The organism is Pseudomonas sp. VMV1 (assembly GCF_056790235.1).
Map to the genome: position 1 here is coordinate 670,885 of NZ_JBXGSE010000002.1, position 56,779 is coordinate 727,663.

The 56,779-nt window shown below is 66.3% G+C and carries 47 protein-coding genes (2 of these 47 running past the window's edge); 13 read left to right on the forward strand and 34 right to left on the reverse strand.

The genetic code is table 11. From position 1 onward, the window contains the following. The 3 genes in view from ACUCV0_RS08660 to ACUCV0_RS08670 are tightly spaced (at most 48 nt apart) and all read right to left on the reverse strand, a layout consistent with a single transcriptional unit that may run on beyond the window. Nucleotides 1-48, reverse strand: the start of a protein-coding gene (locus ACUCV0_RS08660; RefSeq protein ID WP_482212503.1) for a mechanosensitive ion channel domain-containing protein. It extends 2,484 nt beyond the left edge of the window; the window shows 48 of its 2,532 coding nt (coding positions 1-48); the start codon lies at nucleotides 46-48; its stop codon lies beyond the left edge, outside the window. A 48-nt stretch (nucleotides 49-96) separates the two neighbouring features. Next, nucleotides 97-1,140: an AraC family transcriptional regulator gene (locus tag ACUCV0_RS08665; RefSeq protein ID WP_482212504.1), complete on the reverse strand. Its 1,044-nt coding sequence runs from the start codon at nucleotides 1,138-1,140 to the stop codon at nucleotides 97-99. Further along, nucleotides 1,137-2,159 (reverse strand): carbon-nitrogen hydrolase family protein, encoded by a 1,023-nt coding sequence (locus tag ACUCV0_RS08670; RefSeq protein WP_313647213.1) that lies wholly within the window; start codon nucleotides 2,157-2,159, stop codon nucleotides 1,137-1,139. The genes ACUCV0_RS08665 and ACUCV0_RS08670 overlap by 4 nt, the downstream gene beginning before the upstream one ends. 197 nt (nucleotides 2,160-2,356) lie before the next feature. Between ACUCV0_RS08670 and ACUCV0_RS08675 the strand changes: the two genes are divergently transcribed. The 3 genes from ACUCV0_RS08675 (at nucleotide 2,357) to ACUCV0_RS08685 (ending at nucleotide 6,977) form a co-directional block, all read left to right on the forward strand. Beyond that, nucleotides 2,357-4,411: an oxidoreductase gene (locus ACUCV0_RS08675; RefSeq protein WP_313647214.1), complete on the forward strand. Its 2,055-nt coding sequence runs from the start codon at nucleotides 2,357-2,359 to the stop codon at nucleotides 4,409-4,411. Between the two features lie 311 nt (nucleotides 4,412-4,722). Further along, nucleotides 4,723-6,036, forward strand: coding sequence for a chromosome partitioning protein ParA (locus ACUCV0_RS08680; RefSeq protein ID WP_174523139.1), 1,314 nt, complete (start codon nucleotides 4,723-4,725; stop codon nucleotides 6,034-6,036). 17 nt (nucleotides 6,037-6,053) lie between these two features. Beyond that, on the forward strand, nucleotides 6,054-6,977 hold the full coding sequence (locus ACUCV0_RS08685; RefSeq protein WP_482212505.1) for a 1-aminocyclopropane-1-carboxylate deaminase/D-cysteine desulfhydrase: 924 nt from the start codon (nucleotides 6,054-6,056) through the stop codon (nucleotides 6,975-6,977). On the opposite strand, the gene ACUCV0_RS08690 is transcribed toward ACUCV0_RS08685, so the two are convergent. Beyond that, entirely contained in the window at nucleotides 6,950-7,834 is an 885-nt protein-coding gene (locus ACUCV0_RS08690; protein ID WP_482212589.1) for a DUF1853 family protein, read from the reverse strand. The two genes, ACUCV0_RS08685 and ACUCV0_RS08690, sit on opposite strands and share 28 nt — an antisense overlap. A 136-nt stretch (nucleotides 7,835-7,970) precedes the next feature. Here ACUCV0_RS08690 and ACUCV0_RS08695 point away from each other — a divergent pair, with 136 nt between their 5' ends. From ACUCV0_RS08695 to ACUCV0_RS08705, 3 genes are read left to right on the forward strand one after another with little or no spacing between them, the layout of a single operon-like run. Continuing rightward, complete coding sequence (locus ACUCV0_RS08695; protein WP_059315361.1) at nucleotides 7,971-8,855, forward strand: NAD(+) kinase; 885 nt, start codon at nucleotides 7,971-7,973, stop codon at nucleotides 8,853-8,855. Then, a complete protein-coding gene (locus ACUCV0_RS08700) occupies nucleotides 8,855-9,814 on the forward strand; it encodes a metallophosphoesterase (RefSeq protein ID WP_482212506.1) in 960 nt (319 codons plus the stop codon). Before ACUCV0_RS08695 ends, ACUCV0_RS08700 begins: the two co-directional genes overlap by 1 nt. Then, entirely contained in the window at nucleotides 9,811-10,680 is an 870-nt protein-coding gene (locus ACUCV0_RS08705; RefSeq protein ID WP_482212507.1) for a rhomboid family intramembrane serine protease, read from the forward strand. Before ACUCV0_RS08700 ends, ACUCV0_RS08705 begins: the two co-directional genes overlap by 4 nt. Here the strand turns inward: ACUCV0_RS08705 and ACUCV0_RS08710 are convergent, their stop codons facing one another. Together ACUCV0_RS08710 and ACUCV0_RS08715 are read right to left on the reverse strand one after the other, a co-directional pair. Further along, nucleotides 10,681-10,998: a hypothetical protein gene (locus ACUCV0_RS08710; RefSeq protein ID WP_482212508.1), complete on the reverse strand. Its 318-nt coding sequence runs from the start codon at nucleotides 10,996-10,998 to the stop codon at nucleotides 10,681-10,683. It lies immediately after the preceding gene. Nucleotides 10,999-11,075: 77 nt separating this feature from the next. Further along, on the reverse strand, nucleotides 11,076-12,842 hold the full coding sequence (locus tag ACUCV0_RS08715) for a thiamine pyrophosphate-requiring protein (RefSeq protein WP_313647220.1): 1,767 nt from the start codon (nucleotides 12,840-12,842) through the stop codon (nucleotides 11,076-11,078). A gap of 111 nt (nucleotides 12,843-12,953) precedes the next feature. Between ACUCV0_RS08715 and prmB the strand changes: the two genes are divergently transcribed. Continuing rightward, complete coding sequence (prmB, locus tag ACUCV0_RS08720) at nucleotides 12,954-13,868, forward strand: 50S ribosomal protein L3 N(5)-glutamine methyltransferase (RefSeq protein WP_059315356.1); 915 nt, start codon at nucleotides 12,954-12,956, stop codon at nucleotides 13,866-13,868. Between the two features lie 51 nt (nucleotides 13,869-13,919). Continuing rightward, entirely contained in the window at nucleotides 13,920-15,239 is a 1,320-nt protein-coding gene (locus ACUCV0_RS08725) for a DEAD/DEAH box helicase (RefSeq protein ID WP_313647221.1), read from the forward strand. Nucleotides 15,240-15,287: 48 nt separating this feature from the next. Here ACUCV0_RS08725 and ACUCV0_RS08730 read toward each other — a convergent pair whose 3' ends face one another. The 4 genes from ACUCV0_RS08730 to ACUCV0_RS08745 all read right to left on the reverse strand — a co-directional run bounded on the left by ACUCV0_RS08730 (nucleotide 15,288) and on the right by ACUCV0_RS08745 (nucleotide 20,801). Then, nucleotides 15,288-17,120 (reverse strand): sensor domain-containing phosphodiesterase, encoded by a 1,833-nt coding sequence (locus tag ACUCV0_RS08730; protein ID WP_313647222.1) that lies wholly within the window; start codon nucleotides 17,118-17,120, stop codon nucleotides 15,288-15,290. Nucleotides 17,121-17,223: 103 nt separating this feature from the next. Further along, entirely contained in the window at nucleotides 17,224-18,186 is a 963-nt protein-coding gene (egtD, locus tag ACUCV0_RS08735; protein ID WP_313647223.1) for an L-histidine N(alpha)-methyltransferase, read from the reverse strand. Between the two features lie 3 nt (nucleotides 18,187-18,189). Then, the gene (egtB, locus tag ACUCV0_RS08740; RefSeq protein ID WP_313647224.1) at nucleotides 18,190-19,473 is read right to left on the reverse strand and encodes an ergothioneine biosynthesis protein EgtB; all 1,284 of its coding nucleotides are present in this window, start codon (nucleotides 19,471-19,473) and stop codon (nucleotides 18,190-18,192) included. Between the two features lie 98 nt (nucleotides 19,474-19,571). Beyond that, nucleotides 19,572-20,801, reverse strand: a complete 1,230-nt coding sequence (locus ACUCV0_RS08745; RefSeq protein ID WP_313647225.1) for a carbohydrate porin — start codon at nucleotides 20,799-20,801, stop codon at nucleotides 19,572-19,574. A gap of 207 nt (nucleotides 20,802-21,008) precedes the next feature. Between ACUCV0_RS08745 and ACUCV0_RS08750 the strand changes: the two genes are divergently transcribed. Further along, nucleotides 21,009-21,953 (forward strand): NAD(P)-dependent oxidoreductase, encoded by a 945-nt coding sequence (locus ACUCV0_RS08750; RefSeq protein ID WP_482212509.1) that lies wholly within the window; start codon nucleotides 21,009-21,011, stop codon nucleotides 21,951-21,953. 232 nt (nucleotides 21,954-22,185) lie between these two features. Further along, nucleotides 22,186-26,529 (forward strand): DEAD/DEAH box helicase, encoded by a 4,344-nt coding sequence (locus ACUCV0_RS08755; protein ID WP_482212510.1) that lies wholly within the window; start codon nucleotides 22,186-22,188, stop codon nucleotides 26,527-26,529. A 16-nt stretch (nucleotides 26,530-26,545) separates the two neighbouring features. Here the strand turns inward: ACUCV0_RS08755 and ACUCV0_RS08760 are convergent, their stop codons facing one another. Continuing rightward, the gene (locus ACUCV0_RS08760; protein WP_313647228.1) at nucleotides 26,546-27,271 is read right to left on the reverse strand and encodes a TorF family putative porin; all 726 of its coding nucleotides are present in this window, start codon (nucleotides 27,269-27,271) and stop codon (nucleotides 26,546-26,548) included. 470 nt (nucleotides 27,272-27,741) lie between these two features. Here ACUCV0_RS08760 and ACUCV0_RS08765 point away from each other — a divergent pair, with 470 nt between their 5' ends. After that, nucleotides 27,742-27,873, forward strand: a complete 132-nt coding sequence (locus ACUCV0_RS08765) for a hypothetical protein (protein WP_257721099.1) — start codon at nucleotides 27,742-27,744, stop codon at nucleotides 27,871-27,873. A gap of 86 nt (nucleotides 27,874-27,959) precedes the next feature. Here ACUCV0_RS08765 and ACUCV0_RS08770 read toward each other — a convergent pair whose 3' ends face one another. The 5 genes from ACUCV0_RS08770 to ACUCV0_RS08790 form a co-directional block, all read right to left on the reverse strand. Beyond that, nucleotides 27,960-28,724 (reverse strand): ABC transporter ATP-binding protein, encoded by a 765-nt coding sequence (locus tag ACUCV0_RS08770; protein ID WP_059315348.1) that lies wholly within the window; start codon nucleotides 28,722-28,724, stop codon nucleotides 27,960-27,962. A 34-nt stretch (nucleotides 28,725-28,758) separates the two neighbouring features. Continuing rightward, the gene (locus ACUCV0_RS08775; RefSeq protein ID WP_271655266.1) at nucleotides 28,759-29,871 is read right to left on the reverse strand and encodes a succinylglutamate desuccinylase/aspartoacylase family protein; all 1,113 of its coding nucleotides are present in this window, start codon (nucleotides 29,869-29,871) and stop codon (nucleotides 28,759-28,761) included. Nucleotides 29,872-29,908: 37 nt separating this feature from the next. Further along, a complete protein-coding gene (locus tag ACUCV0_RS08780) occupies nucleotides 29,909-30,619 on the reverse strand; it encodes an ABC transporter permease (protein WP_059315346.1) in 711 nt (236 codons plus the stop codon). Then, nucleotides 30,616-31,356 (reverse strand): ABC transporter permease, encoded by a 741-nt coding sequence (locus tag ACUCV0_RS08785; RefSeq protein ID WP_059315345.1) that lies wholly within the window; start codon nucleotides 31,354-31,356, stop codon nucleotides 30,616-30,618. Before ACUCV0_RS08785 ends, ACUCV0_RS08780 begins: the two co-directional genes overlap by 4 nt. Before the next feature lie 102 nt (nucleotides 31,357-31,458). Then, complete coding sequence (locus tag ACUCV0_RS08790) at nucleotides 31,459-32,238, reverse strand: transporter substrate-binding domain-containing protein (protein ID WP_059315344.1); 780 nt, start codon at nucleotides 32,236-32,238, stop codon at nucleotides 31,459-31,461. A 581-nt stretch (nucleotides 32,239-32,819) separates the two neighbouring features. Here ACUCV0_RS08790 and ACUCV0_RS08795 point away from each other — a divergent pair. Beyond that, complete coding sequence (locus ACUCV0_RS08795; RefSeq protein WP_482212511.1) at nucleotides 32,820-33,026, forward strand: GNAT family N-acetyltransferase; 207 nt, start codon at nucleotides 32,820-32,822, stop codon at nucleotides 33,024-33,026. After that, complete coding sequence (locus ACUCV0_RS08800; RefSeq protein ID WP_271655264.1) at nucleotides 33,027-33,527, forward strand: hypothetical protein; 501 nt, start codon at nucleotides 33,027-33,029, stop codon at nucleotides 33,525-33,527. On the opposite strand, the gene ACUCV0_RS08805 is transcribed toward ACUCV0_RS08800, so the two are convergent. The 18 genes from ACUCV0_RS08805 to ACUCV0_RS08890 form a co-directional block, all read right to left on the reverse strand. Beyond that, complete coding sequence (locus ACUCV0_RS08805; RefSeq protein ID WP_313647230.1) at nucleotides 33,467-34,501, reverse strand: FUSC family protein; 1,035 nt, start codon at nucleotides 34,499-34,501, stop codon at nucleotides 33,467-33,469. The genes ACUCV0_RS08800 and ACUCV0_RS08805 overlap by 61 nt on opposite strands. Nucleotides 34,502-34,573: 72 nt before the next feature. Next, complete coding sequence (locus ACUCV0_RS08810; protein WP_313647231.1) at nucleotides 34,574-36,295, reverse strand: ATP-dependent DNA ligase; 1,722 nt, start codon at nucleotides 36,293-36,295, stop codon at nucleotides 34,574-34,576. After that, nucleotides 36,292-37,311 (reverse strand): ligase-associated DNA damage response exonuclease, encoded by a 1,020-nt coding sequence (locus ACUCV0_RS08815; protein WP_313647232.1) that lies wholly within the window; start codon nucleotides 37,309-37,311, stop codon nucleotides 36,292-36,294. Before ACUCV0_RS08815 ends, ACUCV0_RS08810 begins: the two co-directional genes overlap by 4 nt. 61 nt (nucleotides 37,312-37,372) lie before the next feature. Then, entirely contained in the window at nucleotides 37,373-38,119 is a 747-nt protein-coding gene (gene cobA, locus ACUCV0_RS08820; RefSeq protein ID WP_323148006.1) for a uroporphyrinogen-III C-methyltransferase, read from the reverse strand. A 249-nt stretch (nucleotides 38,120-38,368) separates the two neighbouring features. Next, nucleotides 38,369-40,039 (reverse strand): bifunctional protein-serine/threonine kinase/phosphatase, encoded by a 1,671-nt coding sequence (locus tag ACUCV0_RS08825; protein WP_482212512.1) that lies wholly within the window; start codon nucleotides 40,037-40,039, stop codon nucleotides 38,369-38,371. Between the two features lie 73 nt (nucleotides 40,040-40,112). Next, complete coding sequence (locus tag ACUCV0_RS08830; RefSeq protein ID WP_313647235.1) at nucleotides 40,113-42,146, reverse strand: M13 family metallopeptidase; 2,034 nt, start codon at nucleotides 42,144-42,146, stop codon at nucleotides 40,113-40,115. A gap of 150 nt (nucleotides 42,147-42,296) precedes the next feature. Continuing rightward, on the reverse strand, nucleotides 42,297-43,748 hold the full coding sequence (gene nuoN / locus ACUCV0_RS08835; protein WP_059315336.1) for an NADH-quinone oxidoreductase subunit NuoN: 1,452 nt from the start codon (nucleotides 43,746-43,748) through the stop codon (nucleotides 42,297-42,299). Nucleotides 43,749-43,755: 7 nt separating this feature from the next. After that, complete coding sequence (nuoM, locus tag ACUCV0_RS08840; protein WP_059315335.1) at nucleotides 43,756-45,288, reverse strand: NADH-quinone oxidoreductase subunit M; 1,533 nt, start codon at nucleotides 45,286-45,288, stop codon at nucleotides 43,756-43,758. A 27-nt stretch (nucleotides 45,289-45,315) separates the two neighbouring features. Then, complete coding sequence (gene nuoL / locus ACUCV0_RS08845) at nucleotides 45,316-47,163, reverse strand: NADH-quinone oxidoreductase subunit L (protein WP_271655257.1); 1,848 nt, start codon at nucleotides 47,161-47,163, stop codon at nucleotides 45,316-45,318. Continuing rightward, on the reverse strand, nucleotides 47,160-47,468 hold the full coding sequence (nuoK, locus tag ACUCV0_RS08850; protein ID WP_007158894.1) for an NADH-quinone oxidoreductase subunit NuoK: 309 nt from the start codon (nucleotides 47,466-47,468) through the stop codon (nucleotides 47,160-47,162). Before nuoK ends, nuoL begins: the two co-directional genes overlap by 4 nt. Before the next feature lie 25 nt (nucleotides 47,469-47,493). Then, nucleotides 47,494-48,006 carry an NADH-quinone oxidoreductase subunit J gene (nuoJ, locus tag ACUCV0_RS08855; protein ID WP_059315333.1) on the reverse strand — a complete coding sequence of 171 codons (513 nt, stop codon included), beginning with the start codon at nucleotides 48,004-48,006 and terminating at the stop codon, nucleotides 47,494-47,496. Between the two features lie 9 nt (nucleotides 48,007-48,015). After that, complete coding sequence (gene nuoI, locus ACUCV0_RS08860; protein ID WP_017642306.1) at nucleotides 48,016-48,564, reverse strand: NADH-quinone oxidoreductase subunit NuoI; 549 nt, start codon at nucleotides 48,562-48,564, stop codon at nucleotides 48,016-48,018. A 10-nt stretch (nucleotides 48,565-48,574) separates the two neighbouring features. Continuing rightward, entirely contained in the window at nucleotides 48,575-49,585 is a 1,011-nt protein-coding gene (gene nuoH / locus ACUCV0_RS08865; RefSeq protein ID WP_059315332.1) for an NADH-quinone oxidoreductase subunit NuoH, read from the reverse strand. Beyond that, nucleotides 49,582-52,299 (reverse strand): NADH-quinone oxidoreductase subunit NuoG, encoded by a 2,718-nt coding sequence (gene nuoG, locus ACUCV0_RS08870; RefSeq protein WP_271655255.1) that lies wholly within the window; start codon nucleotides 52,297-52,299, stop codon nucleotides 49,582-49,584. Before nuoG ends, nuoH begins: the two co-directional genes overlap by 4 nt. Nucleotides 52,300-52,440: 141 nt before the next feature. Then, nucleotides 52,441-53,790 carry an NADH-quinone oxidoreductase subunit NuoF gene (gene nuoF, locus ACUCV0_RS08875; RefSeq protein ID WP_434774466.1) on the reverse strand — a complete coding sequence of 450 codons (1,350 nt, stop codon included), beginning with the start codon at nucleotides 53,788-53,790 and terminating at the stop codon, nucleotides 52,441-52,443. Further along, complete coding sequence (gene nuoE / locus ACUCV0_RS08880) at nucleotides 53,787-54,287, reverse strand: NADH-quinone oxidoreductase subunit NuoE (RefSeq protein WP_059315329.1); 501 nt, start codon at nucleotides 54,285-54,287, stop codon at nucleotides 53,787-53,789. The genes nuoF and nuoE overlap by 4 nt, the downstream gene beginning before the upstream one ends. A 2-nt stretch (nucleotides 54,288-54,289) precedes the next feature. Then, the gene (nuoC, locus tag ACUCV0_RS08885; RefSeq protein WP_059315328.1) at nucleotides 54,290-56,074 is read right to left on the reverse strand and encodes an NADH-quinone oxidoreductase subunit C/D; all 1,785 of its coding nucleotides are present in this window, start codon (nucleotides 56,072-56,074) and stop codon (nucleotides 54,290-54,292) included. 50 nt (nucleotides 56,075-56,124) lie between these two features. Further along, nucleotides 56,125-56,779: the 3' portion of a NuoB/complex I 20 kDa subunit family protein gene (locus ACUCV0_RS08890; RefSeq protein ID WP_059315327.1), read on the reverse strand. Its footprint extends 20 nt past the window's final position; only the last 655 of its 675 coding nucleotides appear in the window; the start codon falls outside the window, past its right edge — the gene reads right to left on this strand; the stop codon is at nucleotides 56,125-56,127.

Consider the following 56,779-nt stretch of genomic DNA (forward strand, 5'->3'; position numbering starts at 1 on the left):
CAGCAACAGGGAGAGCAGGAAAGTCGACATGGGCAGGGCAGCGGTCATGGCCAGGAGTCAGCCAGTTAGGACCTTCTATCGCCGCCTATGCTCCCTTCAGCCTGCGATCGTCTGCCGCTGCAGGCGGCGCCAGTCGCCGGGCGTCTGCTCGGTCCAGCGCTTGAACGCGCGCTGGAAGGCAGCCGGCGAGGCAAAACCCAGGAGATAGGCGATCTCGCCGAAACTGGCCTCGGTATCGCGGATATAGGCCAGCGCCAGGTCGCGGCGGGTGAGATTGAGCAGGGTGCGGTACTGGGTGCCTTCCTCGGCGAGCTTGCGCCTGAGGGTCCAGGAGGGCAGGCGCAGCCGTACGGCGATCTGCTCCAGGGTCGGCTCGCCATGGCGCAGCAAGGGCCCCATGACCTCGATCACCCGTTCGCTGAGGCCACGGGTACGCGTCAGGCGGGCACGTTCGGCTTCGCTCAGGGCCAGCAACTGGCGCCAGGTGGCGGGGCAGTGCTCGGGGCCGGTCAGGCTCAAGGCGCGGGCGTCGAGCAAGAGGGCGTTCTCGGCGGCGCCGAATTCCACCGGGCAACCGAAGGCGGCCTCGTAGGGCGCCAGGTCCGCCGGCGCCGGGTATTCGATGAGCACACGGCGGGGATGCAGACGGTGACCGGCCACGGCACTCAGTAGCGCCAGCCAGGCGGTGAGCACCACGTCGACCACGAAGCTGTTGTAGGCGTTGTAGGGGCTGATGCTATAGAAGTGCAGCCAGGCGTCGCGCCCCTGGGCCGCATAGCGCGTCTGGCCACGGTAGTTGCGGCCATAGAGCGGCTCCAGCGCCAGCAGCGTCTCCGCGGCATGGCGCACATCCGGTGCCTGGGCCACCGTCACTCCCGCGAGCCCGAGAAAGGCTGGACGCATCGCCTGGCCCATCGCCAGACCCAACGCCGGATCGCCGGTCAGCTCCAGGGCGGCATGACCAAGACGCATGTAGTGGGGAATCGACAGCCGTCCACCGGGTTCGGCCAGCCGCGCCGCCGTCAGGCCAAAGCGATCGAGCAGACCCGTGGCGTCCGCCCCGCGAGTCGCCACCGCGGCGGCCAGCGCCAGCACGAAACCGGTGGAGAGGTCGCCCAGGCGCAGCGCGGGTGCGCTCATAGCCGCAGATTGAGCAGCTTGCTGCCGCTGCGGGCGGGGTCGGTCGCCGATTCTCCGTCCGGCGTGAAGGCCTGGCTGGGGCCGCTGGCCTGCCATTCCCAGAGGCGTCCCTGCAGGTGAACTTCCAGCGCGGCGCGGATACCGGCCGCGCGCAGACGCTGAGGATCGAAGGGCGCAGGTGCCGGGGTGGCCCCCGAGGCAAGGGCGGGAATGGCCAGCAGATCCACCTGGGGGGCGTCCAGCACGCCGGTGCGTCCGGTATCACTACCCTGGATGACGCCCAGGCGGCCCAGCGGCGTATCCAGCCGCAGCAGCGGCGGACTCAGGTCATCGCCTACCTCGCTGGCTGTCAGCGGTCGCACCAGCGGCTCGCCTAGTGGTTTGCCATCAGGGCCAAACACCAGGGTGACATTGCGTAGCGGTCCACTGCCCACCTGCAATTCGCCGTCGACCAGCGCCGGACCGGGCAGGACGATGGAGCCGGCCACCAGGGTGACGCCGTACTCGCGGGCGAGGCCGGCGAAGAGCTGCTGATAGGCACTGGCCATGTCCCAGGCTTTCATGCGCAGCAAACTGTCGGCCAGGCGGCGATCCCCTTCGCTCTGGAACCAGGCCCGGGCGACCCGTAGCGGGTTGCCCAGGACCAGCCATTCTATGGCTTCCTTGCTCTGAGCGGCGGCGTAGACCTCGGGCTTTTCGCCCATCAGCGCCAGGGGCGTGCCCAGGTGCTCGGGCAGCACCACGATGGTCTGGGCACCGATCAGGCCCAGCCGGCGGGCATTGGCCAGGTAGGCGTCGAGCTTGAGACGCAGCCGCTCGGGATTGCCATAGTCCAGGGCCACCAGCTCGGGTTCGATTCCCAGCAGGTTGCCGGTGGTAGCCGCGGCCGGCGTGGCGGTCAGATCCACCGCCAGGCTGCTGCGCAGATCGGACAGGTAATGGAAGGCTGGCCGCTGGGCCACCCAGCCCGCCAGCACGGCGAACAGGGCGATCAGCACCAGGAACACGAGCTTGCGCATCGGCACTCCAGAGCGGTCCCGGCCCCCTTGGCCGGGCGGAATAAAGGTGCTCAGGGTAGGAGACCGCGCCGTCACTGCCAAGGGGGGGGCTGTGCATTTGGGTAAAGAGGTTGTCATTTCTGGTGATTGAGGCCCGGCCCTGCTGCTCCTATCGTGGCGCCAGGCTTTCCTAGAAAGGCCAATGACCGGAGACCGCCATGATTGAGCTTGCCCCTCGTAATACCACCCCTGTGGAATGCTATCCGCATCTGCTCGAACCCCTACCAGTGGGAGCGATCACGTTGCGCAATCGTGTGGTGATGGGCTCCATGCATACCGGGCTGGAAGAGCGGCCGGGTGGTTTCGCACGAATGGCGGCCTTTTTCGCCGAGCGGGCCCGCGGTGGCGTGGGGCTGATCGTCACCGGTGGCATCGCGCCCAATGAGGAAGGCGCCGTGGCCAAGGGCGCGGCCAAGCTGACCACCGCCGAGGAAGCCGAGCACCACCGCCCGGTGACCGAAGCCGTACACGCCGCGGGTGGTCGCATCTGCCTGCAGATCCTGCATGCCGGTCGCTATGCCTATAACCCGCTGCTGGTGGCGCCCTCGGCGTTGCAGGCGCCGATCAATCCCTTCACCCCGCGCGAGTTGCAGGATGCCGAGGTCGAGACGCAGATCGCCGCCTTCATCCGGTGTGCCCAGCTGGCGCAGCAGGCCGGCTACGATGGCGTCGAGGTGATGGGCTCCGAAGGCTATTTCATCAACCAGTTCATCGCCGCGCGGACCAACCACCGCACGGATCGCTGGGGTGGCGATTTCGCCAGTCGCTGCCGCCTGGCGCTGGCCATCGTCGAGGGCATCCGTGCGGCCACCGGTCCGGACTTCCTCATCATCTTCCGCCTCTCGCTGCTGGATCTGGTGGAGCAGGGCAGCACGCCCGAGGAATGCCTGCAGCTGGCGCGCTGGCTGGAGGCCGCTGGGGTGAGCCTGATCAATACCGGCATCGGCTGGCACGAGGCGCGCATTCCCACCATCGCGACCCTGGTGCCGCGTGGTGCCTTCGCTGCGGTCACCGCCCAGCTCAAGGGCCACGTCAGGGTGCCGCTGATCGCCACCAACCGCATCAATACCCCGGAGGTGGCCGAGGCCATCCTTGCCGCCGGCCAGGCCGACCTGGTGTCCATGGCGCGCCCGCTGCTGGCCGATCCCGAGTTCGTCGCCAAGGCCGCCGCTGGCCGGGCCGACGAGATCAATACCTGCATCGCCTGCAACCAGGCCTGCCTGGACCATACCTTCGCCGGCAAGCTGACCAGCTGCCTGGTCAATCCGCGTGCCTGCCACGAAACCGAATTGCAGATCCTGCCCACGGCCCAGCCCCGCACCTTCGCCGTGGTCGGTGCCGGACCGGCTGGCCTGGCCGCCGCCTGCACCCTGGCCGAGCGGGGCCATGGCGTGGTGCTGTTCGAGTCAAGCGAGCGCATTGGAGGCCAGTTCAATGTCGCCAAGCGCATCCCCGGCAAGGAGGAGTTCGGCGAGACCCTGAGGTATTTCCAGCGCCGCCTGGAGCGGCTCGGCGTCGAGGTCCGTCTCAATCACCGGGTCACCGCTGCCGAGCTGCAAGCGGGTGGCTTCGAGGCCGTGCTGCTGGCCACCGGGGTGACCCCGCGCGTTCCACCCATCCCCGGCGTCGACCATCCCAAGGTGCTGGGCTATCTGGACGTGCTGCTGGAACGCAAGCCGGTAGGGCGGCGGGTGGCCCTGATCGGTGCCGGCGGCATCGGCTTCGACGTGGCGGATTTCCTTACCCATGGGCACCAGGACGCCGACCCCATCACCGCCTTCTACCAGGAGTGGGGCATAGATCCCAGCTTCAGCAACCGCGGTGGCCTGGCCCCGGCCGCGCCGCCGGCAGTGCCGCGTGAGGTCTGGCTGTTGCAGCGCAAGCCCGGCAAGCCCGGCAAGGGCCTCGGCAAGACCACCGGCTGGATCCATCGCGCGCGGCTACAGCAGCGCGGCGTCCAGGCGGTGGGTGGCGTGGAATATCTACGTATCGACGATGCCGGCCTGCACCTGCGCCTGCCCGATGGCACCGAGCAGCTGCTTGAGGTGGATAACGTGGTGCTCTGCGCCGGTCAGGAATCCCTGCGTGAGCTGGAAGACGAGCTGGTCGGCGCTGGCATGGCGGTGCACCGGGTTGGTGGCGCGGATGTCGCGGCAGAGCTCGATGCCAAGCGCGCCATCGACCAGGCCACCCGGCTTGCCGCTCAGCTGTAACTCTTCGTTGCAATCAGGGATGATTTCTGTGACGCGCTCCGCATAACATCTTCTCTGGGCCGACCCTCGTCCCAATGTCCGGTCTCTCTTCCATCCCGTCGACCAGGATTGGCTAAGCTGCCGTCCTGATGCGCCGGGTGGGGGCCTGGCGTTTCGGAGACGTCGGGCGGGACGCAGCATGAGCGCGTCGTCGCCTGGAGGTTGGCGGTAGGGGCCTGTCCGGTCGCTTCGACCCTGGCATGCCATGCCCAAGCGGGCGCATGGCGCCAGCCTCGGAATTCATGTGGGATCGACAGAGCACGCGGCTACAGATGGCAGAGACGTTGAACGAAGAGGCGGTACTGACCCCGGTGGTGCTGGGGTTCGGCGACCAGGGCGTGAACCGCGCCCTGTTGTTTCCCGATTTCCAGGCGCTCTGGCAGGGCGAGCAGGGACTGCTCGACTGTGCCGGACGGCGCCATCGCTTCGTCTATCTGCTGCTGGATGACCATCGCCGGGTCAAGGCCGCGGTGTTCTTTCTGCTGGCCTTCGATGCCCAGGGCAGTCCGCTGCCGGAATGGGATCTGCCGCTGGGGGAGCTGGCCGAGCGCGGCGGCGTTGGTCCCGATCTGGGCGCCGGACCAATCCGGCTGGCCAGCCGCAGCCAATGTCCCCTTTCCTGGCACCAGGGCGATCTCTGGGATCCACGCAGCGATGCCGAACACGACGACTGGCAGGCGATCCGTGACTGCCTGGGGCTGGTCGCGCCCCGCGATGGCGAGGTCGAGCTGGCCGGCGAATACCATCCCAGCGCCGCTGACGGCATCGACGTCGAGGCCCGTCTCGAACGGGTCCGCCGCATCCTCGCCCAGGAGCATCAGGAGGCGCTGGACAAGCTGATCGCCGGCCAGCGCACCCGTCTGCTCACCCTGACCCGCCAGCACCAGGAAGACCTGGCGCGCCTGCAACGCGACGCCGACGAGTTGCGGACCGCCAAGGCCGAGCTGGAGGTGCGCTACGCGGCCCTGGCCCAGCACCTGGAGCAGCAGCACGAGCTGGCTCGTCAGCAGCGCGAAGAACTCAACGAACAGATGCACACCCTGGAAAGAAACGCCCTCTACAAGATCGAGGCGCTGCGCATCCAGGCCGAGGCCGAAAGCGAGGCCCGGGTAGCCGCCGCGGTAGGCGAGCTGAAGAACCAGCTGACCATCCGCGAGGTAGAGCTCAAGTACCGCGACGAGCTGGACGGCCAGTTGCAGGACGACATCCGCCAGCTGCGCGAACGCTGCGCTCAACTGGTCGGCGACAGCAATGAGGGTCAGCTGGAGCGCCTGGCGCGCCAGGGCATCCTCTTCGTTACCTTCCAGCCGGGTGCCGGGCATCTCATCCTCAGCCGCCAGGACGTTCCGCGCTTCAGCGCCGATCCGCTGGGTTTCGTCGCCGACCACTGCAAGGTCAGCCGGGAGCAGTACCAGCGCTGGTTGGAGCATCACCAGCAGCCGGTGTGCCAGGCCGAGGTGGACGGCGAGCGCTGCGGCCGGCCAGTGGTCCGCGTGGAGCATCCCGCCCAGTTCGATCCCCTGCGCTCGACCCGTTGCGCCGAGCATCGCGGCGATGACAGCGGTGGCGACGCCGTCGCGCTCTGATCCCTGCGGCTCTTCCGATGACCTGTCCTTCACCTGCCGTGCTTCAGGAGGTGCATCTTGCACCCCTGGCCGCGCGTGGCCTGCGTCTGGCCGTGTTGCGCCTGGATCGACGCCCGGCTGGCCAAAACGGCAACAAGGGTTACAAGCTACGGCCCTGGCGCGAGCGCCTGGCCCGGGGTGAGGGCCGCGGCCTGATCAGCCTGGGCGGCGCCCACTCCAACCATTTGCACGCCCTGGCGGCGGCTGGACGGGAGGAGGGCTTCGTGACCGTCGGCCTCTTGCGCGGCGATGCCTGCCTGACGCCTACCGTCCAGGATCTCCAGGACAGCGGCATGACCCTGCACTGGCTAGGCTATGGCGGTTATCGTCGTCGCCACGACGCCGACTTCTGGCAGCCCTGGCAGGCGCGCTATCCACACCTGTTGCCCATTCCCGAAGGCGGTTGCGATGAGCGGGCAGCCCAGGCCTGCGCGGGAATCGTCGCGGACGTGCGCCAGGGCCTCGCCGTCCTGGGCTGGCCCGATTGCCAGCAACTCTGGCTGGCCGCCGGCACCGGCACCACCCTGGCCGGGGTGATCCGCGCCGCCGCTCCCGGCTGGCAGGTGGTAGGTGGCCTGGCGGTGCCACCCGGGCATGGCGTCGAGGGCACTCTCGACACGCTACTGGCTGGGCAGGCCGCCTCGAACTGGCGCCTGGTGGATGCCAGTCGCGGCGGCTTCGGTCGGATCGACGCCGAATTGGCCAGGGCCATGGCGGCGTTCGAGGACCAGACGGGCATTCCTCTGGATCCGCTCTATACCGGCAAGCTCTGGCTCGCCCTGTGGCAGGAGATCGAGCGCGGCGCCGTGGCGGCGGGCAGTCGCCTGGTGCTGATCCACAGCGGCGGCCTCCAGGGTCGCCGCGCGCTGGAGGCTCAGCTGGCCAGGCTGGCGGCAGACTGAGTCGGCCAACCTTCGGGCACCAGGAACAGGCGGGCTTCCTCCTCACCCGCAAGGTCGCGGCGCACCAGCAGCTGCGGCCAGATCGGTTTGCCCTCCGGCACCGGCAGGCAGGGGGTATCGGCCACCGCTGGCGCCAACCAATGTCCCTTGGGCAGCACCTCCCAGTGCCCCTCAGGCATCAGCCTTCGCTCGCACCATAGCTGGGGTTGCGGGGGTGGCAAGGCGCCGGTCGGCCAGGGCAGGGGACTGGCGAGCGGCTGGAACAGATACCCACCCATCCACAGCGCTGCCCGTGGCGGCGCTATGTCCAGGGCCGCCAGGCTGGCCTGGGCCAGGGGCGTGGCCGACAGCGGTAGCTGGCGCTGGCGCAGATGGGCGAGCTTGCGCGCCAGCTGGTCTTCGCCGCCGGGACCCAGCCAGCGCGGCGCGTCCGGTGGGCCTTCACCCAGGTAGAACTTCACCGCCAGCTCCAGGTGATGAACGCCCTCCGCATCCTCCACCAGGAGATCCAGTTCACCCAGGGTGCGCTCGCCTTCGCGCAAGGGCAGGTTGGCCGCGCGCAGCCTTACGCCAGGTGCGCGCGCCAGGGCGAATTGCCAGAGTCTTTCATACTGCCGGCCCAGGCGGCGGTCGCTGCCCTCGGCGAGCCATCCGACCAGTTCAGCGGGCGCCGCGTCCTGTTGCCGCAGCCAGTCGGCCAGTCGTGCCGGCTCGCGCGCCCAGTCGCTGGCACGCAGCGGATGACGGGTATCGGTGGTCGTCAGCAGCGGCGGGGCGACCAGGGTCCAGGCGAGCGCACGCACCTGGGGCTGGCTCAGGCGGCGGGGCAGGGCGTGCAGCTCGGCGAAGGGCGTCATGGTGCCAGCATAGGCCAAGCGAGGCCCCTGCGGATCACCTCGGGCGACCCGTGGTCGGATGGAGGCGGTTTGCCGCTGCCACGGGCTTTCGCCCATACTTTCCGCCCAATCCAGTCAACGGGGCCGCCGGCGCGTCATGGACTCCTTTCGTAACATCGGCATCATCGGTCGACTCGGCAGCACCCAGGTGCTGGACACCATCCGCCGGCTCAAGACCTTTCTGCTGCAACGCGGGTGCAACGTCATCCTGGAAAACACCATTGCCGAGGTGCTGCCCGGGCATGGTCTGCAGACGGTGTCGCGCAAGCTCATGGGCGAGATCTGCGACCTGGTGATAGTGGTCGGTGGCGACGGCAGCCTGCTCGGCGCCGCCCGCGCCCTGGTCCGTCCGCGGGTGCCAGTGCTGGGCATCAACCGTGGCAAGCTGGGGTTTCTCACCGACATCCGTCCCGACGAGCTGGAGACCAAGGTCGCCGAGGTGCTCGACGGCCAGTACCTGATGGAGACGCGCTTTCTGCTCGACGCCTTCGTCGAGCGCGGCGGCGAGATGATCGGCCAGGGCGATGCGCTCAACGACGTGGTGCTGCACCCCGGCAAGTCCACCCGGATGATCGAGTTCGAGCTGTACATCGATGGGCAATTCGTCTGCAGCCAGCGCGCCGATGGCCTGATCGTCGCCACGCCCACCGGCTCCACCGCCTACTCGCTGTCGGCCGGCGGCCCCATCATGCATCCCAAGCTGGATGCCATCGTGGTGGTACCCATGTACCCCCACACCCTGTCCAGCCGGCCCATCGTGGTGTCCGGCGACAGCACCCTGTCGATCCTGGTATCGCCGAACATGACGATCTATCCGCAGGTCTCATGTGATGGCCAGAATCATTTCACCTGCGCACCCGGCGATACCGTGACCATTCAGAAGAAGCCCCACAAGCTCAGGCTGATCCATCCGCTGGATCACAACTACTACGAGATCTGCCGGACCAAGCTCGGCTGGGGCAGTCGGCTGGGAGACGACTGATGCCCCTGGGCTACGATCTGATCGGCGACATCCATGGCTGCGCCCATACCCTGGACCTGCTGCTGGAGCGCCTCGACTACCGGCAGGTGGACGGCGTCTGGCAGCATCCCAAGCGCCAGGCGATCTTTCTCGGCGACCTGGTCGACCGCGGGCCGCGCATCCGCGGCTCCCTGCGCCGAGTGCGCGCCATGGTCGAGGGCGGTCATGCCCACTGCATCCTCGGCAACCACGAACTCAACGCCCTGGCCTGGCACACCCCGGCCTGTCCCGGTACCGGCCAGACCTGGGTGCGTGAACACACCCCTCGGCACCGCCAGCTGATCCAGGAGACCCTGGCCGCCTTCGCCGATCATCCCCAGGAGTGGCAGGACCACCTGCGCTGGCTGTACACCCTGCCGCTGTGCAAGGACTTCGGCCACTTCCGCATCGTCCACGCCTGCTGGGATCAGCCGCTGATCGACGAATTCCTGCATCACTATCCCGATGCCTGTATCAACGAGGATTTCGTGCGCCAGTCCATCATCGCCGGCAGCCTGCCGAGTCGGGTCGCTTCGCGACTGCTCAACGGTGTGTCACTGCCCTTGCCCCATGGTCTGCGCCTCACCGGCAGCGATGGCTATGTGCGAGCGCGCTTTCGCACCAAGTTCTGGGAGAGCGATCCCCAGACCTACGGCGACGTGGTCTTCCAGCCCGATGCCTTGCCAGCGGAAATCGCCTGCGAACGGCTGAGCGACGAGGAAAAGGCCAGGCTGCTCTGCTATGGCGAAGGCGAGCCGCTGCTGTTCGTCGGTCACTATTGGCGCGATGGTCATCCCGAACCCCTGCGGCCCAACCTGGCCTGTCTGGACTACAGCGCGGTCAAGTACGGCAAGCTGGTCGCCTATCGCCTCGATGACGAGCGCCAGATCGACCCGGACAAGTTCGTCTGGATCGACGTGCAGCGCGAGGAGGGCCGATGAACCAGCCGCAACCCGTGCTACGCGTGCCGCTGGGCCGCGATCTGCTGGGCTTCACCCGCCTGCTGCGCCGGCTGCAGATCCGCCATCGCGTGGTGGAAGAGGGCGACAGCCAGGTGGTCTGGGTGCTGGACCCTCTGCGCGTCGAGGAAACCCGCAGCCTCTATGAGCGCTATCCCGATGGCGATCCCCAGGGCGAAGTCCAGATCACCCGTCGGCCACGCGGCTTCGGCCTGCTGGCGCAGTTCAAGGCCAGCCCGGTCTGCGCGGTTTTTCTCATTGTCACCCTGGTCCTGGGCCTGGTCACCGAGTTGGGCGACAACCTGGCGCTGATTCACTACCTGACGCTGCAGGAATTCCGCCTGATCGATGCCGAGCACATCGCCTTTCTCGATCTCGACGTCAGCCTGTCCCGAGGGCAATGGTGGCGCCTGGTCACGCCGATCTTCCTGCACTTCGGCCTGCTGCACCTGGCGATGAACGCCCTCTGGTTCTGGGAGCTGGGCCGGCGTATCGAATTCCGTCAGGGCGGCCTGATGCTGCTGCTCCTGACGCTGGTCTTCGCCACCGGCTCCAACCTCGTGCAGTACGCCTGGACCGGGCCGGCGCTGTTCGGCGGCCTGTCCGGCGTGCTCTATGGCCTGCTCGGCCATTGCTGGCTGTTCCAGTGGCTGTCACCCAATCAGGCCTATCGCATGCCGCGCGGCGTGGTGGCCATGATGCTGATCTGGCTGTTGATCTGCCTCACCGGGGTCTTCGACCTGCTCGGTTTCGGCTCCATCGCCAATGGCGCCCATGTCGGCGGCCTGGTGCTGGGCTGCCTTACCGGCTTGCTGGGTGGTGGGCTGGCGCGTCTGCGCCAGCGCTGATCAGCGCCGCCGCTTGAGTTCCGGGGCCAGGCTCAGAGCGTTGCGATAGCGCCCACGGTGCTGGCTGCGTCGGCGGAGCCAGAGCCCGATCAACAAAGACAGGATACCCCCGCCCAGGAAACCCTGGGCCGTCTCGCGTGCCATTGGCAGGTAAGGCGTCACCTGCGGCAACTGCAACCAGGCCACGGTGCCGACAAGCAACGCGGCGAGGCCAGTGAGTGCGGAGAGCGTCTCCACGCCAGCGGTCAGGGAGGTCAGAAAGGGCCGCCGCAAGCGCAGTGGCGGCGGATCGAAATGGTCGTGCTCGGGCAACTGCATGCTCATACCCCAGGCTTTTTATCAGGCCGCTGAGGTTATACGCCTCGACGTGCCTTGGCGAGCCTGAAAAGCCCGGGCTAGCGCAGCAACTGCCGCGCACCCTGCTTGAGCATGTCCCAGCCGTTCGGATCGCCGCTGGCGATGGAGCCAAGGAAGGCCCGCGCCTGTTCGAAGCTGATGTGCGGCGGCAACGGCGGCACGCTGGGATCGGTGACGAACTCCAGCACGACCGGGCGATCCGCCTCGAAGGCTTGCTGCCAGGCATCCGCCACCTCGTCCGGTCGATGGATGCGCAGGCCCTTGAAGCCCAGCAGCTCGCCATAGCGCGCATAGGGGAAGTCGAGCACGTCCTGGGCCGGCGCGAACTTGGGATCACCAGCCAGGGCGCGCTGCTCCCAGGTCACCTGGTTGAGGTCACCATTGTTGAGCACCATGATGATGAAGGTCGGGTTGCTGAATCTCTTCCAGTACTGCTGCAGGGTAACCAGCTCGGCGTTGCCATTCATCTGCATGGCGCCATCACCCACCAGGGCGATCACCGGGCGATCCGGATGGGCGAACTTGGCGGCGATGGCGTAGGGAATGCCGCAGCCCATGGTCGCCAGCTTGCCTGACAGCGAGCCCATCATCTGGCCGCTCATGCGGATGTCGCGGGCGTACCAGTTGGTGTGGGAGCCGCTGTCGCCGCAAAGGATGGCGTCGCGTGGCAACTGGCTGGACAGTTCGAAGAACACCCGCTGCGGATTGATCGGATCAGCCGGCGCCAGGGCGCGCTGCTTGATCGAGTGCCAGGATTCCGCGACGCTCTTTTCGATGCGCGTGCGCCAACCGTCGTGGGGCTTGCTCTCCAGCAGCGGCAGCAGTCGGCGCAGGGTTTCCGCGGCATCGCCCAGCAGCGGCTGCTCGATGGGATACCTCATGCTGATGTTGCGCGCATGCAGGTCGATCTGTACCGCCCGCGCCTGGCCTTCCTTGGGCAGGAATTCGGTATAGGGAAAGGTCGAGCCAACGATCAGCAGGGTGTCGCATTCCTTCATCAGCACATCGCTGGCCTCGGTGCCGAGCAGGCCGATGGAGCCGGTGACGTAGGGCAGTTCGTCGGAGACCACGCCCTTGCCCAGCAGTGCCTTGGCCACCCCGGCGCTGAGCTTTTCCGCTACCGCCATGACCTCGCTACGTGCCTGCAGGGCGCCAGCACCTACCAGCATGGCGACCTTCTTGCCGGCATTGAGGATATCGGCGGCGGCCTGCAGATCGTCTTCCTGGGCATAGGGCCGGGGTGGGATGGCCCCTGCGCCAGAAAGCACATTGGCGTGCTGGTGTGGTGGGCTTTCCACTGCCGGCAGCTGCTGGATGTCGTTGGGGATGATCACCGTGGCCACCTGGCGCTCGGCGATGGCCACGCGGAAGGCGCGGTCGATGACATGGCGCAGTTGCGCCGGATGCACCACCGTCTCCACATAGGCGGAGACGTCCTTGAACAGGGTATGCAGGTCGACTTCCTGCTGGTAGTCGCTGCCAAGCGAAGAGGCGGCCTGCTGGCCCACCAGGGCAACCACCGGCATGTGGTCCATCTTGGCATCGTACAGGCCGTTGAGCAGGTGGATGGCGCCGGGGCCTGAGGTGGCCAGGCAGACGCCCACCTCGCCGGTGAACTTGGCATGGGCACAGGCCATGAAGGCGGCCATCTCTTCATGGCGTACCCGCACATAGTCGAACTGGTCGGCCACCCGGCCCAGGGCGCCCATGATGCCGTTGATGCCATCGCCGGGATAACCAAAGATGCGCTCGACGTTCCACTGGCCGAGACGTTCCCAGAGATGGTCGGCTACGGTCTTGCTCATGTCGTTCTCCTCGTTGAAGGTCTAGGCTTAGGAAGAAGGGCCCGGACGTTAAGTTCCTGCAGCCGGACCGGGCGCGGGTTAGAATGCGCGGCTGATCATCCGGAGCCTTTCATGAGCGAATCCCGCCTGCGCACCTTGCGCGACCACATCCGCTGGGCCGTCAGCCGCTTCCATGCCGAAGAGCTGTTCTTCGGCCATGGCCATGACAACGCCTGGGACGAGGCCCGCGCCCTGGTGCTGGGCGCCGTGCACCTGCCCTGGGACACCGCCGACCGCTACCTGGACTGCGCCCTGGAAGACGACGAGCGCTACGAACTGGGCGTGCTGCTGCACAAGCGCATCCAGGAGCGGGTGCCCACCGCCTATCTGCTTGGCGAGGCCTGGTTCTGCGGCTTGCCGTTCACCGTCGACGAGCGGGTGCTGGTGCCGCGCTCGCCCATCGGCGAGCTGATCGAAGCGCAATTCGCGCCCTGGCTGCCGGCCACGCCGGCGCGCATCCTCGATCTCTGCACCGGCTCGGGCTGCATCGGCATCGCCTGCGCCTATGCCTTCCCCGAGGCCGAGGTGGCCCTGGGTGATCTGTCCTACGACGCCCTGGAAGTGGCCTGGCAGAACATCGAGCGGCACGGACTGGAGGAGCGCGTCTATACCGTGCAGGGCGATGGCTTCGCCGGTCTGCCGGGGCAGCGCTTCGACCTGATCGTCAGCAACCCGCCCTATGTGGATGCCGAGGACTTCGCCGACATGCCGGCCGAGTACCAGCATGAACCCGCGCTGGGCCTGGCCTGTGGCGACGACGGCCTGGACCTGGTGCGACGCATGCTGGCCGAAGCGGCCGATCACCTCACCGAGCAGGGCATCCTGATCGTGGAGGTGGGCAACAGCCAGGTCCACGTCGAGGCGCTCTATCCGGAAGTCGATTTCACCTGGCTCGAATTCGAGCGCGGCGGCCATGGCGTCTTCCTGCTCGCTGCCGCCCAATGCCGCGAGCACCAGGCGCTGTTCCGCAGCCGTCTGGTCCCCTGATCACCCGCGGTCGCCCCGCGGCGGCCGCCCTTTCTTTACCGAGGTCTACCCGTGTTTACCGAACTCGCTCTGCACGAGCGCCTGCTCAAGGCCCTCGATACCCTGGGCTTCAAGACGCCCACTCCGGTCCAGGCCGCTGCCGTCGGCCCGGCCCTGGAAGGTCACGACCTGCGTGTCACCGCCCGGACCGGCAGCGGCAAGACCGCGGCCTTTCTGTTGCCGCTGCTGGATCGCCTGCTCAAGGATCCCCAACCCCGGTCGGGTGCCCGTGCGCTGATCCTGCTGCCGACCCGCGAGCTGGCCCAGCAGACCGCCAAGGAAATCGAACGCTTCGGCCAGTTCACCTTTCTCAAGGCCGGCGTGGTGATCGGCGGCGAGGACTTCCGCGTCCAGGCCGCCGGCCTGCGCAAGAATCCGGAGATCCTGGTGGCTACCCCCGGTCGCCTGCTGGAGCAGCGCAACGCCGGCAACGTGAACCTGAAAGACATCGAGATGCTGGTGCTCGACGAAGCCGACCGCATGCTCGACATGGGCTTCTCCGAGGACGTGCTGCAGATCGCCGCGAGCTGCGAGCGCGAGGGTCGCCAGACCCTGCTGTTCTCCGCTACCAGCGGCGGCAACAGCCTGCGCCAGGTGGTCGAGCAGGTCCTGCGCGAGCCGCAGAATCTCATGCTGGACCGTACCGGCGAACTGAACGAAGCCGTGGTGCAGCAGGTGATCCTCGCCGACGAGCCGCCGCACAAGGAGCGCCTGCTGCAGTGGCTGCTGGCCAACGAGACCTATCGCAAGGCCATCGTCTTCACCAACACCAAGGTGCAGGCCGATCGCCTGACCGGCCGCCTGGTGGCCGAGGGCCTCAAGGTCTTCGTGCTGCATGGCGACAAGGACACCAAGGACCGCAAGCTGGCCGTGGAGCGGCTGCAGAGCGGTGCGGTCAAGGTGCTGATCGCCACCGACGTGGCCGCCCGCGGCCTGGACGTCGAAGGCCTGGACCTGGTGATCAACTACGACTTGCCGCGCAGTGGCGACGAATACGTCCACCGCATCGGCCGTACCGGTCGCGCGGGCGAGGCGGGTACGGCGATCTCCTTCGTCACCCATGGCGACTGGAACCTGATGTCCAGCATCGAGCGCTATCTCAAGCTGAGATTCGAGCGCCGTCACCTGCCGGGTCTCAAGGCCAGCTACAACGGTCCGAAGAAGCTCAAGGCGTCGGGCAAGGCGGCGGGCGTCAAGAAGAAAAAGACCGAGGGCAAGAAGGACGGCAAGGCCAAGACCAAGGCCAAACCCAAGACCGAGCGCCGCCCCGGTGCCCTGGTGCCGACCTCGGCGGACGGCTTCGCGCCGCCGCGCAAGCGCACCCAGGAGTGATCCGGCGCCGTGCGTGAGGCGGGTACCGATCACGCATGGCAGCGTAGGCTAGTGCTTGGCGGCGTTGTCGAACAGCTGGAAGACCGTCGCGCGACGGGTCGGCCGCTGCAGATCCGGTTGCTGGACCAGCAGCCAGGCCTGTAGCTCCGGTTCTGGCATGGGTTTGCCGATCCAGAAGCCCTGGCCCTCGTCGCAGCCCATGGCCAGCAGGCTGGCCAGGGCTTCGGCGGTTTCGATCCCTTCGGCGGTGATGCGAAAGCCCAGCTGATGGGACAGCTCGATCAGGGAACTCACGATCAGCCGGTCCTTGGTGCGATGGGTCAGCTCGCGGATGAAGCTGCGGTCGATCTTGATGGTATCGGCCGGCAGTTCACGCAGGTGCGAGAGGTTGTTGTAGCCGGTGCCGAAGTCATCGATGGCGATCCCTATGCCCAGCTCGCGCAAGGCGGCCAGTTGGCGGTGGATCAGCGCCGCATCGCCCAGCAGGGCATTCTCGGTGACCTCCAGCTCCAGACGCCGAGCATTGACCGGATAGCGCCGCAACAGCGCGGTGGTCTGGTCGGTGAAGTCCGGATCGTTGAGGTCATGGGCGGAGATGTTGATCGCCACACCCAGGCCGCGACCCTCGCGCTGCCAGGCATAGGCCTGGCTGATGGCGTTCTGCATCACCCAGCGACTCAAGGCGGTGATCAGCGCGGTCTTTTCCGCCAGGGGAATGAATTCTGCCGGGCTGATCGGTCCCAGGTGCGGATGCTCCCAGCGCAGCAGGGCCTCGACGCTCTGGCAGCGCCCCGTGGACAGGTCGATACGCGGCTGATAGACCAGGCTCAGCTGGTCATCCGCACGCAGGGCCTGGGGCAGGGCGCTGAGCAGGGCGAAGGCGCGACGGTAGCTGGCGTCGTGTTGCGGATCGAAGTGCCGGCAGCCGCGCATTTCGGCGCGGGCGTCATCCGCGGTGGCGATCAGGGCGCGTAGCCAGTCGGTAGGATGGTCGTCGGTCAGGGACATCACCCCCAGACCGAGGCGGCTCTGGATAGGAATGCCGTTGTAATCCAGCACCCCGGTCAGCTCGTGCTGCAGACGTTCGAGCAGGTCCCGCTGGGCGGCCTCGTCGGCGTCGTGCAGGAGAAAGCCGAAGCGCGCGGCGCCCAGCCGATACAGCGGCTGGTCGGACGGCAGCAGGCGGCGCAGGTGCTGCTTGATGGCGCGCTGCAGGCCATCGAAGTGCGCCTGGCCCATGGCCTTGATGAAGTCGTTGAGATAGCTCTGGGCGAACAGGTCGGCTGCCACCGCGACCACCCGGGTGCCCTGGCGGGTCAGGGCTTCGGCGTCCTCGATGAAGCGCTGGCCATTGGGCAGCTGGGTGACCGGGTCCCAGAAGGCCTCGGTACGCAGCAGCTCGATGTGCTGGGCCGCCAGCGCCGCCAGTTGCTGCAGTGCCAGCAGGCGGTCCTGAGGCAGGGCGGCCCGGGGTGCCGAATCGAACAGGCACAGGCTGCCCAGCATCAGGCCTTCGGCCGTGCGTAGCGGTGCGCCCAGATAGAAACGGATGTTCGGCTCCTCCTTGACCACTTTCAGCTCGGCGAAGCGCGCATCGCTGCGGGCGTCTTCCACCTGCAGCGGCAGGGAGGTTTCCTGCAGGTGCTGGCAGAACGACTGGGAGCGCGGCACGGTAAAGGGCATGCAGCCCACCGTGGCCCGGCAGTGGACCTGCTGGCCATCGAGAAAGCAGATCATGGCGTAGGGGACGTCGAACAGACGTGCGCAGAGGTCGGTGAGATCCTGGAAGGCACGGTCGGAGGGACGATCGATCAAGGCAAGATCACGCAGCAGTGCAAGACGCTGGCGTTCATTGGCCGCAGTGAGTGGAGCAGGCTCCATGGCAACGTCTCGGTGCGCTGTAGTAGCAGATTGCTACTTAGAGCGTGATCGGATCGAGAGTTCCCTTGTTGGTTGCATCACGACCGCCGGTACCTCCAGCGGTCTAGGCGGCGAAGTAGAAAACGGCGAACAACCGGGCCGGGTCGGTCCATACCTGTATCTGTGTGAAGCCGGCGTTTTCGGCGAGGGCGCGAAAGCTTTCCAGGCTGTATTTGTAGGAGTTTTCGGTATGGAGCCGTTCGCCTTCGTGGAAGGTGAAGCTCTCGCCTTCCAGACGCACGGTCTGGTCGCGGGTACTGACCAGATGCATCTCGATGCGCGAGGCGATGGGCTCGAAGAAGGCCAGATGGCGAAAGCGTGCCGGATCCAGGTCGGTATCCAGTTCACGGCGGATGCGCCGCAGCAGGTTGAGATTGAAGTCCGCGGTGACTCCGGCGGCGTCGTTGTAGGCCGCATCCAGTCGGGCCCGGTCCTTGATCAGGTCCACCCCGATCAGCAGGCCGCCAGTAGCCGGCAGCATCCGGTGCAGATTGCCGAGGAAAACGCCGGCTTCCTCGGGGGTGAAATTGCCGATGCTCGAACCCGGAAAAAAAGCGATGGGCCGCAGGCCGTCGAGGCTGTCGGGCAGGGTCATCGGCCGACTGAAATCGGCGCAAGCGGCGCTCACATCCAGCCAGGGATAGTCGGCGGCCAGACGCTGCGTGCTGCTGAGCAGGAATTCCCGCGAGATGTCGATGCCCAGGTAACCCGCCGGGCGCATGGCTTCCAGCAGCAGGCGCACCTTGCGACTGGCGCCACTGCCCAGCTCGACCAGCGCGGCGTCCCGGCCGGCCAGCCGAGCGATCTCGCCGGCCGCCGTGGCGAGGATTTTCTCTTCGGTACGGGTAGGGTAGTACTCGGGCTGCTGGGTGATTGCCTCGAACAGCTCCGAGCCGCGCTGATCGTAGAAGTACTTGGGCGACAACGCCTTGGGGGTCTGGGCGAAGCCCTGGAGCACATCGTCCCGCAGCGAGGTGCCGGCGCTGGCCACCGGCTGCTGATCGAAGAAGCGCACGGCAAGGGCCATGGGTCAGACCTCTCTGGCCAGACGCAGGCCGGAGAACTGCCAGCGCATGGTGGGATAGAAGAAGTTGCGGTAGGTGGCACGCACATGGTCCTGTGGGGTGGCGCAACAGCCACCGCGCAGCACCATCTGACCGGACATGAACTTGCCGTTGTATTCGCCCAGGCTACCCGGAAGTGGCTTGAAGCCGGGGTAGGGGCGGAAGGCGCTGCCGGTCCATTCCCAGACATCGCCGAACAGTTGGCGCATGCCCTGGCCTTCGCTGGCGACCGGTTGCAGACGGTCCTGCTCGACGAAGTTGCCCAGGGTCGGCTGGCGGGCCGCCACGGTTTCCCACTCCGCCTCGGTGGGCAGGCGGGCGCCGGCCCAACTGGCATAGGCATCGGCTTCGTAGAAGCTCAGGTGGCAGACTGGCGCCGCGGGGTCGACAGGGGTCAGGCCGCCCAGGGTGAAGTGGTGCCAGACACCATCCAGCTTCTGCCAGTACAGTGGCGCCTGCCAGCCGAGGCTGCGGATGGCCGCCGCGCCGTCGGACAGCCAGAGGTCGCTGCGGCCATAGCCGTTGTCCTCGATGAAGGCCAGGTATTCGGCATTGGTGACCAGGCGATCGGCCAGCTGGAAGTCATCGACGAACTGCCGGTGGACCGGGGTCTCGCAATCGAAGGCGAAGCCTTCGCCGCCATGGCCGACGTGACGGACGCCACCCGGGTGCGTCTCCCATCCCAGGGACGCGACCTTGCGCGTGCTGCCCTTGGCCAGGTCGGCGCGATAGACCGGATGCAGAGGGTTCTGCGCCAGGATGTGCTTGATGTCCATGAGCAGTAGTTCCTGGTGCTGCTGCTCGTGGTGCAACCCCAGTTCCAGCCGCCGCATGATCTCGGCGGCGTGTTCGACCGGCGGGGCGCTGAGCAGCTCGCCCATGGCCTCGTCCACGGCCGCGCGGAAGCGATAGACATCATCCACGCCTGGGCGTGACAGATGCCCACGGGCCGCCCGGGGAAAGGGCTTGCCGTGGGTTTCGTAGTAGGAATTGAACAGGTAGTCGTAAGCGGGATTGGGCGTCTGGTAGCCCTTCAGGAAGGGCTTGAGGATAAAGGCCTCGAAGAACCAGGTAACGTGCGCCAGATGCCATTTCGGCGGGCTGACGTCGGCCATGCTCTGGATCACGTAGTCTTCGGTGGTCAGGGGCGCACAAAGCGCCTCGCTGGCGGCCCGGACCCGCCGAAAACGCTCCAGCGGGGTGGCAGCGGTATGGCTCGCGGCGGGCAGTTCGCGGGCGAGAGGATTCATGGCGTTCTCCCTGATCGGTCTTCCTGTGGTCAGGAAACCGACCGGGCAGCATAAGTTTAGTTCGCCCGGTTATGACGGGCGGTCTCGCTTGCCGGTCTCTACCACCAGGTTTCCAGCTGCACGCCGAAGTTGTTGCCGTGGCGGGCATCGCCGAAGGCACCGCTGTCGGATAGCGCCGTGCCGGCTACCGCAGCGTCCTGGGCGCCACGGTTCCAGCTGGCATAGGTCCAGTAGAGGCGGATCTCCGGGCGGTCCATCAGGCCCATGCCGCCCAGGGCCAGCGTCGGCGCGACGGTGACCTTGTTCAGGGTACGGGTGGCGCCGCTGTCCGGATGGATCTGGTCATGGCCGAATTCCACCTGCAGCTTGAACAGCCGGGTGAAGGCATAGCTGGGGCGCACGCCGAAGGAATACCAGGTCTGGCCACCGTCGCCCGGCGCCCGGTCGCGCTGGTAGAGCGCCAGCAATTGGCCGCCGAAGCGTGGCGTGATCTGCCAGCGCGGCGATTCGAGGATACGCAGGCTTTCATATTCCTGATCCGCGGTCAGGCTACCGGTGGCGCCCAGCCCGGTTCCCGCGCCACGACCATACTGCACGGTGAAGACGTTGACTCCACCGAAGAATTGCGCCTGCTTGTGCTCGGCGGTGGCTGACCAGCCACTGTGAGCGCCCTCTACCTGGCCGGCGCGCTGGATATAGGACAACCCCAGTTCGATTTCGCCGCCAGGGTTGGTCTTGATGCCGCCGAGGTTGAGGTCATGGCGGTTGGCCTTGTCCGGCTGGTTGATGTTGTCTTCCCGACTGAAGGCGTAGCTCAACCGCACACCGCTGTCGCCCAGGCCGTAGTCCTCGATGCCGAAGCCGGTGCCACTCGGATTCCAGTAGTAGAAGTCGTTGATATGGATGTCGTGGCGCTTGTAGTAGCGCCGGCCGGCCCAGACGCCGCCACCGTTGAGCGCCGGCAGGCTGAGGCTGGTCCAGATCTGTGGCAGGCGCACGTTGCCGTTGTCGCCGCTGAAGGTGGGCGTCTGGTCGTAGACGTTGTAGAGGCTGGCCATGCCGTGCACCTTGAGCTCGGTGCCATCGACGCCCTTGTACAGCGTCTGGTGCAGTTCGAGTTCCCAGTAGGTCTCGCATTCGTTACCCAAACGGTACTTGGCCGGTGCGCCGGGCAGTTGGAAGCAGCTCTGCTTGCCGCCCGTGTCGGCGCCACCGACGCCTACCCGTCCGTAGCCGTTGAATTCCAGCGCCATGGCGGTCAGCGGCAGGCTGCTGGCAAGCAAGGCGAGGCAGGAGGCGGTGCAGGCCTGGCGGAGAACTCTACTCATCCCAAAAAATCCCTCTGTGGTTGGCGAACGCCGATCGGACCTGGCGTCAGGTCGACAAGTTGCGCGAAAAGCTACTCCTATCAAGGACTTGGAGTAGCGTCGACGCCATGGTGGGCCAGGCTGAAAGCGGCGGCCTAAAGAGAATGGTTGACGACCATGCCCTCCGCTGGCGACGCTGGGTTTTTTGGCCAGGTAAAGTATTACAAGATGAAACCGACGCTGCTGATGGCCCCGCAATTGCCTCAGGGACTGGTTACCCAGCTCGAAGCCCGCTACCGGGTACTGGGTCCCTTTCCTTCCGCGGATCCCGCCGCCTTGCCTGCCGGCGCCGAGGAGGCGGTGGCCCTGCTGACCATTGGCGGCCTGCCCACCCGCGCGGCCTTGCTGGACGCGCTTCCGGCATTGCGCCTGGTAGCCTGCTATGGCACCGGCTACGAGGGCGTGGAGCTGGCAGCCTGTCGCGAGCGTGGCATCGCCGTGACCACCGCCGGTGACGCCAATGCCACCGCCGTGGCGGAATTTACCTTTGGCCTGATCCTGGCCAGCGCTCGCCGCCTGTTGCAGGGCGATGCCTTCGTCCGCAGCGGCCGCTGGCAGGGCAACGCCGTCGAGCGCATGCCCCAGGTTCCGGGCCTGGCCGGGCGCCGACTGGGCATCTATGGCCTGGGCGAGATCGGTCGGCGCATCGCCCGCCGCGGCGAGGCCTTCGACATGGAGATCGGCTACTTCAATCGCTCGCCACGCACGGGGCTGGACTACGCCTATCACGGCAGCCTGCTGGAGCTGGCGCGCTGGAGCGATGTCCTGGTGGTGGCGGTGCGCGCCAGCGCCGAGACCGTGGGGGCGATAGACGCCGAGGTCCTGGCCGCCCTCGGAGAGGAGGGCCATCTGGTCAACATCTCCCGTGGCAGCGTGGTCGATGAGGACGCCCTGGCGGCGGCCCTGGAGCAGCAGGTCATCGCCGGTGCGGCGCTGGATGTCTTCGCCCGCGAACCCGAGGTGCCCGAACGCCTGCGCCAGCAGCCCAACCTGTTGCTCAGCCCCCATGTCGCGGCCAATGCGGCTTCGGCCCAACAGGCCCAGCAACAGGTGATGCTGGCCAACCTCGAAGCCATGCTGCAGGGGGGCGAATTGCACAATCGCATCGCCTGAGAGCCTGTTAAAAGTCTGCGGCGCGTCGGCCAAACGGCGTTGAATACACCCCGGATCGCCAGCCCGGTCGGAATGCTCATTTACCACTCGTAAACTTCGCACGCGAGCCCGGTCCGCTTCCTCAGGTCTCTTCGCCTTGTTTGGCTCTAGCTCGCTAGACTTTAAACAGGCTCTTATCCGCCGCCGGTCGGCTTGGGTTGTGGCCCCTGATGGCCACTCCCATATTGGGCTCATGACCTCGATATCGCCTGCCGCCGTCCTGGCGGACTTTCACGACGCGCCGCGCAGCTGGTTCACGACGCGCTTTCCCGCACCGACCGAGGCGCAGCTGCAGGCCTGGCCGGCCATTCGCGCCGGCGCCTCGGTGCTGGTGGCGGCCCCCACCGGCTCGGGCAAGACGCTGACCGCCTTCTTCGCCGTGCTGGATGGCCTGGTGCAGGAGGCGTTGCGGGAAGGCGGCCTGCCCGAGGCCTGCCTCTGGCTCTATGTGTCACCGCTCAAGGCTCTGTCCAACGACATCCGTCTCAATCTCGAAGAACCCCTGGCCGGCATCAGTGCAGCGCTGGAGGCACGGGATTTACCGCCCTTGGGGTTACGCACGGCGGTGCGTACCGGGGATACGCCACAAAAGGAGCGGGCGGCGATGCGTCGGCGGCCGCCGCACCTCCTGGTCACCACGCCCGAGTCCCTCTATGTGCTGCTCGGCTCGGATTCCGGGCGGCGGATGCTGGGTAGCGTCCGCGGTGTGATCGTCGACGAGATCCACGCCATGGCCGACGGCAAGCGCGGCAGTCACCTGACGCTGAGCCTGGCGCGACTGGAGGCCTTGGCGGGACGTCCACTGCAACGCATCGGCCTGTCCGCCACCCAGAAACCCCTGGCCGCCGTCGCCGCCTTTCTGGTCGGGCGCGATGCCCAGGGCCAGGCACGGCCCTGTACGGTGGTCGACATCGGCCACCAGCGTGCTCGCGATCTGGCCCTGGAGGTGCCCCCCGTTCCCCTGGAGGCGATGCTCTCCACCCAGGCCTGGGAGCTGGTCTACGACCGCCTCGCCGAACTGGCCGAGGCACACCGCACCACCCTGGTGTTCGTCAACACGCGGCGCCTGGCCGAGCGCATGGCGCGTCAGCTCTCGGATCGCCTCGGTAATGGCCAGGTCGCCGCCCACCATGGCAGCCTGGCCAAGGAGCAGCGGCTGGATGCGGAGCAGCGCCTCAAGCGCGGCGAATTGCGCCTGCTGCTGGCGACCGCTTCCCTGGAGCTGGGCATCGACATCGGTGATGTCGACCTGGTCTGCCAGATCGGCTCGCCAGGCTCCATCGCCGCCTTTCTGCAGCGGGTCGGGCGCGCCAATCACCAGGTCGGCGGCCTGCCCAAGGGACGACTGTTTCCCACCTCGCGCGACGATCTGGTGGAATGCGTCGCGCTGCTCGATTGCGTGCGCCGGGGCGAACTGGACACCCTGCACATCCCCCAGGCACCGCTGGATGTCTTGGCCCAGCAACTGGTGGCCGAGGTGGCCTGCCAGGAGTGGTCGGAGACAGCGCTGCTGGCCGTGCTACGCCAGGCCGAACCCTATGCCGCTCTCGAAGAGACGGACTATACCGCGGTTGTGGAGATGCTCAGCCAGGGCTATACGGATCGCCGCGGGCCCCGCGCCGCCTATGTGCACCGGGATGCGGTCAATGGCCTGCTACGCGGTCGGCGCGGCGGCAAGGCCACGGCGGTGATGAGCGGCGGCACCATCCCCGAGAGTGGTGATTTCAGCGTGCTGCTGGAGCCCCAGGGCCATACGGTGGGCAGCGTCAACGAGGATTTCGCCTTCGAAAGCCTGGTAGGCGACGTCTTCCAGCTCGGCAACACCGCTTACCGCATCATCAAGATCGAAGGCAGCAAGGTGCGGGTGGAAGACGCCAAGGGGCAGCCGCCCAACATTCCCTTCTGGCACGGTGAGGCGCCGGGGCGCAGCGACGAGTTGTCGGCGGGCCTGGCGCGGCTGCGGGCGGAACTCGAACCGCTGCTGCCCGGCACCGACGAGCCACCGGAACCGGCCATCGCCCGCATCGGCGCGGCCTATGAGCTGGAGGAGGGTGCCGCCCGCCAGTTGGTGGACTATCTGGGTCGTGCCCGGCAGGCGCTGGGTGCGCTACCGACGCAGCAGACGCTAGTGATGGAGCGCTTCTTCGACCAGGCCGGCGGCATGCAGCTGATCATCCATGCCCCCTTTGGCAGCCGCATCAACCGCGCCTGGGGCCTGGCCCTGCGCAAGAGATTCTGCCGCAACTTCAATGTGGAGCTGCAAGCAGCAGCCACGGAGAACGCCTTGATCCTCTCGCTGGCGACGAGCCACAGCTTCGTGCTCGACGAGGTCTGGCGCTACCTGCATCCGGCCACCGCCGAGACCGTGCTGGTCCAGGCCCTGCTCGATGCGCCCCTGTTCGCCGTGCGCTGGCGCTGGAACGCCACCACGGCGCTGGCGCTGCCGCGCTTCAGTGCCGGGCGCAAGGTGGCTACCCAGGTGCAACGCATGCGCAGCGAAGACCTCCTGGCCACGGTCTTTCCCGACCAGGTTGCCTGTCTGGAGAATCTCGTGGGCGAGCGTCAGGTGCCAGACCATCCACTGGTCCGCCAGACCCTGGATGACTGCCTGCACGAATCCCTCGACAGCCGCAGCTGGCTGGCCCTGCTGGCGCGCATCACCGGTGGGCAACTGACCCTGCTGACCCGCGATCTGCCCGGGCCGTCGCCGCTGGCTGCCGAAGTACTCACGGCCAAGCCCTATGCCTATCTGGACGACGCCCCGGTCGAGGAGCGGCGGACGCTGGCGGTGCAGAATCGTCGCTTCGGCGGCGCCGATCCCGACGAGCTGGGCGCCCTGGATCCCGCCGCCATCGCCCTGGTACGCGACGAAGCCTGGCCACGCCTGGAGACGGCGGATGATCTGCACGAAGCCCTGCTGGGTGTGGGCTTTCTCACCGAGGTCGAGCTGACGCGGCACCAGTCCCAGGTCCGCCAGCTGGTCAAGGCCGGCCGAGCCGGTTGCCTGCGGCTGCCGGAGGCGACCCTGTGGATCGCGGCCGAGCGCCTACCGCTCTTTCAGATGCTGTTTCCCGAGGCCTCCACGGAGCCGCCGCTCAGCCCGCCGCCCGGATTCAAGGCGCCTGTGGATCCTGAAACGGCACTGGTGGAGCTCTTGCGCGCGCGCCTCACCGCCCTTGGACCGGTGGACCAGCGTCCGTTGGCCGCGAGCCTCGGCCTGCCGCCGGAGCGCCTCACCCCGGCGCTGCTGGTGCTGCAGAGCGAAGGCTACGTCTTGCAGGGGCGCTTTACCGAGGCGGACGACGCGGTGGAGTGGTGCGAGCGCCACCTGCTGGCGCGAATCCATCGCTATACCCTAGGACGCCTGCGCAAGGCCATCGAGCCGGTGGCGCTGGCCGACTACCTGAGGTTCCTGCTGGAGCATCACCATCTGGCCGGTCCGGCGACCCTGAGGGGCGGAGAAGGCCTGGAACAGGTCATCGGCCTGCTGGAGGGCTTCGAGGTCGCCGCCGCGGGCTGGGAAGGGGAAGTTCTTCCCAGTCGTCTACCGGATTACCAGTTTACCCACCTCGATGATCTCTGCCGCGCTGGCCGGGTCGTCTGGCTGCGCCTGCCGCAACCCGGACGCGGTGGCGGCGGCCCGGTCAAGGGCTCACCCATCGTCCTGCTGCCCCGACGTCACCTGGCCGACTGGAACAGCCTCACCGCGCCCCCGCTGGCCGAGGCCCTGTCGCCCAAGGGGCAGCGGGTACTGGAGGTGCTCACGCGTCGCGGTGCCTCCTTCTTCGATGAGCTGCTCGGCGAGGCGCGCCTCTTGCGCAGCGAGCTGGAAACGGCCCTGGGCGAGCTGGTTGGTATGGGCGCGGTCAACGCCGACAGCTTCGCCGGTCTGCGCGCCCTGTTGCTACCAGCAGCCAAGCGCGGCAGCCGCACCGGTCTGCGCCGCGGGCGAATGCCTCTCTATGGCGGCATGGACGACGCCGGGCGCTGGGCGGCCTTGCGACTGGCCGAGGCCCCTACCGAGGAGCGGTTGCCGGATGCCCTGCTGGAGCGGCTGGTCTGGCTGTTGCTGCGCCGCTATGGCGTGCTCTGCTGGCAGCTGCTGCAGCGTGAGAGCGAGGTGTTGCCCCCTTGGCGCGATCTCTTGCGCGCCTGCCATCGTCTGGAAGCCCGTGGCGAGATCCGGGGCGGTCGCTTCATCGCCGGCCTGTCCGGCGAGCAGTTCGCCGATCCGGCGGCCATCGCACCCTTGCGGGAATGGCGCCAGCGCCCGCCGGAGGATCTGTGGGTATGCGTGTCGGCGCTGGATCCGCTCAATCTGATCGGCACCCTGCTACCGGGCGCCAAGGTGCCTGCCGTGGCCGGCAATCGCCTGCTCTATCGCGATGGCGTACCCATCGCCACCCGGGTAGGGGCGAAGGTCAACTGGCTGGTCGAGCTGGAGGCCGGGGAGCAGGTGCGGGCGCGTCAGGCCTTGCAGCAACTGGGGCGGGAGCGTCCCCAGGTAGAGCTTGGGCGCAGTCTGTTGCGGCAGTAGCGGACAGCCGTGGCGCTTAGAAGAAGGGGTGCGAGGCCTTGAGCATGAGGGCACTGTCGCAGTAGGTGTTGTGGCCCGAATACACCGAGCAGTCGGCGCCTCTCAGGCTGGTACCGCTGTAGGTCAGGTTGAACAGGGTGTTCACCCACTTGCGGCTCAGATTCACCGACCAGTCGTTGAAGCTGCGCACCATGCCACCGCTGTCGAGGGTGGAGGGCACATCCAGCACGTAATTGGTGTACTTGAGCGAGACGCCGGTCTTGATCAGGGGCAGGGTACCCAGGTCGGCATAGACCGAGGCGTTGTGGCGGCCCGGATCGTTGGCGAAGGCCGCGCCCAGGCGCTTGCCGTAGACGGTCATGCCGGAGTAGAGCTCGCGGCTGGGATCGACGTTCTGGATCAGGTTGCTGTAGTTGATCACACCCAGTTCGTAGCCATAGCCGGGGGCAAAGCGATGCTTGTAGCCGGCGTAGGTGTCCATCTCCAGCAGCGGCGCTTCGGCGGACGAGGCGTTGTTGGTCGTCCACTGGCCGAAGTACAGGCCGCTGTCGTGGGTGAGATCGAAGCCACCACCCATGCCGGCGGAGTTAGGGGCGACCAGGCCTTGGGCCATGCTGCGTGACGGCGCCGTGCTCATCTTCAGATCGAAATCCCCCACTTCACGCTGCATGCCCCAGCTGGCAGCCATCGCCGGGCTCGCCAGGAGTCCGAGGATGAGGAGTAGTGGTAAGGATCTGGTCATGGAAGCACTCCTGCCGTGCCGATAGCGCAATTGATGGAGATGTGATGGGGATAACAACAAGCAGGGAGAACACCAGGGTGCAACCACCTTGATGGCATCGTTGTTATTAGATGAGAAACCACGGCTAACCCGTTATCGCCATTGGATGATAACCAACGTGGCCCGGGTTTTTTCGCCATTCGTCAGTTTCTAGATCAGCCATTGAACTCGCCAAGAGTAACCAGACAGGCGAATTTGATATGGGTTCCAACAATAATCATCGACACACCAACTGGCAGGGTGGTGCGGATGACTTCCTGGCTGCCAGGCCTGAGGACATACTTTTTGACAAAGCGTAGGGCCATTGCGACGAACAACCGCGGCCTGGTGGATTGAATCGGCAGCGGAAGACTCAATATCTTAGGGTGACGGGCAGCAAGGCCCGTCCCGACGTGGCTGTCCCTGATAGAGCACTGGCTCGAGGAGTTTTCATGAACGACCGTATACAAGCCCTGGTGCTGGACCTGTTTGCCCGTTTCGGCCTGGTAAAGGCCATCCCGATTCGCAGCCAGGAGCGCGAGCGGTTGGCGGCTCAGCGTCGCCACGAGCAACAGCGTCGCTGAGCGACGCGTTCAAGCGTGATCGGGCGCGGACCTGAAAGCCCAAGGGCGCCAGGTTCGCGCGGCGGCCCCTCGACAGGGACCTGAGGTCACTTGAGATTGCCGCTGAGGAATTGTCGTAGCCGCTCACTGCGCGGATTGACCAGCACATCGCTCGGCGGACCTTCTTCTTCCACCACACCCTGGTGCAGAAACAGCACCTGGGACGATACCTCCCGTGCAAAGGCCATCTCGTGGGTCACCATGAGCATGGTGCGACCTTCTTCCGCGAGAGCGCGGATGACCTTGAGCACTTCGCCGACCAGCTCCGGATCGAGCGCGGAAGTGGGCTCGTCGAACAGCATGATCTCCGGCTCCATCGCCAGGGCACGGGCGATGGCGACCCGTTGCTGCTGGCCACCGGACAGGAACGCCGGGTACTGATCGGCGACCCTTGCTGCCAGACCGACCTTCTCCAGGTACTTGCGTGCGCGGTCTTCGGCTTCCGCCTTGCCGACACCCAGAGCCTTGCGTGGCGCCAGGGTGATGTTGTCCAGCACGCTCAAGTGGCTCCAGAGATTGAAGTGCTGGAAGACCATGGCCAGGCGGGTGCGCAGATTCTGCAGCTGAGCCGCATCGGCCACCCGCACCGCGCCGTGGTCATCGGCCATGCGGATGGTCTCGCCGTCCAGGGTCATGGTCACGGCGTTGGGCTGCTCGAGGAAGTTGATGCAGCGCAGGAAGGTGCTCTTGCCGGAGCCGCTGGCGCCGATCAGGCTGACCACATCCCCGGTCTTGGCCTTGAGCGAGACGCCCTTGAGCACTTCGTGGTCGCCGTAACGCTTGTGCAGGCCTTCGACGGTCAGTTTGTACATGGATAGGGATTCCACAGCTGAAAAGGAATAGGGGTCACGGCGAGAGCAGGTAGCCGCTGCGATAGGCCTCGGTGCCCGCCACGTGGGCGATCACCATGCCGGCCGTGGCCATGCGGCGATTGGAGCGCGCATAGAGGACACCGGCGACCGCACTGCGTACCTCCTCCACGCGATCACTGATGGGGTCGATGACCTGCGCCAGCACCTGGCCCACCTCGATGCGCTCGCCCACCTGGGCCTTGAGCACCAGCACGCCACCCTGGGAGGTCGCCACGGGCTCGACGGCCGCCAGCGGCGTGGCAGGCTCCAGCAGCGGCGGCAGGGGAGCCGCCTGGCCGCTCACGAAGCCCTGATGACGTAGGTAATGGACGATGGCATCGGCGTCCGGACCGGCGAGCTCATCGCGCACGTCCAGCTGACCGCGCAGCTCCAGGGTCACCGACAGGCTGCCCATCGGCAGGCGCTCGCCGAAGCGCTGGTTGAGGTTCCACCAGAGCAGGGTGAAGCATTCATCGAAGGACTGGCCGCCCGAGTCGGTGGCGAGCAGGCTGGCCTGCGAGCCGAAATAGCGTGCCAGCGGCTCCACCTGGGGCCAGGCTTCCGGCGTGGTGTAGAGGTGGGCCACGGCGTCGAAGTCACAGTGCAGGTCGAGCACCACCTCGGCGTCGCAGGCCAGGCGTTGCAGGGTCAGGCGTTGGCTGTCGAGCTGGGTGGTGGCGGTTTCTGCGGCCAGGGCGGTGCGGAAGGCCTCGCGCACCAGGGCTTGGTTGGTGGCGATGTCGTCACCCAGGCGCTCGGCGACGGCGGCTTCGACCTGGGCGGTCATGTCGCGAAACCGACGGTTGAAGTTCTGGCCGGTCTCCAGCTCGTAGCGACCCAGGTGGACGTCGGCCACCTGCTGGTCCTGGCCGATGGGGTTGGCCACGGGCACCAGCACCACTTCCGCCAGCAGCTCGCCCGCGGCGTCGAGCGCCTTGAGGCGCTGCTTGAGGTGCCAGGCGGTCAGCATGCCGGGCAATTCGTCGGCATGCAGCGAGGCTTGGATATAGACCTTGCGGCCACTGTCGGTGGGGCCGAAGTGGAAGCTGTGAATGCTGCGCTCGGTGCCCGGAACCGGGGCGACCAGCTGATGGGTGAGATGGCGCATGACTACTCCGGGGCCGCGCAGGACGCGGCCGCTTGGGTCAGTGGGTCGGGCCGAGGAAGGCCAGCCAGCGGCGTTCCGCGAGGCGGAACAGGCCGATCAGGATGAAGGACACCGCCAGGTACATCAACGCGGCCAGGCCAAAGGCCTGGAAGGTCAGGAAGGTCGCGGTGTTGGCGTCGCGGGCGATCTTGAGCAGATCCGGCACCGTGGCGGTGAAGGCCAGGGTGGTGGAGTGCAGCATCATGATGACTTCGTTGCTGTAGAAGGGCAGCGACCGACGCAGCGCCGAGGGCAGGATCACGTGCACATACAGCCGCCAGCCGTCCAGGCCGTAGGCCTTGGCCGCCTCGACCTCGCCGTGGGGGGTGTTGCGGATGGCCCCGGCAAAGATCTCGGTGGTGTAGGCGCAGGTGTTCAGGGCGAAGGCCAGGATGGTGCAGTTCAGGCCGTCACGGAAGAAACTGCCGAGCAGTGGCTGGTCGCGCACGAAACCCAGGCTGTAGATGCCGGTGTAGCAGATCAGCAACTGCAGATAGAGCGGGGTGCCGCGGAAGACATAGGTGTAGAAGCCGATGGGCCAGCGCAGCCAGCGCCGTTCGGATACCCGCGCCACCGACAAGGGCACCGAGACCAGGAAGCCGATCACCACCGAGGCCACCAGCAGCCAGAGGGTCATGGCCAGTCCGGTGATGTGGTAGCCATCGGTCCACAGCAGGGGTTTCCAATATTGCTGCAGGAGTTCGATCATCGCTTGGCCTCCCGCACGCCGACGTGATAGCGCCGTTCAAGGGCACCGAGGATGGCATTGGTCACGGCGGTGATGAGCAGGTAGATGACGCCGGCGACGATCAGGAAGTAGAACAGCTTGAAGGTCCCCTTGCCGGCTTCCTGGGAGGCACGCACCAGGTCCGCCAGGCCGATGATGGAGACCAGCGCGGTGGCCTTGAGCAGCACCTGCCAGTTGTTGCCGATGCCGGGCAGGGCGAATCTCATCATCTGCGGGAAGGTGATCAGGGTGAAGGTCTGCCAGCGGTTCAGGCCGTAGGCCAGGGCGGCCTCGCCCTGGCCGCGCGGCACGGCGAGGATGGCGCCGCGAAAGGTCTCGGTGAAATAGGCGCCGTAGATGAAACCGAGGGTGGCGATACCGGCGGCCATGGGATCGATGTCGATGTAGTCCCAGCCCATGTAGTCGGTGAGGGCGCCCAGCCAGTTCTGCAGGCTGTAGAAGATCAGCAGCATCAGCACCAGGTCCGGTACACCGCGGATCAGGGTCGTGTAGCTCTGCGCGATGAAGCGCAGGGGCGTGAAGCGCGACAGCTTGGCCGAGGCGCCGAGCAGGCCGAGGATGACCGCCACTACCAGCGCGAAGCCGGCGAGCTTGAGGGTCGTCAGGGTGCCTTCCAGGATCAGCGGGCCGTAGCCATGCAGGCTGAGCGTGCCCAGTCCGATGGACTGCAAGAAGGAGTCGAAGGAATTCTGCTGCATGCGTCTTGGGGGAATCGCCTGGTGAGTCCGCGGGCGCGGCGAGCGCCGGCGGTCATACGTAAAACGCCCCCGGTGGCACCAGGGGCGTCTGCCGAACCGACCTTACTTGGGATCGTAGAGGTTCAGGTCGCCAAAGTACTTCTTCTGGATCTTGTCGTAGGTACCGTCGGCGTGGATGGCCGCAATGCCCTTGTTGACGAAGGTCTTGAACTCGTCGTTGCCCTTGCGGATACCGACGGCGGTATCGGCCGGCAGCAGCTCGTCGTGGATGGCGGTGTTGACGTAGCCCTTGCCCTGGGGCGACTTCATGAAGCCACCTTCGGCCTGCAGCATGTCCTGCATGGCGACGTCGATACGGCCCGACACCAGGTCGGCGTAGACCTGATCCTGGTTCTGGTAGCTCTGCACGTTGACGCCATTGGGCGCCAGCTTCTGCTTAGCGAAGGTCTCCTGGATGGTGCCCTGCTGCACGCCCACGGTCTTGCCCTTCAGGCTTTCCGCGGTGGCCTGCAGGTTGGAACCTTCCTTGACGACCATGGAGGAGGGGCCCGACCACAGCAGGTCGGAGAAGTCGATCTGCTCGGCACGCGCCGGGGTCTTGGTCAGCGAGGACAGGATGCCATCGAACTTGCGCGCGCGCAGGCCAGGGATCAGGCCGTCGAAGTCACTCACCACCCACTTGCACTTCACCGCCAGCTTTTCGCAGATGGCGTTGCCCAGCTCGATGTCGAAGCCGACGAAGCTGCCATCGGCGGCCTGGGATTCGAACGGTGGGTAGGTGGTGTCCACACCGAAGCGGATCTCTTTCCATTCCTTGGCCATCGCCGAACCGGCGGCCAGACACAGGGCGAGCGCAGAGAGAGTCAGCCAGCTTTTTTTCATGTCGGATCCTAGAGCGAATGTGGATGAAATCATGGCGCCATTACGACGTCCGTGCCCTCGCGGGAGCAATAAGCTTACCAGTCGGCGAAGATCGTCCCAAATCTGTACGCGGTTGCCGCGTTGTTTACATCCTGTAGCAGCTAGCCGCATCGAGCGGCGCGCATTATGCACCGGAACGGCGCGGCTTTCCTGCCTGGGGCGGACGAGTGCACCGCTTTGGGTCGAAAAAGACACGGCTGCGCCAAAGGTGGGCAGAAAGGTAGCAGAAGGACAAGTCGGGATAGAGGTCGTATCTGTTCGGTAGCAGTCATCCGCCGCAGCTGTGTGCAAAGGAAACGGGAGAAAGACCGGATGACCAATCGGCAAAACGGGGTGGCTCCGAGCGCGATCCACGTGGCGACCGCTGCTCAGGTCGCGGCGGTCGCTCAGGGTTTTCAGGCCTTCGTCAGCCCCCAGCATCCGCTGTTGGCGGACGAATCAGCCGATCTTCCCCTGCAGCTTGTAATCACAGAGGCCAATCGCGTCATCGCGGGCGTACTCGGCCGGGTGTTCTGGCAGGGCCTGGAGATCGAGGTGCTCTGGTGGACGAGGCTCATCGTCAGCGAGGCCTGGGCAGGCGGTTGCTGCAACAGGCGGAAGACCACGCCCGCGCCCAAGGTGCCCGGGTGGCCTATCTGCGCACCGCGCAGGCGGCTGCCTTATATGAGCGCTGCGGCTACCGGCACTGCGGCTATCTGCCGCGACCTCTGGGAACCGGGCTGCACAGCTTCCATAAGGAGCTGGGCTAGATGACCGCCCCGGGGCTGGTCCGGCAACTGGCGCGCCTGCTGGCCCTGGTAGCCTTGGCCGCACTCTATGGCGCGCTGCATGACCAGCTCAGCTATGGCATAGGTCCGGAATACTTCAGCTGTCTGAAATTCCCCCAGTTCGGCCTGCTCGATTCGGAGGTGGCGCCACGTTGGCGGGCCGCGCAGGTCGGGGTGCTGGCCGGGGCGGCCGCAGGACTGCCCTTGGGGCTGGTTCTGCTCTGGCTGACCCACCGGCGTGCTGCCGCTGATCGAGGTCTCTGGCGCGGGATCGGCGCTGTCTTGCTTGGCGCCCTGGCCTTCGCCTTGCTGGGCCTGGCCCTGGGCTGGGTCGCCCTGGACCTGGGTCGTATGCAGCAGGTACCCGCTTGCGTGCGGGATAGCCGAGGTTTCCTGTTGGCGGCCTGGATGCACGATGGCAGCTACCTGGGCGCCCTGGTCGGCTTGGCGGTATTCGCCTGGCGCACCCGCCGATCACGTTGAAGCCGTGCAAGCGCACGCTCGACGCCGGCTTCCAGGGCAAGAAAGAGCAGGGCCACGCCGCCTCCGAGCAGAGTACTGCCCAGGCGTTCCAGCGCGATGCTGGCTTCGGGAGCACCCGCCAAGGCGACCATCAGCACCGTGGTGCCGGTGATGAACAGGGTCTGCCATGAATAGCGTCCGTCCTGCAGCAGATAGGCGCCCGCCGCGCACAGCAGGCAGGCACCAGCTAGGACGAGGGGCGTGTTGTCGAGCCAGACCACCGCGCCCGCCAGCAGGCAGCCGGCCAGGGTGCCGCCCAGTCGACCCAGCCCACGGCGCCAGGTGTCGCCCAGCCGTGGCTTGAGCACCAGCAGGGCGGTCATGGGGGCCCAGTAGCCATGACCATAATCGAGCAGGCCGGTCAGGATCTGGCAAAGGGCGACCACGGCGGCGGCATAGAAGCCATAGCGGCCAAGGCGGAATCTGTCCTCGAATAGCACCACCACCTCGCGCAGGTGGGTCCTGAGCGAGCCGGTACGCAGGCGCCATTGGGAGCGGTAGAGTGCCTTTTGCAGGAGGGCGAAGAGCGCCAGCTGCAGCAGGCCGCCGGCGAGCACCAAACTGCCGCGACAGACCGCCTGCTGCAGGTCGCCTGGAAAGCCACCGGCCACCAGCAGGGCCACGGTCCATTGCTGGGTGATCCACCAGGGGCCGTTGCCGACGGCGAACAGCCAGGCGCAGCAGGCTGCCCACAGGGCGCCGACGAGCACCAGCGCCGGTAGCTGATGACCGAGCAACGAGCCGACCACCGCCGAACAGGCCATGCCCAAGGCAGCCACCAGCATGGGCGCCAGGGGTTCGGCGGCAAAGCTCTTGTAGGCGCCGAAGCCGACCGTGTAGGCGCCACCGAGGGCCACCACGCAGGGTAGCCAGGCATCGGTCCACCATCCGGTGAGCAGGATCACCGCCAGCGCCGGCAGACAGGCCAGCGCCAAGGCCCAGCGGGGCTCCTGAGGCGCGCCTATGGCGCCATCGGCAACAGGAGGGGGTGACTGGCCTGCCATGGCTCAGGCCAGGAGATTCTGCAGGATGTCGAGGGTATCGGCTTCGGCCACCGACTTGTCATGGCGCCAGCGCAGCATCCGCGGAAAGCGCACGGCGACACCACTCTTGTGGCGCTTGGACAGGGCAATCCCTTCGAAGCCCAGCTCGAACACCAGGGTCGGCTCGACGCTGCGTACCGGCCCGAACTTCTCCACCGTGGTGCGCCGGACGATGGCATCCACCTTGCGCATCTCCTCGTCCGTGAGTCCGGAGTAGGCCTTGGCGAAGGGCACCAGGGTGCGTTCGGAACTCTCCGGCGGACCGTCCCAGACAGCGAAGGTGTAGTCGGAATAGAGACTGGCGCGGCGCCCATGGCCACGCTGGGCATAGATGAGCACAGCGTCCACCGAGAAGGGATCGACCTTCCATTTCCACCAGGTGCCCATGTCCTTGGTGCGGCCGACGCCATAAAGCGAGTCCTGTGCCTTGAGCATCATGCCTTCCACGCCCAGGGTGCGAGAGGCCTCGCGCTGGCGGGCAAGATCCTGCCAGTCGCGCCCGTGCAGCAGCGGTGAGGGACGCAACAGCGGACTGGCACAGTGCGCTACCACCCGTTCCAGCTCGGCGCGACGCTGCCGTTGCGGTTGGCTGCGCAGGTCATGACCCTGCCATTCGAGCAGGTCGTAGGCGAGCAGGATGACCGGTACGTCCTCCAGGATCTTCTTGCCCAAGGTCTTGCGGCCGATGCGCTGCTGGAGCAGGGCGAAGGGCTGCACGCCGAAGGGGATGGGCGCGGCTGGATCGCGGGCGTCCTGGTGCTCGCTGACTTCCTCGCTGCTGAGCAGGGTGTCGGGGGCGGCGTCTTCCTTCCAGACCACGATCTCGCCATCGATCACGGTGCCATCGGGCAGCGATTCCGCGAGGGGATGCAGTTCGGGAAAGCGATCGGTGACCAGGTCCTCGCCCCGCGACCAGATCCACAGCCGGCCGTCACGCTTGACCAGCTGGGCGCGGATGCCGTCCCACTTCCATTCCACCTGCCAGTCTTCGGCCGGACCCAATTGCGCCTCGAATTGCTCCACCGGCAGTTGCAGGGCATGGGCGAGAAAGAAGGGGTAGGGTTGGCCACCGCGCTGGGCGTGTTCGTCCGGACTTTCCGGGGCGACCAGGCGCGCATAGCCCTCGGCGGTGGGGCGGTGGGAAAGGTCGGTATAACCCACCAGGCGCTGGGCGACCCGCTTGGGATCCAGGTCCGCCAGGGTGGCCAGCGCGCGGGTCACCAGCAGCTTGGAAACGCCGACGCGGAATTCACCGGTGATCAGTTTGATGCAGACCATCAGGCTCTGGCGATCCAGCTGGTCCCAGAGCGGCGGCAGACGCTCGGCCAGCTCCTCCGGCGACAGGCCGCGCAGGGGCAGCAGGTATTCTTCCAGCCAGAAGGCCAGGCCTTCCGCGTTGGCGGCATCGGCGGTGGGAATCAGCAGCGCCATGGTTTCGGCCAGGTCGCCTACCGCCTGGTAGCTCTCCTCGAACAGCCACTCGGGCAGGCCGGAGAGGGCCATGGTCAGCTCACGCAGCTGCCGGGTCGGCACCAGGCGCCGGGGGCGGCCGCCGGCGAGGAAGTACACCGCCCAGGCGGCATCGGCGGCCGGGGCGCTGCCGAAGTAGTCCACCAGGGCGGCCAGCTTGGCGTTGCTGGAGGTGGTGGCGTCGAGACGGCCATAGAGTTCGGCGAAGGCCTTCATGCTTGGGCCTCCGTGGCGACAGGGGTATCGTCTTCCTCACCGTATTCGGTGGTGAAGCCCTGGGCATCCAGGCCCTGATCGCGCAGATAGCGCACCAGGGTGGCCACCGAGCCGTGAGTGACCATCACTCGTTCGGCGCCGGTCTGCTCGATGGCCCACAGCAGGCCCGGCCAGTCGGCATGGTCGGAGAGCACGAAGCCGCGATCCACCCCACGCCGGCGGCGGGTGCCGCGCAGCATCATCCAGCCGCTGGCGAAGGCATCGCTGTGCTCGCCGAAACGGCGAATCCAGGTACTGCCGCCAGCCGAGGGCGGGGCGATGATCAGCGCCTGGCGCAGCAAGGGATCGCTCTTCTTGAAGTCGCCGGCATAGTGGGTGTCGGGGATGCGGATGCCGGCCTCGCGATAGACCCGGTTGAGCGGCTCCACCGCACCATGGGCGAGGATCGGGCCGATCTCCGGATCGAGTCCGTGCAGGAGGCGTTGCGCCTTGCCGAAGGCATAGCTGTAGAGCACGCTGGCCAGCCCCTGGGCCTGGTTGGCGCGCCACCAGGCGTTGACCTCGGCGAAGATCTCCGCCTGGGGCCGCCAGCGATAGATCGGCAGGCCGAAGGTGGATTCGGTGATGAAGGTGTGGCAGCGCACCGGCTCGAAGGGGGTGCAGGTACCGTCGGGCTCGACCTTGTAGTCGCCCGAGGCGACCCAGACCTCACCCCGGTATTCCAGGCGCACCTGGGCCGAGCCCAGTACATGCCCGGCGGGGTGAAAGCTCAGCTTGACCCCGTGGTGGTCGATGACCTCGCCGTATTCCAGGGTCTGGAGGTTGATATCGGCGCCCAATCGCGTGCGCAGGATGCCAGCACTGCCCGAGGTGGCCAGGTAGCGACCATTGCCCACCCGGGCGTGGTCGCCGTGGCCATGGGTGATGACCGAGCGCTCCACCGGATGCCAGGGATCGATGTAGAAGTCGCCAGGCGGGCAATAGAGACCGTCCGGGCGGGCGATGACGAGGTCCATGGGCGCCGCTCTGCTAGGGGATTACCCATAGGAACGGCGGCTGGGCTCTGGAGTTCGCCGCTCAGGCCTGGGCGGCGTAGCTCAAGGCCTGCTGCAGAGCCGCCTGGCCCACCACCTCGCCGATCACCAGGATCGCCGGGCTCTTCAACTGGAAGAGCGCGGCGTCCACCTGCAGCTCCTGCAGGGTCGAGCGGCATTCGCGCTGGCTGGGCAGGGAGGCGTTCTCGATCATGGCTACCGGCGTAGCCAATGGCAGGCCGCCGTCCAGCAGGCCTTGCTGAATCTCGCTGAGCCGGGCCACGCCCATGTAGACCACCAGGGTGGTACTGGTAGCTGCCAGGGCGGCCCAGTTGGGCGCCGTGTCGTCCTGGGTATGGGCGGTGACCAGGGTCACGCCACGGGCCACGCCCCTCAAGGTCAGGGAGATGCCGCAGGCGGTGGCGCCGGCCAGACCGGCAGTGATGCCGTTGACGATCTCGCTGCTGACGCCGCGGGCGGCCAGCCATTCGGCTTCCTCGCCGGCGCGACCGAAGATGCAGGGATCGCCGCCCTTGAGCCGGGCCACGCAACGGCCCTGGCGGGCATAGCGCAGCATCAGCCGGTGGATGAAGGCCTGGGGCGTGGAGCGACAACCACCGCGCTTGCCGACGCGGATCACCCGGGCGGTCGGGCAGTGTTCGAGCACCGCCGGGTTGACCAGGTCGTCGATCATCACCACCTCGGCCTCGCCCAGGGCGCGCACGGCCTTGAGCGTCAGCAACTCGGGATCGCCAGGGCCGGCACCGATCAACCAGACTTTCCCGCTCATGTAGTGACCTCTCGTATCCAGGGTGGCGACTGTAACGCAAAAAAAAGGCGTCCCGCTGCAAGCAGCTGGGACGCCTTTGTCCTGAGGGTCTTTCCTCGCCGTTGAAGAAAGACCTATGTAATGGGTGGGTTTGCAGGCTTCATGCCAAGCCCAGATCCGTCCTTTGTGGCGGGATGACGGCTGGAATGGGCCGGTTGGTTGCCTCTTTTGGGCGCAGCGTGCTGCAAAACAGGGCATGCCTTGGGTCGTTCAATGTCGATAGAGCCAGAGCAGTATCAGCAGCAGATTCAGCGTCAGCGAACAGGCCGCCACGATCTGCCAGGTGCGCAGGGGATCGCGCTGCAGCAGCGGCAGGGGCCGGGCCAGGGGTTGGCGTTCGCCCTGTTCCAATAGCAGCAGCGCTTCTTCGGCGGTCTCGAAGCGCTCGCCAGGATCCACTGCCACGGCGCGTTGCAGCCAGTCTTCGAGCCAGGCCGGCGCATCCGGGCGCCGGCGCAGGACGCTGGCGGGCGCGCCGAAGCGGGGGCGCTGGAAGGGTTCCACTTCGCCGTAGGGATAGCCACCCGTCAGCAGCTGGTAGAGGGTCACCCCGGCCGCATAGAGATCCTGGGCCGGACTTGGCTCGCCGCCTTCGAAGGACTCTGGCGCACGATAGCTGGGGGTGCCCGGGCTGTCCTGCAGATCCTCGGACAACTGCGGGCAATAGGCCAGGCCGAAGTCCAGCAGGCGCAATTCGCCGTCCTGGCCGCGATGCAGGTTGTCCGGCTTGATGTCGCGATGGAGGATGTTGCGTCTGTGCAGCTGGCCGAGGGCGCGCAACAGGCGCGACGCCACGTCCAGCCAGTCGGCCAGCGCCAGGGGCCCTTCGTTGGTTAGCTGCTGCGCCAGCGTCCGCCCTGGGTACTCACGCTGAACGAAGTAGAGATGCGCCCGCCTGGGCAAGGGGTGTACCTCGACGAAGGCACGGCCCGCGACGCGGCGCAGGAACCATTCCTCCATGAGCAGGGCATGACCCGCCAGGGTGTCGAATTGCAGCGCCGCGGGTAGGGTCTTGAGTAGCCAGGGGCGGCCACGCTCGTCGTGGACGCGATAGAGCAGCGATTGCCGCGACTCCGCCAGGCGCTCGACCACTGTCCAGCCTTCGAAGGCCTGGCCGGGCTTCAAGGCGGGCAGCGGTGGCCAGGTATCGGCGTTGGCCAGGGTATCGGCCAGGGAGATGTCGGGCAGGCGGTCGACCCTTACCAGCAGGGCGCTGGCATTGTCCTGGACGCCGGCGTGCAGCGCCCCGGCCACCAGCGCCTGGGCGGTGGCATCCAGGTCGGTCACGCCGTCGACGAGAATACGCCTCATGCTGTCTTCGCCCAGCGCCGCCCAGACGCCGTCGCTGACCAGCAATAGCGTCTCGCCAGTTTCCAGTTCGCCTTCGCGAAAATCCACTACCAGATGGCTTTCCAGACCCAGGGCGCGGGTCAGGACGTGCTGCATGCCGGCCTGCTGCCAAACGTGGTCGACGGTGAGACAACCGAGTCTGCCCTGATGCCAACGATAGGCGCGGCAATCACCGACATGGGCCAGGGTATAGCGCCGTCCGCGGATCACCAGGGCCGTCAGGGTGGTCAGCAGCGGTTGGCCATTGCCGGCGGCCTGCAGCCAGCGATTCTGCGCCAGCAGCAACCGCTCCAGGGCCTGGGCCACCGGCCAGGTTTCCGGGGTGGAATAATAGTCTTGGGCCAGCGCCTGCAGGGTGGCACGCGCGGCGAGTCCACCATCCGGACAACCGCTGACACCATCGGCCAGGGCGAACAGGTGCCCCTTGGTGGCTGCCAGCGCCGCGCTGGGCTGGACACTGCGCAAGGCGTCCTGGTTTTCCTTGCGTGGACCGGTCGCAGTGGCTTCGGCGAAGGCGAGTTCTAGAGGCATGGACGGGGCGCCGGAGGGGAGAGGTGACGGGCGATGCAAAAGCGATACCCGACTGCCTGACGCCCCTGGAGCACTACCAGATTTCCACGCGTTTCTCGTCCGGCCGGACCATGGCATCACCCGCCTTGCAGCTGAACGCCTTCGCGAACGACGGCATGTTGGAGGGCGCCCCGATGGCGCGGAATTTCATGGGGGCATGGGGATCGGTGTTGAGGAACAGGCGCGCCTGTTCTTCACGGATCGAGCCCCGCCAGACCCGTGCCCAGTTGAGGAAGAAGCGCTGCTCTTGGGTGTAGCCATCGATCTTGCGATTGGCTTCTTCCGGCTTCTTGGCCAGTGCCAGTTGCAGGGCGTCATAGGCCGCGTTGATGCCGCCGAGGTCGCCGATGTTCTCGCCCAGGGTGAGCTTGCCGTTGACGTGCAGCTCAGGATGGTCGGGCAGCGGATGGTAGTTGTCGAACTGCTCCACCAGCTTGCCGGTACGGGCCTCGAAGGCCTTGCGATCGGCCGGGGTCCACCAGTCCACCTGGTTGCCCGCGCCGTCGAACTTGCTGCCCTGGTCGTCGAAGCCATGGCTGGCCTCGTGGCCGATCACCGCGCCGATGCCGCCATAGTTGATGGCATCGTCGCCGTCGGCATAGAAAAACGGTGGCTGGAGGATGGCGGCCGGGAAGTTGATGGTGTTGTCGGTGGGGCTGTAGTAGGCATTCACCGTCTGCGGGTACATGCCCCATTCCTGGCGATCGGTGGGCTTGCCGATCTTGTCCAGATCATGGCGATAGTTGAAGCGCGAGGCGGCTTCCAGGTTGGCGTAGAAGCCCTGCGGCTTGAGCGTCAGGCCGCTCCAGTCCCGCCAGCGCTCGGGGTAGCCGATCTTGGGCAGGAAGCTGTCCCACTTGGCCAGGGCCTTCTGCTTGGTCTCCGGGCTCATCCAGTCGAGCTTCTCGATGCGGGCTCGAAGCGCCAGCATCACGTTGTCCACCAGTTCCTGGGCCCGCGCCTTGGCCTGGGGCGAGAAGTGCTCCTGCACATAGAGCTGGCCGAGCCCTTCGCCCATGGCGCCATTGACCGCGCTCAACACCCGCTTCCAGCGCTCGCTCTGTTGCTGCTGGCCGCTCAGGGTCTTCTGGTTGAATTCGAAGCTCTCCTGCTGGAAGGGCTTGGACAGCAGCGGCGCGGCGTCATCGATCACGTGGGCGCGCAGATAGGCCTGCCACTGTTCGATGGGCGTCTCGGCCAGCATGCGGTCGAACTCGGCGAAGAAGCCGGGCTGGGACAAGGAAAAGCCCTGCTGGCCGGTGACGCCCTGGCTGGCGAAGAAAGCCTGCCAGTCGAAGTGCGGCGTGACCTTGTTGGCTTCGGCGAAGCTCAGGTAGTGATACTGGTTTTCCGGATTGCGCAGATCCACCGGCTTGACCGAGGCACGTGCCAGGCGACTTTCGAAGGCCAGCACCAGCTCGGCCTGGGCGGCCGCCTGGGCTTTGGGTACACCGGTCAGGGTCAGCAGCCGTGCGAGATGACCTAGGTAGGCCTGGCGTAGCTTGGCGTAGTCGGCCTCGGTGTAGTAATCGGGTGTCGGCAGGCCCAGGCCACCCTGGTAGGCATAGGCGATCTGCTGCTTGGCGTTCTGGTAGTCGGCACCGGAGCCGAAGGAGAACACCTGCATGTCGCCTCGGGCAAAGCTCTTCTGGAGATAGGCCACCACATCGGCCGAGGTGCGCAGCCGGTCGATGGCTGCCAGCTGCGCCTGAATTGGCTGATAGCCGGCGCGCTCGATGGCGGCTTCGTCCATGCCCGAGCGATACAGCCAACCGACCTTCTGTTCTATCGAACCCTGTTCCGCGCGATCCGCCGTGCGGGCTGCGCGCTGCAGGATGGCGTGCTGGTCGTTGAGCGATTTTTCGCCCAGGGCCATGAAGGAACCCCAGCGCGACTTATCCGGCGGGATGGGATTGGCCGAGACCCATTTTTGGTTGACGAAGGTGTCGAGGTCGCTACAGGCGGTGGCCGGGTCACCCAGTTCGGTGACGTCGAAGACAGGAGCAGCGAAAGCCTGGCTGCCGAGCAGCAGGCCGATGGTCAGGGCGAGGGGTTTCAACGCAGGCATGGGAGAAAGGGGGCTCCAGAAAAGGGCAGAGGAAAGCGGAGTAGGGGTCGAGGGTAGCGGTCGCGATGCGACCCTGCCAAGGGCCGCTGTTTCACCGGTGCTAGAAACGACGATCCCCGCCGAAGCGGGGATCGTGGGCGGTGTCTGGGATCAGAACACCGTCAGCTGCGCCAGTTGCAGCAGCGGCTGCGGATAGACGCCCAGGACGAAGGTGGCGATGGAAATGGCGATCAGCATCACGCCACCGGCGCGTTGCCCCCAATTCATCGGCGCGTCATGGCGCTGCAGGCCCTGCTCGGTCAGGTACAGGGTGACCATCACGCGCAGGTAGTAGAACAGGCCGATGGCGCTGCCCAGCACGATGGCCGCGGTCTGCCACCACATGCCCGCTTCCACGCCCACGGTGATGACGTAGAACTTGCCGATGAAACCGGCGGTGAGGGGGATGCCGGCCAGGGACAGCATCATCACCGTCAGGGCCGCGGTCAGGTACGGACGGCGCCAGAACAGGCCGCGGTACTCGAACAGTGCATCGGCATCACGCTGGCCGTTGCTCGGGCTGGACATCAGGGTAATCACGCCGAAGGCACCCAGGCTGGTGAAGACATAGGTCACCAGATAGACCGCCACGGCTTCCATCGACAGGCCTTCGCCCGACGCCACCGCCACCAGCAGGTAGCCGAAGTGGGAGATGGAGGAATAACCCAGCAGGCGCTTGAGGTTGCTCTGCATCAGCGCCAGCAGGTTGCCCACCAGCATGGAGGCGATGGCGATGAAGGCGATGGCATCGTGCAGCCAGCCGTCATCGCTGGCCATGGGCATGGTCTGGAACACCCGCACCAGCACGGCGAAGACAGCGACCTTGCTGGCGGTGGCCAGGAAGGCGCCAACCGGAGCCGGCGAGCCTTCGTACACGTCCGGGGTCCACAGGTGGAAGGGCACCAGGGACAGCTTGAAGCCGAGGCCGACGATCAGCATGCCGAGGCCGATTTCCATCAGCAGGCCGGTGCTGGCCGGGGCGTCCATCTGCATGCCGATGTCGGCGAAGTTCAGGCTACCGGACTGGGCATAGAGCAGGGCCATGCCGAACAGCAGGATGGCCGAGCCGGCGGCGGACAGCACCAGGTACTTCATGCCGGCTTCCAGCGAGCGGCGGTTGAAGTAGCTGTAGGCCACCAGGCCGTAGACCGGCACCGACAGCAGTTCCAGGCCGATGAACAGGCCAGCGACGTTTTGCGCCGCCACCAGCACCAGACCACCGGTGGCGGAGATCAGCAGCAGCAGGTACAGCTCTTCACGGTTGCCTGGATAGCCTTCCATGTAGGCATGCGACAGGGTCATGCAGGCCAGGGTGGCGATCAGGATCAGTGCCATGTAGAAGCAGCTGAAGCCGTCGATGCGCAGCAGCGGGGTGACGTCGATGGCGCCGACGCCGAGGGCCGGGATGCAGGACAGCAGGGCCAGGTTGAGACCGATCACGCCCAGGGTGGGAATGATGGTGTGATCCCGCCGCCAGGCGATGCCCAGCATCACCACCACGGCGGTGAGGCCGGTGATGATGATCGGCAGGAGGGCGGTGAAGTGTTCGTAGGTAAAGGTCATGGCGCTCTTACCGGGCGGAAACGAGAGAGGAGAAGGCTTCGCCGAGCCACTGCTGAACACCGGCCATGCTCGCGGCCGAGGTATCCAGCACCGGCTGCGGGTAGACGCCGAGCAGCACCAGCAGCACGCCAAGCAATAGCAGCATCGACAGTTCCCGTGCGTTCAGACCCGGTAGCGCGCCTTCGGCCTTGGCCGGACCGAAGTAGGCGCGGTGGATCATGATCAGCGAATAGACCGAGGCGAACACCAGGCCGAAGGTGGCGATGACGGTGATCATCGGCACGACCGGGAAGGCGCCCAGCAGGATCAGGAATTCACCGACGAAGTTGCCGGTGCCTGGCAGGCCCAGGGATGCCGAGGCGAAGAACAGACTCAGGGCCGGCAGGTAGGGCAGGCGTGCCCAGAGACCACCCATCTCGCGCATGTCACGGGTATGCATGCGCTCGTAGAGCTGGCCGCAGAGGATGAACAGACCGGCGGCGGAGAGGCCGTGGGCGATCATCTGTACCACTACGCCCTGCAGCGCCTGGGGGCTGCCGGAGTAGATGCCGATCAGCACGAAGCCCATGTGCGAGACGCTGGAGTAGGCCACCAGGCGTTTGATGTCGGTCTGGGCGAACGACAGGATGGCGCCGTAGAAGATGCCAATGATGCCCAGCCACATGGCGATCGGCGCGAATTCCGCCGAGGCGTTGGGGAACAGCGGGATGGCGAAGCGCAGCAGGCCGTAGGCGGCGGTCTTGAGCAGGATACCGGCGAGGTCGACGGAACCGGCGGTAGGCGCCTGGGCGTGGGCATCGGGCAGCCAGGAGTGCAGCGGCACCACCGGCAGCTTCACCGCGAAGGCGATGAAGAAGCCCAGCATCAGCAGGTATTCCAGCTTGGGATCCAGCTGCAGTTGCAGCAGGTCTTCGTAGTCGAAGGTCAGGACGCCGGTGGCACCGTAGTTCACCAGTACCAGGGCAACGATCGCCACCAGCATGATCAGGCCACTGGCCTGGGTGAAGATGAAGAACTTAGTGGCGGCGGTGATGCGGCTCTTCTTGCCGTCCGCGGAGCTATGGCCCCACAGCGCGATCAGGAAGTACATCGGCACCAGCATCATCTCCCAGAAGAAGAAGAACAGGAACAGGTCCAGCGCCAGGAACACCCCCACCACGCCGCCGATGATCCACAGCAGGTTGAGGTGGAAGAAGCCGACGTGGCGCTGCACTTCGCGCCAGGAGCAGGTCACCGCCAGCACACCGAGCAGGCCGGTGAGCAGGATCATCAGCAGCGACAGGCCGTCGAGACCGAAGTGCAGGCTGATGCCGAAGCGCGGAATCCAGCTCATCTGGAATTCCGCGGTCCAGGCGGTTTCGGCGCCAGGGGCCGGAGCCAGGCTGTAGTCGCCATGGGCCCACAGCCACAGGCCGAGTACCAGCTCCAGCAGCATGGTGAACAGGGCGATCCAGCGAGGCACCAGCGGGCCGGTCTTTTCCGTGAGGAAACAGAGCAGGCCGCCGATGAAGGGGATCAGGATTAGCCAGGGCAGAAGCATGACGTGTACTTATCCTTAGTCAGGGGGTCAGGCCAGCAGCAGCGCGCCGAGCAACAGCACGGCGCCTCCCACGATGGAAGCCGCGTACCAGCGCAGACGGCCGTTCTCGGTGATGCTCAGTGCCAGGTTGCCACCGCGAGCCACCATCGGGATCAGGCCAATGGCCTGGTCGAAGGGATCACGGCGCAGCAGGCGGGCCAGCAGCAGGTACGGCTTGACGAAGATCAGGTCGTACAGCCAGTCGAAGCCCCAGGCGTGATACCACCAGGTACCGAAGAAGCGACCCGGCGCGCTCTTGGCCAGGGCGGTCACGAAGGAACGCTTGCCAAGGAAGAGCAGGGCGGCTAGCAGGATACCGGCAATGGCGATGGCTCCCGAGGTGATCTCCAGGGAATGCTTGGCTTCACCACCGGCATGCCCGATCGATTCCGGCAGCACGCCTGCCAGGGGCGGCACGATCAGCGCGCCGACAAAGGTCGAGAGCACCAGCAGTACCGCCAGCGGCAGGTTGTGGGCGATGCCGTGGCCGGCATGGGCCTCGGTATGCGCCTCGCCGTGGAAGGTGATAAAGATCAGGCGGAAGGTGTAGATCGAGGTCAGGAAGGCACCGGCCAGGCCTGCGTAGAGCAGGTAGGTATGACCGCTGGCGAGGGCTTCCCAGAGGATCTCGTCCTTGGAGTAGAAGCCGGCGGTAACCAGCGGCAGTGCCGCCAGCGCCGAGCCACCCACCACGAAGCTGGCGTAGGCCAGGGGGATCTTCTTCCACAGGCCGCCCATCTTGAAGATGTTCTGCTCGTGGTGGCAGGCCAGGATCACCGAGCCCGAGGCGAGGAACAGCAGCGCCTTGAAGAAGGCGTGGATCATCAGGTGGAAGATCGCCGGTTGCCAGGCACCCACGCCCAGGGCCAGGAACATGTAGCCGATCTGGCTCATGGTGGAGTAGGCCAGGATGCGCTTGATGTCGGTCTGCACCAGGGCGGCGAAGCCCGCCAATACCAGGGTCACGGCACCGACGATGCCGACCAGGTGGAGGATCTCCGGCGCCAGCAGGAACAGGCCGTGGGTCCGGGCGATCAGGTAGACGCCCGCGGTCACCATGGTCGCGGCGTGGATCAGTGCGGAGACCGGGGTGGGACCGGCCATGGCGTCCGCCAGCCAGGTCTGCAGCGGCAGCTGGGCCGACTTGCCGACGGCGCCGCCGAGCAGGGCCAGGGTGGCCAGCACGATCAGCGGATCACCGCTGGCGAAGACGTCGGGCGCCTTCTGCAGCAGCTCCTGGATGTCCAGGGTGCCCAGGGTCATGAACAGGATGAACAGACCGAAGGCCATGAAGACGTCGCCGACGCGGGTGACGATGAAGGCCTTCAGCGCGGCGTTGCCGTTGGCGCGCTCGCTGTAGTAGAAGCCGATCAGCAGGTAGCTGCACAGGCCCACGCCTTCCCAACCGAAATACAGCAGCAGCAGGTTGTCGCCGAGGACCAGCAGCAACATGCTGAAGATGAACAGGTTGGTGTAGGCGAAGAAGCGCGAGTAGCCCTCTTCACCGCGCATGTACCACGAGGCGAACAGGTGGATCAGGAAGCCGACGCCGGTGACCACGCCAAGCATGGTCAGCGACAGGCCGTCCAGGTAGAGAGCCATGTTGGGCGCGAAGCCCTCCACGTTCATCCACTGCCAGAGGACGAGGGTCAGGTGGCCGTCGGCGGGCGGTGCGACGTGGAAGTTCCAGCCGACCCAGGCGGCGACCAGCGCCGCCAGGCCCACCGAACCCACGCCGATCAGCGCGGAGAGATTCTCCGACAACCGACCGCGGGAGAAGGCCAGCAGGAAGTAGCCGACCAGGGGAAAGGCGAAGGTGAGGGGTAGCAGGTTCATCCGTGCATCTCGCTGGCGGCATCGACGTCGAGGGTATGGAAGCGGCGATAGAGCTGCAGCAGGATCGCCAGGCCGATACTGGCCTCGGCGGCGGCCAGGCTCAGCACCAGGATGAACATCACCTGGCCGTCGGGAGCGCCCCAACGGCTACCCGCGACCACGAAGGCCAGGGCGGCGGCGTTCATCATGATTTCCAGACTCATGAGCACGAAGAGGATATTGCGGCGGACCATCAGGCCCACCAGGCCAAGGGCGAACAGGGCGCCGGCGAGGGCCAGTCCGTGTTCCAGAGGTATGGCGTTCATTGGCTGTTCTCCAGTCCTTGGCGACTCACTCGCCGATCCCGTCTTTGACGTCGCTGCGACCCAGGTGGTAGGCCGCGACCAGGGCACCCAAGAGCAGCATGGAGGCCAGTTCGACCGCCAGCAGATAGGGTCCGAACAGGCTGACGCCCACGGCCTTGGCATCTACCGAGGTGTGGCCGATGGCGGCGCCGCCCGGGGTGCGCGACAGCACCACCAGCAGCTCCACCAGCAGTGCACCGGCAAGGATCGAAGGACCGATCCAGACCTTGGGGGTCAGCCACTTGCGTTCCTGGTCGGAGATGACCGGCCCGAGGTTGAGCATCATTACCACGAAGACGAACAGCACCATGATGGCGCCCGCGTAGACGATGATCTCCAGGGCGCCGGCGAAGGGCGCGCCCAGGGCGAAGAACACCATGGACACGGCCAGCAGCGAGATGATCAGGTACAGCAGGGCATGCACCGGATTGGTGTTGGTGATCACCCGGAAGGTGGCCAGGACGGCCACCCCGGCAGAGAAATAGAAGGCAAATTCCACGACAGCTCCTTAGGGCAGCAGGCTCTTCACGTTGATCGGCTCTGCCTCGCTCTGCGCGGCACCCTTGGGCTTGCCCGCGATGGCCATGCCGGCCACCCGGTAGAAGTTGTACTCCGGATACTTGCCCGGACCCGAGATCAGCAGGTCCTGCTTCTCATACACCAGCTCCTGGCGCTTGAACTCGGACATCTCGAAGTCCGGGGTCAGCTGGATGGCGGTGGTGGGGCAGGCCTCCTCGCACATGCCGCAGAAGATGCAGCGCGAGAAGTTGATGCGGAAGAACTCCGGGTACCAGCGACCGTCTTCGGCTTCGGTCTTCTGCAGCGAGATGCAGCCGACCGGGCAGGCCACGGCGCACAGGTTGCACGCCACGCAGCGCTCCTGGCCATCGGGGTCACGGGTGAGCACGATGCGGCCGCGATAGCGCGGCGGCAGGTACACGGGTTCCTCGGGGTATTGCAGGGTGTCGCGCTTGCGGAAGGCGTGGCCGAAGACCATCACGATGCTGCGCAACTGGGTGTAGGTGCCATGCAGGACGTGCAGGATTTCCTTGATCATGACGGATACCTCACTGGCCGATGGCCGGCGTGGCGGTGTAAAGCACCACGGCGCCGGTCACCAGCAGGTTGATCAGGGTCAGGGGCAGGCAGAACTTCCAGCTGAAGGCCATTACCTGGTCGTAGCGCGGACGCGGAATGGACGCGCGCAGCAGGATGAAGATCATGATGAAGAAGGCGGTCTTCAGGGCGAACCAGACAAAGGACAGCCAGGGCAGGGTGTCCAGGAAGGGACCGTGCCAGCCGCCAAAGAACAGGGTCACCAGCAGCGCCGAGATCAGCACGATGCCGATGTACTCGCCGACGAAGAACATGCCCCACTTCATGCCCGCGTATTCGATGTGGTAACCGTCCGCGAGCTCCTGCTCGGCTTCCGGCTGATCGAAGGGATGGCGGTGGGTCACCGCGATACCGGCGATGAAGAAGGTGCAGAAGCCGAAGAACTGGGGAATGATGAACCACCAGCCCTGGTGCTGCGCCTCGACGATATCCCTCATGTTGAAGGAGCCGGTCACCGCCACGATGCCCATCACAGACAGACCCATGAACACCTCGTAGGAGAGGGTCTGGGCCGAGGCGCGCATGGCGCCCAGCAGGGAGAACTTGTTGTTGCTCGCCCAGCCGGCGAAGAGCACCGCATAGACGTTGACGCCCGCCATGGCGAAGAAGAACAGCAGGCCGACGTTCAGGTCCGCCACGCCCCAGGTGGGGGTGATCGGGATGACCGAGAAGGCCACCAGCAGTGAGCCCATGGCGATCACTGGCGCCAGGCTGAAGATCATCTTGTCGGCGAACGGGGGCGTCCAGTCCTCCTTGAAGAACATCTTCAACATGTCGGCGCCCAGCTGAAAGGCGCCGAAGGGGCCGACCCGGTTGGGACCGTGGCGGTCCTGCCAGAGACCCAGCAGACGGCGCTCGACGAAGCTCAGCAGCGCACCGCAGATGACCACCGCCAGCAGGATGACGATGGCCTTGACGATGCCGATGACGACGGCGATGAGGGTGGGGGTGAGCCAGGTCATGCCGCGGCCTCCTGCAGTCCTTCCACGGTGAGGCCGGCGAAGTCCACCGGAATCCCTTCGAAGCCGGCGGGCAGACCGACCAGACCCGCCGACAGCTCGGCCTTGATCTGCAGCGGCAGGCGCAGTTCCTGACCGGCGACCTGCAGGCGCAGCAGGGCGCCCTCGTTGACGCCCAGGCGATCGGCATCGGCCTTGGCCAGGGCCACGTAGGCGGCCGGGATGCGCTCACGAACCGGCTCGGCGCGGGAAGAGGTCTCTTCGCTGCCGAACAGGTGGTACAGCGGCACGGCCTGGAAGCCCGACTCGGCGCTGCGGATGGCAGCGGCCGGCGCGGTGAACCAGCTCAGGCGATCGCCCTGGGTCTCGATCAGGCGTACGCCCGGATCGCCAGCGCGCAGGTGACCACCGACCTCGTCCTGGAACTTGTTCCAGGCCTGGGGCGAGTTCCAGCCCGGGGACCAGGCGAAGGGAATCTGCTGACGCGGCTCGGCGCTGCCGGCATAGCCTTCCATGGAGAAGGCGAAGGCGGTATCGGCGTCCTGGGGCGCGCGGGGTTCGTGCACGCTGAGGTTGGCGCGCATGGAAGTACGGCCACTGTAGCGATGCGGTTCGCGGGCGAGCTTGAGGCCCTTCACCCGGAAGCTGGCGTTGGGCGCGGCGTCGCGGATGCCGTCCAGCTGCGGTGCGGCGGTGGCCACGGCATCGGTGACATGGTCCAGCTGGGTCCAGTCCACCGGACGGTTGTCCAGGGTGTTGCGCAGGGCGTGCAGCCAGCGCCAGCCCTCGCGGACCAAGCTGGAGGGATCGTAGTAGCTCGGCTCATAGACCTGGAAGAAGCGCTGGGCGCGACCTTCCTGGCTGACCAGGGTACCGTCGCCTTCGGCGAAGCTCGCCGCCGGCAGCACCAGGTCGGCGCGCTGGGCGGTGGCGGTACGCTGGTGATCCAGCACCACCAGTACCTGGGCGCGGGCCAGGGCCTGATCCACCTGCTGGGCAGGGGCGCGGCGATAGAGGTCGTTCTCCAGCACCACCAGGGCATCGGCCTGACCGTTTTCCAAGGCCGCGAAGGCGTCTTCGACGGACTCGCCACCATAGAGCGCCAGGCCCAGGCTGTTGGCTTCGGGCACCACCAGACTCAGGGAGCCGGCCTTGCCCTTGGCGGCCAGGGCCTTGGCCAGGTTGGCGGCGGCTTCGATTAGCGCCGGTTCACCCAGGGAGGTACCTGACACCACCAGCGGCCGTTCGGCGGCCAGCAGGGTTTCGGCGAGCAGGCGGGCCTGCTCGGCCACTTCACTGCTCAGACCTTCGACCGCGGGGGCGCTGGCGTCGATGGCATGGGCCACGGCATGGCCGAAACGAGCCAGTTCCAGTGGCGAACCGTGCAGGCGGGCGTCGGCGACGTCGTCCAGGCGGGTGGCGGCGACGCTGGCGATGAACAGCGGATTGCGTTCGCTCTGGCCGATGTTCTGCACGGCAGCATTCAGCCAGGGCTGAATTTTCTGCGCGGCGGCCATGGCTTCGGGCTTGCCCTTGACGGACTGACGCAGGGACAGCGCCAGGCGGGCCGCGGTCTGGGTCAGGTCTTCGCCAAGCACGAAGACGGCATCGTGCTTTTCCATCGCACGCAGGGTCGGGACTGGCAGCGGGCTGTCCTTGAGCACCTGCAGGACCAGGCGCACGTTGGCCAGGTCACGGGCGCTCATGCCGCTGTAGAAGTTCTCGGCGCCGACCAGCTCGCGCAGGGCGTGGTTGCCTTCCAGGCTGGCACGCGGCGAACCGATGCCGATCACCTTCTTGCCACGCAGCAGCAGGGCGGCGCGATCCAGGGCGGCGTCGATGCCGGTCTCCAGGCTGCCATCTTTCAGCAACGCCTGGCGCGGACGATCCTTGCGATTGACATAGCCATAGCCGAAGCGGCCACGGTCGCAGAGGAAGTACTGGTTCACCGAACCGTTGAAGCGGTTCTCGATGCGGCGCAGTTCGCCATAGCGCTCGCCGGGGCTGATGTTGCAGCCCGAGGAGCAGCCATGGCAGATGCTCGGGGCGAACTGCATGTCCCACTTGCGGTTGTAGCGCTCGGAGTGGGTCTTGTCGGTGAACACCCCGGTGGGGCAGACCTCGGTCAGGTTGCCGGAGAATTCGCTCTCCAGGGCACCGTCCTCGACGCGGCCGAAATAGACGTTGTCGTGGGCACCGTAGACGCCCAGGTCGGTACCGCCGGCGTAGTCCTTGTAGTAGCGCACGCAGCGATAGCAGGCGATGCAGCGGTTCATCTCGTGAGCGACGAACGGGCCGAGGTCCTGATTCTGGTGGGTACGCTTGGTGAAGCGATAACGGCGCTTGTTGTGACCGGTCATCACCGTCATGTCCTGCAGGTGGCAGTGGCCGCCTTCTTCGCAGACCGGACAGTCGTGGGGATGGTTGGTCATCAGCCATTCGATGACGGAGCTGCGGAATTCCTTGGCTTCGGCGTCTTCGATGGAGATGTAGGTCTTGTCGCTGGACGGGGTCATGCAGGACATGACCAGGCGCCCGCGGGTGTCATTCTCGTCGGCGAACTGCTTCACCGCGCACTGGCGGCAGGCGCCGACGCTGCCCAGCGCCGGGTGCCAGCAGAAATAGGGGATGTCGAGCCCCAGGGACAGGCAGGCTTCGAGGAGGTTGTCCGCCCCGTCGACCTCGTACGTCTTGCCGTCTACATGGATAGTGGCCATAGGGTTTTCTTCTCACCCGCGCAGGGCGGGTCTGGCTAATGGGAAAACGTTCGCGCCGCCCTGGCGGTCGCCAGTGGCAGCGCCGGCCGGGTCGGGCCCGGCCAGAAAGCGATAGGTTCGGCCCCCAGGAGGGGCCAAACTTCAGATCACGGTCGCGGAAGCAGTCGGACGAGGTTCGCTGGGCGTCTTGCGCACACCGGCCTCGAACTCCTCGCGGAAATACTTGATGGCACTACCCAGGGGCTCGACAGCGCCCGGTGCGTGGGCACAGAAGGTCTTGCCTGGGCCGAGGAAGTTGACCAGCTGCAGCAGGGTATCGAGGTCGCCCTGCTGGCCTTCGCCTTTCTCCAGGCTGCGCAGGAGCTTGACGCTCCAGGGCAGGCCGTCGCGGCAGGGCGTGCACCAGCCGCAGGATTCACGGGCGAAGAACTCTTCCATGTTGCGCAGTAGCGAGACCATGTTGACGCTGTCGTCGACCGCGAGGGCCAGACCGGTACCCATACGGGTGCCGACCTTGGCGATGCCACCGGCGTACATCTGTGCCGAGAGGTGCTCGGGCAGCAGGAAGCCGGTACCGGCGCCACCAGGCTGCCAGCACTTGAGCGTGAAGCCATCGCGCATGCCGCCGGCATAGTCCTCGAACAGTTCCTGGGCGGTAACGCCGAAGGGCAGTTCCCAGACGCCGGGATTCTTCACCTTGCCGGAGAAGCCCATGAGCTTGGTGCCCATGTCTTCGCTGCCGGCGCGGGCCAGGCTCTTGTACCAGTCCACACCACCGGCGACGATGCCCGGCACGTTGCACAGGGTCTCGACGTTGTTGACGCAGGTGGGCTTGCCCCAGACGCCGACGGCGGCGGGGAAGGGCGGCTTGGAACGCGGGTTGGCGCGGCGGCCTTCCAGGGAGTTGATCAGAGCGGTCTCTTCGCCACAGATGTAGCGACCGGCGCCGGTGTGGACGAACAGTTCGAAATCGAAGCCGCTACCGAGGATGTTCTTGCCGAGCAGGCCAGCTGCCTTGGCTTCTTCCACCGCGCGCCGCAGGTTGGCGGCGGCGTCGACGTACTCGCCACGCAGGAAGATGTAACCGCGATAGGCCTTGAGCGCCCGGGCGCTGATCAGCATGCCTTCCACCAGCAGGTGCGGAAGCTGCTCCATGAGCAGGCGGTCCTTCCAGGTATTGGGCTCCATCTCGTCCGCGTTGCACAGCAGGTAGCGGATATCGAGGGATTCGTCCTTGGGCATCAGACCCCACTTCACGCCGGTGGGGAAGCCCGCACCGCCGCGGCCCTTGAGGCCGGAGTCCTTGACTTCCTGGACGATGGCATCCGGCGCCAGCTCGGTCAGCGCCTTGCGCGCCGCGGCGTAGCCTTCCTTCGCCTGGTACTCCTCCAGCCAGACCGGGGCGCCGTCTTCACGCAGGCGCCAGGTCAGGGGATGGGTCTCGGGGGTACGGGCAATGCTGTTGGCAGGCCCGAAGGAGGTCAGTCTCATGCGTATCCCTCCAGCAGTTTGGCCACGCCCGCAGGTTGGACATCGCCATGGGTATCGTCGTCGATCATCAGCGCCGGGGCCTTGTCGCAATTGCCCAGGCAGCAGACCGGCAGCAGGGTGAAGCGGCTGTCGGTGGTGGTCTGGCCCAGGCCGATGCCCAGCTGCCGCTGGATCTCGCCCACCACGGATTCGTGGCCGCCGATGTAGCAGGTCATGCTGTCGCACACGCGGATGATGTGGCGACCGACCGGCACGCGAAAGATCTGGCTGTAGAAGGTCGCCACGCCCTCGACATCGCTGGCCGGGATGCCCAGCACCTCGCCGATGGCGTAGATGGCACCGTCCGGCACCCAGCCACGTTCCTTCTGGACGATCTTCAGGGCTTCGATGGACGCCGCGCGCGGGTCCTCGTAGTGATGCATTTCATGCTCGATGGCCGAGCGCTCGGAGTCGCTCAGGACGAAACGGTCGGTTTGGATCAGGGTTTCGGTGCTCATGCTCAGCGGTCCACGTCGGCCATGACGAAGTCGATACTGCCCAGGTAGGCAATCAGGTCGGACACCATGCTGCCGCGGATGACGGCCGGGATCTGCTGCAGATGCGGGAAGCTCGGCGTCCGGATGCGGGTGCGGTAGCTCATGGTGCTGCCATCGCTCGTCAGGTAATAGCTATTGGCGCCCTTGGTCGCCTCGATCATCTGGAAGGCTTCGCCCGCCGGCATCACCGGACCCCAGGACACTTGCAGGAAGTGGGTGATCAGGGTCTCGATGTGCTGCAGGGTGCGCTCCTTGGGCGGCGGCGTAGTGAGCGGGTGATCCGCCTTGTACGGGCCTTCGGGCATGTGCTGCAGGCACTGCTCGATGATGCGCAGGCTCTGGCGCATCTCCTCGACGCGCAGCATGCCGCGGTCGTAGCAGTCGCCGTTGTGGGCGATGGGCACTTCGAATTCGAAGTTCTCGTAGCCGGAATAGGGGCGAGCCTTGCGCAGGTCGAAATCGAGACCCGTGGCGCGCAGGTTGGGACCTGTGACACCCCACTCCAGGGCTTCCTTGGTGTTATAGACGGCAACGTTCTTGGTCCGGCCGATGAGGATGCTGTTCTTCATCGCGGCCTTCTCGTACTCGTCCAGGCGCTTGGGCATCCAGTCGAGGAATTCGCGGACCAGCTTGTCCCAACCGCGAGGCAGGTCGTGGGCGACGCCGCCGATACGGAACCAGGCCGGGTGCATGCGGAAGCCGGTGATGGCCTCGATGACCTTGTAGGCACGCTGACGGTCGGTGAAGGTAAAGAACACCGGGGTCATGGCGCCGACGTCCTGGATGTAGGTACCCAGGTACAGCAGGTGGCTGTTGATGCGGAAGAACTCGGCCATCATCACGCGGATGAAGTCGACCCGCGCGGGCACCTTGATGCCGGCGAGCTTCTCCACCGAGAGGACGTAGGGCAGGTTGTTCATCACCCCACCGAGGTAGTCGATCCGGTCGGTGTAGGGGATGTAGCTGTGCCAGGACTGGCGCTCGGCCATCTTCTCGGCGCCACGGTGGTGATAGCCGATCTCGGGCACGCAGTCGACGATCTCTTCGCCGTCCAGCTGCAGGATGATGCGGAAGGCACCGTGGGCCGAGGGGTGGTTCGGGCCCAGGTTGAGGAACATGAAGTCGGAATTTTCCGCATGTTCCTTCATGCCCCACTCTTCGGGCTTGAATCTCAGGGTTTCCTGTTCGAGATCCTGCTTGGCGGCGTTCAGCGCATAGGGATCGAACTCGGTGGCCCGCGCCGGATAGTCCTTGCGCAGCGGGTGCCCCTGCCAGTTGTCGGCCATCAGCATGCGCTTGGGCAGCGGGTGGCCATCGAAGTGGATGCCGTACATGTCGAGCACTTCCCGCTCGTACCAGTTGGCATTGGGGAAGATGCCGGTCGCGGTCGGCAGGCGGAGGTCGTTCGCCGAAAGCGCCACCTTGAGCATCACATCGCTGTTACGGTCGATGGACAGCAGGTGGTAGAAAACGGTGAAGTCCGCGTTGGGCAGGCCGCGGCGGTGAGTCCGCAGGCGCTCGTCCACGCCATGCAGGTCATAGAGCATGACGTAGGGGCGGGGCAGGTTGCGCAGGAAGCGCAACACTTCGATGATTTTTTCGCGCGCCACCCAGATCACCGGCATGCCGGTACGGGTGTCTTGCAGGGTCAGGGCGTCTGCGCCGAATTGGCCCTGGAGTTCGCCAACCACCGACGCATCGCCGGCAGGGGCGAGCGCAGAGGCGGACAGAGCGGTGTCTGCGGTCATGATGTTCCGTCGCTATCGATCGTCGTCAGCATGCAAGTCCCGGAGGGGACTTACACTTCGTCTGGGCTGCGCAGGTTGGTGACCTGGATGCGGCGCTCGCGGTTCTGCTCGCGCTGCGAAGGCATTTCGGCGCGGTAGATGCCCTGATCGCCCACCACCCAGGAAAGGGGGCGGCGCTCTTCACCGATGGAGTCCTGCAGGAGCATCAAACCCTGCAGGAAGGCTTCGGGGCGAGGCGGGCAGCCGGGCACATAGACGTCGACGGGCAGGAACTTGTCCACGCCCTGAACGACCGAGTAGATGTCGTACATACCGCCGGAGTTGGCGCAGGCACCCATGGAGATCACCCACTTGGGCTCCAGCATCTGCTCGTACAGGCGCTGGATGACCGGAGCCATCTTCATGAAGGGGGTGCCGGCGATGACCATGAAGTCCGCCTGACGTGGCGATGCCCGGATGACTTCGGCGCCGAAGCGAGCGATGTCATGGGGCGCCGTGAAGGCGGTGGTCATTTCCACGTAGCAGCAGGACAGGCCGAAGTTGTACGGCCAGAGGGAATTCTTGCGTCCCCAATTGACTGCGCCCCGCAGGACATCTTCGAGTTTGCCCATGAAGATGCTGCGGTTGACCTGACTTTCCATAGGGTCGGCAACGGTTTCCCGTTGGCCGGCCGGATAGCGGTCTACTGCCGCATCGGGATCGATC

Coding starts and splice junctions, on each gene's coding strand:
- ACUCV0_RS08685 (WP_482212505.1), top strand. CDS start 6,054: ATGACCTGTCCTTCACCTGCCGTGCTTCAGGAGGTGCATCTTGCACCC.
- ACUCV0_RS08785 (WP_059315345.1), bottom strand. CDS start 31,356: ATGCAGCAGAATTCCTTCGACTCCTTCTTGCAGTCCATCGGACTGGGC.
- ACUCV0_RS08745 (WP_313647225.1), bottom strand. CDS start 20,801: ATGAGTAGAGTTCTCCGCCAGGCCTGCACCGCCTCCTGCCTCGCCTTG.
- nuoI (WP_017642306.1), bottom strand. CDS start 48,564: ATGATCAAGGAAATCCTGCACGTCCTGCATGGCACCTACACCCAGTTG.
- ACUCV0_RS08810 (WP_313647231.1), bottom strand. CDS start 36,295: ATGAAGGCCTTCGCCGAACTCTATGGCCGTCTCGACGCCACCACCTCC.
- egtD (WP_313647223.1), bottom strand. CDS start 18,186: ATGGCCCTTGCCGTGCGCTTCTTCGATCAGCAGCCGGTGGCCAGCGCC.
- ACUCV0_RS08730 (WP_313647222.1), bottom strand. CDS start 17,120: ATGGAGCCTGCTCCACTCACTGCGGCCAATGAACGCCAGCGTCTTGCA.
- nuoK (WP_007158894.1), bottom strand. CDS start 47,468: ATGAACGCCATACCTCTGGAACACGGACTGGCCCTCGCCGGCGCCCTG.
- ACUCV0_RS08680 (WP_174523139.1), top strand. CDS start 4,723: ATGGCAGAGACGTTGAACGAAGAGGCGGTACTGACCCCGGTGGTGCTG.
- nuoM (WP_059315335.1), bottom strand. CDS start 45,288: ATGCTTCTGCCCTGGCTAATCCTGATCCCCTTCATCGGCGGCCTGCTC.
- ACUCV0_RS08800 (WP_271655264.1), top strand. CDS start 33,027: ATGACCGCCCCGGGGCTGGTCCGGCAACTGGCGCGCCTGCTGGCCCTG.
- ACUCV0_RS08750 (WP_482212509.1), top strand. CDS start 21,009: ATGAAACCGACGCTGCTGATGGCCCCGCAATTGCCTCAGGGACTGGTT.
- ACUCV0_RS08775 (WP_271655266.1), bottom strand. CDS start 29,871: ATGCGCCATCTCACCCATCAGCTGGTCGCCCCGGTTCCGGGCACCGAG.
- ACUCV0_RS08695 (WP_059315361.1), top strand. CDS start 7,971: ATGGACTCCTTTCGTAACATCGGCATCATCGGTCGACTCGGCAGCACC.
- prmB (WP_059315356.1), top strand. CDS start 12,954: ATGAGCGAATCCCGCCTGCGCACCTTGCGCGACCACATCCGCTGGGCC.
- nuoG (WP_271655255.1), bottom strand. CDS start 52,299: ATGGCCACTATCCATGTAGACGGCAAGACGTACGAGGTCGACGGGGCG.
- ACUCV0_RS08830 (WP_313647235.1), bottom strand. CDS start 42,146: ATGCCTGCGTTGAAACCCCTCGCCCTGACCATCGGCCTGCTGCTCGGC.
- ACUCV0_RS08815 (WP_313647232.1), bottom strand. CDS start 37,311: ATGGACCTCGTCATCGCCCGCCCGGACGGTCTCTATTGCCCGCCTGGC.
- ACUCV0_RS08710 (WP_482212508.1), bottom strand. CDS start 10,998: ATGCAGTTGCCCGAGCACGACCATTTCGATCCGCCGCCACTGCGCTTG.
- ACUCV0_RS08675 (WP_313647214.1), top strand. CDS start 2,357: ATGATTGAGCTTGCCCCTCGTAATACCACCCCTGTGGAATGCTATCCG.
- egtB (WP_313647224.1), bottom strand. CDS start 19,473: ATGAATCCTCTCGCCCGCGAACTGCCCGCCGCGAGCCATACCGCTGCC.
- ACUCV0_RS08765 (WP_257721099.1), top strand. CDS start 27,742: ATGAACGACCGTATACAAGCCCTGGTGCTGGACCTGTTTGCCCGTTTC.
- ACUCV0_RS08670 (WP_313647213.1), bottom strand. CDS start 2,159: ATGCGCAAGCTCGTGTTCCTGGTGCTGATCGCCCTGTTCGCCGTGCTG.
- ACUCV0_RS08770 (WP_059315348.1), bottom strand. CDS start 28,724: ATGTACAAACTGACCGTCGAAGGCCTGCACAAGCGTTACGGCGACCAC.
- ACUCV0_RS08700 (WP_482212506.1), top strand. CDS start 8,855: ATGCCCCTGGGCTACGATCTGATCGGCGACATCCATGGCTGCGCCCAT.
- ACUCV0_RS08690 (WP_482212589.1), bottom strand. CDS start 7,834: ATGACGCCCTTCGCCGAGCTGCACGCCCTGCCCCGCCGCCTGAGCCAG.
- nuoH (WP_059315332.1), bottom strand. CDS start 49,585: ATGACCTGGCTCACCCCCACCCTCATCGCCGTCGTCATCGGCATCGTC.
- cobA (WP_323148006.1), bottom strand. CDS start 38,119: ATGAGCGGGAAAGTCTGGTTGATCGGTGCCGGCCCTGGCGATCCCGAG.
- ACUCV0_RS08665 (WP_482212504.1), bottom strand. CDS start 1,140: ATGAGCGCACCCGCGCTGCGCCTGGGCGACCTCTCCACCGGTTTCGTG.
- ACUCV0_RS08760 (WP_313647228.1), bottom strand. CDS start 27,271: ATGACCAGATCCTTACCACTACTCCTCATCCTCGGACTCCTGGCGAGC.
- nuoL (WP_271655257.1), bottom strand. CDS start 47,163: ATGAACCTGCTACCCCTCACCTTCGCCTTTCCCCTGGTCGGCTACTTC.
- nuoC (WP_059315328.1), bottom strand. CDS start 56,074: ATGACCGCAGACACCGCTCTGTCCGCCTCTGCGCTCGCCCCTGCCGGC.
- ACUCV0_RS08715 (WP_313647220.1), bottom strand. CDS start 12,842: ATGAGCAAGACCGTAGCCGACCATCTCTGGGAACGTCTCGGCCAGTGG.
- ACUCV0_RS08790 (WP_059315344.1), bottom strand. CDS start 32,238: ATGAAAAAAAGCTGGCTGACTCTCTCTGCGCTCGCCCTGTGTCTGGCC.
- nuoE (WP_059315329.1), bottom strand. CDS start 54,287: ATGAGCACCGAAACCCTGATCCAAACCGACCGTTTCGTCCTGAGCGAC.
- nuoN (WP_059315336.1), bottom strand. CDS start 43,748: ATGACCTTTACCTACGAACACTTCACCGCCCTCCTGCCGATCATCATC.
- ACUCV0_RS08780 (WP_059315346.1), bottom strand. CDS start 30,619: ATGATCGAACTCCTGCAGCAATATTGGAAACCCCTGCTGTGGACCGAT.
- ACUCV0_RS08755 (WP_482212510.1), top strand. CDS start 22,186: ATGACCTCGATATCGCCTGCCGCCGTCCTGGCGGACTTTCACGACGCG.
- nuoF (WP_434774466.1), bottom strand. CDS start 53,790: ATGAGACTGACCTCCTTCGGGCCTGCCAACAGCATTGCCCGTACCCCC.
- ACUCV0_RS08825 (WP_482212512.1), bottom strand. CDS start 40,039: ATGCCTCTAGAACTCGCCTTCGCCGAAGCCACTGCGACCGGTCCACGC.
- ACUCV0_RS08705 (WP_482212507.1), top strand. CDS start 9,811: ATGAACCAGCCGCAACCCGTGCTACGCGTGCCGCTGGGCCGCGATCTG.